Genomic DNA, 45,588 nt, shown 5'->3' with positions numbered 1-45,588 from the left:
AAGGGGGGTTGGGGGGATCAAAAGCCTGTGGGGCAACTCTAAAAGACTTGTGTGTACACCGTAGCCTTTTTAAGGGGAGCCAGCGCGGTCTTCTCCCTTCGCGTAGCGTCTCCAAGAGTTGGGGAGACGCAATCATGCGATGGGGTCTCCCCAACTGGAGCGACTGGCCGTGGGCTAGGGGGGATCAATAAGTGCCTAATATCACAGCCGACCACTTTTCAAACAACCTCTAATGAAGACTGAAAAAAATGGTTTTAGTCCACTTGAGTAGACTTGAGTTATTAGCCCGGAAATTTATTTCTAGGCGGGTTGGGAGACTAACCGAAAATGCTGTAAGTTATCAGATCAAAAAGACTGATTTTGAATATTTCCTGTCCCACCTGGCATTACTACCTGACCAATTTTGTCTGCCAATTTTTCTAGGTTAGGCATAGCCAGAATTTCAGCAAGTTTAGGATTTGGCTCCGCTTTAGCTGCTGCGGCCAATTCTTGTGCAGCTTTAGCCACTTCAGGATTAGCTTTAGCGGCAGATTCAACCTCTAGTACAGCTTTGCCATAATCGAGTGGTTGCTCTGGTGCTTTCTCTATAGCTGCTACAGTATGGGGAGACTGCTTTTTGAGCGTGACGAGAAACTTGCCAGTCTTATCCCATAAAGCTTCACCTACTTTTTCGCCCGTTTTTTCTAAGGCTTTAGTGGCAATTATAGTGCCAACAGCGATCGCCGCAGTAGTTAAAGGTTCCATCTGCTATTTTGACTATGTGTATCATATTTACTTATTAACACACCGCTTTTGTTCTAAATTCCGCAACCAAGTTAATAGGTTTAAATTTAGCTATGTTTCGGATTTGGGTAATCAATATTGCTTTTTCAAGCTTTTAGTAATAACAGCATTTTTGTCAATAGCTTAACGCACTATTTTATCTGGCGGTACGTTAAGTGCCGCCATAGCGCACCTTACTAAATCATGATTTACATCAACTAAATCACGATTTACATTAACTAAATCATGATTTACATCAACTAAATCACAATTTACATCAACTAAATCACAATTTAGTTAAAAGTCAATACAGTTCAGTTAAGCCCAAAAAATTAAATTATGTAGGTTGGGTTGAGGAACGAAACCCAACGTTTGCAGGCCTTTGTTGGGTTTCACTGCGTTCAACCCAACCTACAATTATTCTTAACTGAACCGTATTTAGTTAAAACTACTGATTCTTATCATTTTATCTAATACTCATTTGTGAGGATTTTACTGAGCTACAATGCAGCTTTAGTAAGCCAAACTAGCTCCAGTACACTAAGAAAAAATATATTTATGCCTCGTCAAAAACGTACATATCGCGTTTTAGAAAAAGCTGAATTGAGAGCATCTGGACTCAGAGCAATTGATCCTAACATGGATTTTGGGGATACTCGGAACTTGCAAAATATGACACAAATCATTGAGCAGTACCGTGCCAAGATAGATGCTTATAATACTGCTTTAGCTGTAATTGACTCTTCTAAAACCGAGATGGATGAATTAGATAAAATCTTAAATGATCTCACTGAGAAAATGCTCATTGGAGTTGCTTTTAAATACGGCAAAGACAGCCGTGAATATGCAATGGCGGGTGCTGTTCGCAAAAGCGATCGCATCCGCAAAATCTCAGCCAGCCGTTTGAAGGTAGACTTAGAGGAAGTATCTGTGAAGAACCAAATTGCTTAGTATTATTAAAGCGCACTTATTCTATTTACTAACTGTCTTATCAAAAGTGCGTAGGCGTAGCCAGCCGTAGGCATCGCTCTAAGAGGATGTTTAAAAAGTCCTTGGTGATGTATCAAACACTTTTAGATCCCCCTAAATCCCCCTTAAAAAGGGGTACTTTGATTCCGTTTCCCCCCTTAAAAAGGGGGGCTAGGGGGGATCAATAAGTGCCTAGTATCACAGCCGACCACTTTACAAACAACCTCTAAGCTCGACTTTATCCAAAATTAAGAACTTGGTTCTTTTGATCCGGCAAAAACTTTTTCCATGTCACTAATATCGGTGAAATTGAAAAAGTAAAACTACTGTTCCCCAAAAGTTTAAGCATCAGCTTGAGCGTTGCCAAAAAATGGATAAAGTCGAGCTTAGCTTAAATAGTAAGAAGCCTCTTACCTACCCCAATTTAAACTTGGTAAGTTTGTTTTAGTACCTCTTCTATTGAACCTACACACCGAAACACTTCTACTAGTTCATGAGATTTGGTTTTTCGGTTCGCCAACATAACTTTTAATGGCGTTAATAACTCAACATCTGGATCTTTGCCAAGAGCAACTTCAGCAGCTTGTAAAATCTTTGTAGTGTTTGTCAGAATATCCTCATTATCAAACCCTTCTTTTGCAGAAAGTTGGTGCAAACCTGCGTCGGGTATAGTTGCTCTACCTAGCAAAGTTTCATCTAACACCAGACCTTTCAATAATGCTAATAACGCTGCATAGATAGAAAAATCATCACAACTATCACAAGCTTTAAATTCGATGCGCCCCACTTCAGATGGAATGCGAGCAATTTTTGTGAGTGAAGGAATGCTATTAATCAGTTGTTCCTCTTTCTCGACAAAAACTAATGTTGCCGATCTTTTTCCCGTTCTAATAAATGTCCGTACCGAAAGCCCATCCCAGAGACTTCCATGATAAAAAGGAGAACTATAACTAAAAGGAACGATATAGGGACTGTAATAAGTTAACTTTTTGCCAATATCAATCATGCGTTCAATAGATAAATCTGCCACAGAAATGTTTAAATCTGGGCCATAAGTCACCATGTAAATATTGGCAGTTTGTTCGTCAGGATAAGCTTGTAGCTGTTTGATTTCATAATCGTTTAATGGGGGTTGAGGTTCAAAAACACAATTATAAGGATTAAAGCTGAGTAAAACTGGTGAGAAACCAAAGCTAGCAGCAACTTCGCGCAGCAAGCAAAAACTTTCTGACAATTCACTAATAGCGCTTTGAATATTAGAATGTATGGTCGTTCTAATTTCGATGCCTTTAGGCAAACAGTCAATTACTTTGTCAGAATCCGCAAACCGTTCAAAACCCTCAATGTACCATCTCTTTTGTTTAATACCAGCGTCCCCGACGCGCAGTTGAGGATAGTCATTAGGGTATGTAGGCAACCTTTCAACAATTTGATTGAACTCAGCAAATTTCGTGGATAAAAAATCAGCAAATTTTCCTTCTTTGTTAAGGAAAGCAACTTCATGCTCAATGCCAAAATAAAACATTATATATACCTTTAATTACAATTACTTGAGATCAACCTAATTGAAACTAATGCCAATCGATACGCAAGCATTCTCATATATGAGATTATTTAGCAGTAACAATTTATTCTAATCGTCATTAAATGCTGGTTTTAATCTCCGCAAATTTGGCATCTAGTGTGATAAGCTATGCTTTTTGAACTTTGAAAGTCGCTACTCAGAGGTAATTAATAACAATTTTTGAATTATACAGACGTTAACTTTAGTTTTACTCATGAATTTAAGTAGAAAAAATTCTCAAGATTACCTCAAAAGGGATTTTACCTCAAGATAGTACTGTTGCGATTTTGAAATTTTTCTGGTTTAAGATTCTTTGAATAGGGTGTAGGCGTAGCCCGTCATAGACATTGCTTCACTGTCAAAAATCACAGGGAAAGACAGGAAACTGTAAACTGTCAATCTTTCCTTTATCTTTCAATAAAAAACAAATCTTCAGAGCCTTTAAGTTAGCTGTGTAACAGTTTATCCACCTTAAAGGTAGCTTAGTATTGATTGAGGAAAGCTTGAGACGTGAGTTTATGATAAGTGCCGTTCAATCCCCCTACAGCAGCGAACAAATTGCCGCTTGGTTGCGTGGACTGCTCACCATTGCTTGGGCTGATGGTAATTTCGACGCCCAAGAACAGGAATTAATTGCCAGCATCACAGAGGATGAATTAGCTCCTGGGATTAACTTCGAGTCACTAGAGGTAATCACACCAGAGGAATTAGCCGCAGTATTGGGTAAAGGTACACCAGCAGCGGAAAATTTCTTGCGTACAGCCGTGATGGTAGCGATCGCAGATGGTACTTATTCTCCCAGCGAAGACAAGGTTTTACAACAATTGTGCCAAGCCTTGGAACAGCCACAGAATGTACTAGAAGCCCTTCGTCACACCCTGGAACATCCACAGCAAATTACTCCCACAACCGGGCTGACAAAGCGACAAATTAACGCGCTACACCCTCTGCGTCAATGGCTGGACGGGCTAGACATCCAAGATCCAAGAGTAGCCCGCTTTTTGTGCAAAATGATTCCTTCTCAGTGTCCCTTTGAGCGGGATGTCAAACTGTTTGGACGTAAGATTGTTCATATTCCGCCGATGTGCAAAATTAACCCCCTGTATGAGCAACTAGTGGGCTTACGTTTCCGCGCCCTCTCCTATCTAGCAGATGAATGTGGTGAAGATATTTCACCATACATTTGAAGATTGAGTGAGGAGTGCTGAGTAATGAAGTGCTGAATGGGGAGTTACCGAACTTCTGATATCTGATGCCAAATTGTTCTATGGGCGTCTACGGCAAAAAATGCTGTTCAGAGTTCTCGGAGAGTTACAAGTAAAGAGTGAGGAATGAATAGTTAATTAAAACTTATAATTTATAACTCACCATTCAGCACTCAAGACTCTAAAAATATGCAATTTATCGACCAATCAGTAATTGAAGTTGAAGCTGGCAAAGGTGGCGATGGCATTGTCGCCTTCCGGCGCGAGAAGTATGTACCAGCAGGCGGTCCCTCCGGTGGTAATGGCGGACGAGGCGGCTCGGTAATTTTCGTTGCCGATGAGAACCTGCAAACCTTGCTGGATTTTAGATATAACCATCGCTTTCAAGCAGAAAACGGTGCTCGTGGTGGGCCAAATAACTGCACTGGAGCATCAGGAAAGGATTTAATCATCGAAGTTCCTTGTGGTACTGCTATTTATGATGCAGGAACAGGTGCTTTGCTGGAAGATTTAATCGAGCCTGGACAAAGATTTCGGGTTGTTGAAGGCGGTAAAGGTGGATTGGGAAATCAGCATTTCTTGAGTAACCGCAACCGCGCCCCAGAATACGCTCTCCCCGGACTACCAGGGGAAATGAAGGTGCTGCGTTTAGAGTTAAAACTTTTGGCAGAAGTGGGAATTATTGGATTACCAAATGCGGGGAAATCCACTTTAATTTCATCTTTGTCAGCCGCACGTCCAAAAATTGCCGATTATCCTTTTACTACCCTCATACCAAATTTGGGTGTAGTACGCAAACCCACCGGCGATGGTACAGTTTTCGCTGATATTCCCGGACTAATTGAGGGAGCATCTCATGGTGCTGGACTGGGACACGATTTCTTGCGGCACATCGAGCGCACGCGGGTGCTATTGCACTTAATTGACGCCACCAGTGATGATGTAGTCAGAGATTACAATACAATTCAGCAAGAATTACAAGCTTATGGACAAGGTTTAGCCAAGCGTCCCCAAATTTTGGCTCTGAACAAAATTGATGCAGTTGATAGAGAGACAGTGGATTTGGAGGCGCTAGCTACCCAACTTAATCACCTTTCCTACGCCCCAGTTTTTATAATTTCAGCAGTGACGCGCACTGGTTTAGAGCCAATGTTACAGGAACTTTGGCGAATTCTTGACGAACTTAATGCTGTTGAAGAAGTAGAGGTGTTGGGGTGATTGACTAAAGTAAAAAAATAAGCTGACTGGCTCAAACTCTAAGGCTGAGTTTTATACTAATTCAGCTATCTAGCCTGAAGGTTCCAGTATTTCTGGAACTTCTCGGCGTTGAGCTAATTGAATAAACACTCAAAGCCTAATCTCGCCGCTATTTGACCATTATCTCTATGGGAAATCAAAACAAGATGAATCATGAGAACGGTTTTCGCAGATACATTTTACTTGAATCCCAGAGACGAATGGTATTCAGGTTTGATTCCGTCTAGTTATATGGTTTACCCAAAAATGAGGAATGATTATGCAATTACAAGAACAACGCTATTATTCACCCGAAGAATATCTAGAAGTAGAAATTAATTCAGAGGAACGCTATGAATATATTGATGGACAAATTATCCTAATGACAGGCGGAACACCGAATCACAACCAAATTGCACTTAACTTAAGTGGTACACTAAATTTTCTTCTTAAGCGTCAGCCTTATCGAGTCTTTGTAACAGACCAGCGTCTTTGGATTCCTAACAAGCAAATTTACACTTATCCTGATGTGATGGTGGTGAAAACTCCTTTGGAGTATCAAGAAGGAAGACGAGATACCCTGATTAATCCAGTATTTATTGCTGAGGTGCTGTCAAAATCTACTAAGAGTTATGACAGAGATGAAAAGTTTGCTGCTTATCGGACGATTTCTAACTTTCAGGAGTATGTTCTAATTGACCAGTACAAAATGCACGTTGAGCAGTACTTTAAAACGGATAATAATAGATGGATATTTTCGGAATTTGAAGATGGGGAAGACAGTTTAAACTTGGCTTCTATTCCTTGCCAAATTTTGCTGGCGGATATTTACGATAAAGTGGATTTTAATGTGGAGGAGTAGGGTGTAATTAATTCACGCAGAGCCGCGGAGGCGCAGAGGTTAGATTTTGATAAACCAGCGTTGGCGATACATTAAGAAGCCAACTGCAAACCATAATAGTACAGTGACTAGGGCAAATAATAAAGAACCATTTAGCGCACCTGCCCAAGAGGCGAAAAGATTCTGGTAAATCCAATTGTAGGTGCTGGGAGCGTTTTCTCCGTTGCCGATATGGGTTTTGACTAGTATTTTAATTAATAAAACAGATGCAACGAAAAGTGCGATCGCATTTAAGCCCATAATTTCAAAGGGTTTACTCCAGCGACGTATCAGCCGCACTTCGATCAGTTGGTAACAAGCTGCTAGCAAAAGTAATGCCCAACCGCTAGTAAAGACAACGTAGGAACTCGTCCACAGCTTTTTATTGATGGGAAATGTCCACCCCCACACCCAACCAATAATTAAGCAACCAATGCCAAATAATCCTAAACCGACACTCGTACGTGATTGCACTGGCTGACTGCGTATCCATTGCCCAGTAAAATAACCAGCGAGGACGCTAACTATAGCAGGAATGGTGCTGAAAAGCCCTTCTGGATCTCCCAACTTTTTAAAACCATCGCCCGCATAAAGATGCGCTTGGGGTATAATTTGGCGGTCAATGTAAGCGGCGAAGTTTCCTGTCCGCGTGAGAATGCCAGCGCCATAATCGGGTACTGGTACATACATCATCGTCAACCAGTAGCCGATGAGTAGTACCGCTGCAAGTATCCATTGCCCTTTACGCGGCAAGTTGAGGACTGCTAAAGAGGCAAAGAGGTAGGTAAGACTGATGCGCTGCAACACTCCCATCATGCGGATGCTACTCAAGTCGAAAGTCCAAACACCTTTATTCCAAAAGCCATTTAGCAGCAACCCCAAAGCAAAGAGAATGGCAGCGCGGCGCAAGATGCGCCAGTAAACTGCTGAAGTCGGTTTGTTGGCTTCGGTGTACTTTGACAAAGAGAAAGTCATCGCCACCCCGACAATGAACAAAAAGAAGGGAAATACCAAATCTGTTGGTGTACAACCGTTCCAGTCGGCGTGAGCCAACAGAGGATACACGTCATCTGCAACTCCCATCATGTTGACGAGAATCATGCCAGCGATGGTAATGCCACGAAAAACATCAAGTGAGGTCAGACGCATAGACGTAAGTTAAAATTTTGTTAAGTTGTAAATTGAGGTGTCTGCAAAGTACAGTAATAAAAAGTAGCTATCACACTTGAACTGAGCGATCGCAAGCTAATATCTAAGTGAATCATAGCCTCCAAGTAATCAAGCAATATAGAAATATTAGTCTTCTCCATTAGTTGTGGTGTCAGACGTTCGGGCTATTGTTGGATGCTGGTTCGGTAATGTATTCAAGTTTTCTGAGGAAGCAGGTAATTTGGTACTATTACCGGAGGAAGCAGAACGACGGGCTGATGCACAATAACGTACAGAGGGATTAACAGCTCGGTTACAGAAATTGGGAGAAGCTCCACCAGATCAGCTTTAAGAAAACCATGTCAGAAACTACCCTCGCTACACCAGACATAACGCTCCCGCCTACCCAGGCGGAACTACCCTACGATGACGGTATCCCGATGGAAAGTCAACGGCACAAAATGCAAATGGAATTGTTAATTGATGTCGTGGAGACTTGGATGGAACAACGGGAGGATGGATATGCAAGCGGTAATATGTTCGTCTATTTCAGCCTGGCTCAGGTAAAAAACCAAGATTTTAGAGGCCCAGACTTTTTTGCTGTGCTGGGAGTCCCCAAAGGAGAACGCCGCAGTTGGGTTGTTTGGGAAGAAGGTAAAGGCCCTGATGTCGTAATTGAATTGCTTTCGCCGGGTACATCTGCAACCGATAAAAATGAGAAAAAGCTGATTTATCAAAATCAGATGCGCGTTCCAGAATATTTCTGGTTTGATCCTTTCAACCCTGATGACTGGGCTGGTTTTTCTCTTGGTAGTGGTGTGTATCAATCAATAACACCTAATGCGGAAAATCAATTGGTGAGTCAAGCATTAGGTTTAGTATTGCTACGTTGGCAAGGTAGCTACAAAAACGTTAATACAACTTGGTTGCGTTGGGCAACAATGGATGGAGAATTGTTGCCAACAGCAGAAGAAAAGCAACGTCAACGAGCAGACCAAGCACAACAACGAGCAGATCAGGTAAATTTGCAGTTGCAACAAACAGCACGAAAGCTACTTCAATTAGGGATGACAGTAAAACAGGTAGCAGAGTTAACAGGTTTGCCGGAATCTGTGGTTGAGGAACTGAGTATTTCAGATTAATGTTTACTTTAAATACCGTTGCAATAAACCAATTACAACTTCTGGTATTTCTAGATGAGGTAGTATTCCTGCATCTGCGATCGCATAAAAATCTCGAATTGCACTTATATTCAAATTTGCCAAGCGTCGCCCCAGTTTGATACTGGTAAATTGTGCCTTCTCACCCCAAAAAATGACAGTGGGAACTATTAGTTGCTGAATATACAAACTTAGATCAAAGTAAAGGTCGCCCCGTAAAAATGACAAAGCGGCAAACTTCGCATTAGGCTGTTGTGCAGAGGTTAAATAAGCCTCTACCATTTCCTGAGATACTCGTTGGGTTTTAGCAAAGAGAAAACTCTGCAAAAAGTTTCGCACTGCAATTTCATTTTCAGCACCAAGAGTATAAATTAAACTGTCTAATAAGGGTGTATTAATTACTGAAAGTGGAAGTCTGCGTCCAGCACCCTGGCCAAAGTCATCAAACCCAGAGGGACAGACCAAGAACAGTGTTTTGAATAAGTTGGGTTGGACAATAGCCAAGCGGATAGCGAAAGCAGCTGTCAGAGACGAGGCTACCACCGTCACAGGCCGACGACAAGTTTGAATGATAAACTCTGCGATCGTGCTGAGATAATCCCTAATTTGATAGTCTCTGGGTGGATGAGCCGACTCTCCCCAACCGATTAAATCGGGAGCTAAAACATGATAAGTAGAGGCAAAAGCCGGGTAAACTTTAGACCATTCATAAGCAGAGGCCCCACCACCAAAGTTGTGAAGAAATAGTAATGGGGGTAAATCTTCAGTGTCAGCGATCGCCCAAGGTGCATTCGTTTGGGTATAGTAAACCATTGCCCCCAAGGATGTATGGATGACTTTATGTCCAAAGCCAGGAGGTTGAAACTGAAGCATAAAATTCAAAAGTTTAGTTTAATTGCACTTAGCCTGACGCCAAAAGTATAAAGTAAAGCTTACCGATAAATCCGGGAGTTAGTACGTTTTTGTCTGCTATTCTTTCGTTTTTTATGCTGGCTTTTGGTCACTATCTCCTGTAAGTTGAACGAGTTGATGGAGGTTATCACCACTGATGTGATAAGCTGCTCCAAAACCAATTACAAAACGACCTTCACTAGGAGTTAGCTGAAAAATCCGAAAGTCACCCAAGCCGCGCAAAACCTCAATAATTTGACCAAACCGCTCTTGAAATTGCTCAACAATTTCATTCCACTTCTCAGTTTCACGTTCTATTAAAGTTGCCGTACAATCAAAACTTAAACGGTGACGGGCAAAAATTTGGTTAGTTTGAGCTTCATCCTCAATAAATAAGACACTAACATGAGGATTGATATAAATATTTTTGGTATGGCTCGCAAGACCGCTGACGTAGATGTAAATATTTTTGGCATCATCCATCACATAGGGAGCGTAACTAGAGTTGGGTATCCCCTGTGCGCTCACAGTGCTAATGATTACACTTTGAATTTCTTCAGTAAATTTTTCGTACTCTGATTGAACTTTTTCCAATTGACTCATAAAAAATTACTGTAGCGATGAGTAACAGTTCGTCAATATCCTAACGTTATTGAGCGATAGGATGGAATGCAAACAATACAGACGCGATTAATTGCGTCTGTACAAAAGTCAAAAGTCAAGAGTCATTAGTCAATTGTAATTTTTCTTCCCCTGCTTCCCCTGCCCCCCCTCCTACCTTTAGCAACCGTTCCGTTATTATGTAGCAAGATGTTGTAAAAATCATTGCGTCAGCCACACTATGCTAGGAAAGCTATTAGATGGGCGTTACAAAGTTATCCAAGTTTTGAGTGCCGGAGGGTTTGGAGAAACATACATTGTGGAAGACACCCGCCGACCGGGTAATCCCAAATGTGTTTTGAAGCTACTAAAACCTGCTATTTCTGAACCCTACTACTTGCAAGTTGCTAGACGCCTATTTAATAGTGAGGCAGAGATTTTAGAACAGTTGGGCAACCATGACCAAATTCCTCGGCTTTTAGCTTACTTTGAAGAAAATCAAGAATTTTGCTTGGTGCAAGAGTTAATTGTTGGGCATCCACTCAGCACAGAAATGCGTCCTGATGAATGCTGGAATGAAAACCAAGTCATTCAGATGCTACAAGATGTTTTGGGAGTTTTGGAGTTTGTTCATAGCTACGGGGTAATTCATCGTGACATCAAGCCTGATAATTTAATTAGACGGGATTATGATGGCAAGTTAGTTTTAATTGACTTTGGTGCAGTTAAACAAATGCAAACGCAAGTAGCCGCAGATAGCCAAATAGCGGCTACTGTGGCTATTGGTACTCCTGGATACATGCCAGCAGAACAGGCACAAGGAAAACCACGCCACAATAGTGATATATATGCGTTAGGAATGATTGCTATTCAGGCGTTAACGGGAATACTGCCGTCACAATTACAGGAGAATTTGGAAACAGGTGAGGTCGTGTGGCAAAATCAAACACAGGTTTCCCTGCGACTGGCAGAGGTTGTACAAAAGATGGTGCGTTATCACTACCGCGATCGCTATCAGTCTGCCACAGAAGTACTACAAGATCTCCGGGAATTATTAAGTCCCTTCGCACCAAATCAACCTTCAATTCCGCCTGTAGGCACATATACCCCTACACAATCATCAACACCCGCTTCTGATTTTCTTGACCACCCCAAGCCTCAAGCTACATCACTATCTTTCCTTAACAAAATATTATCTGTAATCAAATTTATACCGTTTGTCGGCGCGGCTGGACTATTTTTCTTTAAGTCAACTACTTGGATAATTTTGCTAGGTGTTGGTCTGGCAGCTTTTGGAGCAGGTTGGTTTTTTCTCCGCTCTTGGTACTCGAATATTGCAAGAGATTATGATGTTATCTTTGCGGTTATTTTCTGTATCTGTGGCATACTGCTATTATTTCAAAATCAGTATATCAAGCCAGAAATACAACTTAGTCAATTCTTATTAGCAGGAGTGAGTATTTTCTCAGCCGCAGAATGTATCCGTTGGCGAGGAATTAAATAATACAATACAGGGTTAAATTCGCATTAAATAATTAATAATGAATAACTCAACTAATCTCATAGGTAATACTTTAATAGTTGCAGCGCTCTCTTTGTGTGTTACACCTTTATTACGTCCCAAAATATTTAAACGTCAAGACATTTTGTTAATTATAGCGTTTTTTATTTCCGGTTTGAATCTTTTATTTAAAGGTAAATATTTAGATGAATTGCCACAATTTAGTTTAATTTTACTGGCTGCGACCTCTATATTTTATACTGTTGAAAGTATCAGATTACGAATCAAAAACCCACAATAGGAATTCAAAATTAAGAACTCATTATAATTTAGTGTCAACATAATTTGTAATTGTGCTAATTACGAATTAGTAAGTCAAGGCTTGTTATTTTGTCTTCTCCTTAAGCTAGACTTAAGAAAAGTTGCGAGGACGCGATTGTGACTGACAAAAATCGTTCTCAATGGGACTTAGGCAGGTTTATCGAAACCCTGACTTACTTTGAGGTAATTCCTTTGCTTAACTGGGTACAAGAGTTAATCCAAGGTCGTCCCAAGGATAATCAAACTAAACCCAATGGAGGAAGAAACATGGGTGTAATACTGGTAGCAGGCGCAACGGGTGGCGTTGGCAAAAGAGTAGTGCGGCGATCGCTAGAACGGGGTTATAAAGTGCGGGCGATCGTGCGAGATATCGACAGAGCACGCTCAATTATTGGTGATGATGTTGACTTAGTAGTTGCGGATATCACTAAACCAGAAACTTTGACTTCTATAGTTATGGCTGATGTCCAAGCTGTCATTTGTTGCACAGCAGTGCGTGTACAACCAGTAGAAGGAGACACAGCAGATAGAGCCAAATACTATCAAGGTGTTAAATTTTACCAGCCAGAAATTGTCGGCGATACCCCTGAAAACGTAGAATATCAAGGTGTTAAAAACTTAGTACAAGCAGCAACCAAATATCTACCCCAAGCAAGTGAAAAACTGATATTTGACTTCACGAATCCATCAATAGAATTAAAAAACATTTGGGGTGCTGTCGATGATGTTGTAATGGGTGGTGTGAGTGCAAGTAATATGCAATTTGTGGAAAATACAGCTTTATTTGCAGGTAATGTCTCCACTGCTAACTCTGGAGGATTTGCTTCGGTAAGAACTAAAAACTTTGATCCACCCTTCGACTTATCTGATTCCCAAGGTGTGAAATTGCGCGTCAAAGGTGACGGTCAGCGCTATAAAATCTTTCTGCGGACAGAAGCACAATGGGACGGTGTTGGTTATGGCTATTCTTTTGATACCGAAGCAAATACCTGGATAGATATTCACGTCCCTTTTGCAGATTTAATTCCCGTATTTCGAGCAAAAACTGTCAAAGATGCTCCCCCAATTGACTCTAGCAAAATTTGCTCGTTTCAACTAATGTTGAGCAAATTTGAATACGATAATGCATTAAATCCTAAATTCACACCTGGTGGTTTTTCTTTACAAGTAGAATCTATAAAAGCTTATGGTGGGACAACTTTACCACAGTTCGTCCTTGTCAGTTCAGCAGGTGTGACTCGTCCCGGTCGTCCCGGCATTAATTTAGATGAAGAACCACCAGCGGTCAAATTAAATGACCAATTAGGAGGAATTTTAACATGGAAATTAAAGGGAGAAGATAGTTTAAGAGAAAGTGGAATATCTTACACAATTATTAGACCTTGTGCCTTAACAGAAGAAGCCGGAGGCAAAGAATTAATATTCGAGCAAGGTGACAACATTAGAGGCAAAATCAGCCGTGAGGATGTTGCAAAAATTTGTGTGCAAGCACTGAAACTAGCAAATGCTTGTAATGTTACGTTTGAAGTTAAAGAGGGAGAGAATAGTGTCAACTCTATCGATTGGCAGAGGTTATTTTCTAACTTGCAACGGGATAAATAAATGAAATGTCCTCAGATTATTAGTCTGTAGTCATAGCCAAAAAGCTTGCTTACAAAAGCTGTTGTCAAAAGTTAGCTATTGACATGAAAAAAATCAAGGTGCTAGTTCTCGCCGGGATTTTAGTAATGATTATCTCGATGGGGTTGTTTCCTAAAACTGCCTCATCGCAACAAGTGGAGTCCCGCCTCAACAATCTAGAAGCGGACTTTAATCGTGTCGAGTCGCGGTTAAACCAGTTAGAATCTCAATTGGGTCAAAGTCGCCAGTCTCCATCCTCAAGAACAACACTTACCCCACGACAATCAACTCGTTCTAGAGGTAACTTATCACAGCAAGATCGTATGTTTGATCGGCTAGCAACTTTGGTGGTTGAATTGAAGCAACAAGTCAACAAATTGGAGGAGCGAGTTTCTAAAATAGAGTCACGCTAATTCCTATTTAAATGACATTCTGGAATGTGCTCATTCAGTGACACTTACTCAGATAATTTATTTTCTGGCTAGTAAGTGTGATGGGTGTAAAATATCAAAGTTAATCAATTTTTCAGCTACCTTTACATGACAACAAATATCAATGAACCAATCACTTACGAAGGTGGATGTCACTGCGGTACGGTGCGTTTTATGGTAGTGGTTGAACAACACAAAGTTGATGATTGCAACTGTTCAATTTGCCGAAAAAAGGGATTTTTACATTTAATTGTGCAGCAAGAGCAGTTTACATTATTGCAAGGTGAAGATAAGTTGACAACTTACAGATTTAATACAGGAGTTGCTCAGCATAAGTTTTGCTCTATTTGTGGAATGCATCCTTTTTATATTCCGCGGAGTCATCCTGATTGTATTGATGTGAATGTGCGCTGTTTGGATGGGGATGTAATATCGAATTTTGAAATTGTACCTTTTGATGGGGCAAATTGGGAGCAGAATATAGACAAGTTACGAAAATAGGACACTATTTAATTAGCGATGTATGCTATCTGTAGTAACATTTATCAATCCAAATCCGCATTTCTTCCTCAGAGCCAAAACAGGCAGAACGTCCTGTTATCGGGTCGTAAGCGTGCCAACAATAAGCATGACCATGACGATCTGATTCTTGCCAAACTTGAAGGTCAGAACTACTATTCATCCAGATGACAAAATATTGCCAAATTCTTTGAAAAGATAACAGAAAATTAAATTTATTCATAATTAAAACACCTACTCGCAATAAACTATTATTTTTACTTTTATTCAAAAGTTTGTAACTGAGAAGGTACACTTCTAGCCAATTGGAGATAGTACAGTTATGCGCCATTGCAACTGTTATAGTAAAAAATCAGCCAACTGTACTAGATAAATTTAGTAAAAATCGTTTATATTGCCAGTATTGATGATTTTGCACTCTTGAAATGAGTGCGTTAAAATGAATATTATTTTAGAACGGCAAGCACACAAACCTATTTATTTACAGATACGCGATCGCATTAGTCATCTTATCAAATCTGGCGCACTGAAAAGTGGCGATCGCCTCCCTTCTATTCGCTCACTTGCAGAAAGTTTGCAGGTCAATAAACTCACGATTATTGAAGCGTATAGCGTTTTAGAAGCCGATGGTATTGTTTTGGCTCGTCAGGGATCTGGATATTTTGTCAACAGCGTTTCTCTTCACTGTACCAACCTGAAATCTACATTTTCCCCAGCCCAAAATGTCACAATTCTAGAGCCAGACAAGAGTTCTTTTTATGATATGTACACTCCCTTGGTGCAAGCCAAAACGCAGCCAGGAGTAATTAATTTAGGCTACGGTTATCCTCATCCACCAAAAGATATCAACCTCATTGCTAGACGAGCATTAAGACAAGAAAACCCTGATCTTTTCTTTTCTCATGATATGCCTCAAGGACAACTAACTTTATGCAGACAAATTGCTCAGATGCTAGTGCAACAAGGATTAGAGGTTTTTCCAGAAGATTTGATTATTACTAATGGCTCTCAGCAAGGGTTGTCATTAGCGATGAACTATTATGTAAAACCTGGTGATTGGGTGATTGTAGAAGCACCCACATATTATGGTGCAATATCCATTTTAGAAAACTTAGGAGCCAGAATTATTGGCATTTCCATGACAGCAGAGGGAATGAATCTAGAATTATTAGAACAATATTTACACAGCCACCGCCCCAAATTAATTTATACGATCAGCACTTTCCACAATCCCACTGGATTAACAACAACACAAGCACATCGCCAACAATTGCTAGCACTAGCCGAAAAATACGAGTGTCCAATTTTAGAAGATAACGCCTATGAAGGAATAAGTTTCCAGCCTGTACCAGCACCAATTAAAGCTTTAGATAAAAATGATTTAGTAACTTATTTAAGTACCTTTTCTAAAACTTTGATGCCTGGTTTACGAGTGGGTTATATGGTAATTACAGGTAAGCATCATCAAGCAATTATTGAGCAGAAATTGCTCCATGATTTGCACACATCTAGTATTTCTCAAGCAATAGTAAGTGAGTATCTCGCTTCAGGACATTACCGCAGACACCTCAGCCGACTTCGCACAGATAATCTGCAAAGTCGTAATGCAATGCTGCAAGCTTTAGAGCGTTATTTTCCCCAAGAGGCACGGTGGACAGTTCCCACGGGAGGATTATTTCTCTGGGTGCAGCTACCGGATGATCTTTCTATTCAAACAATTCGTAATGAAGCTTTTGCACAAAATGTTTACCTGGCGTGTGGTTCGGCGTTTTTTACAGATAAGCAGGGTTATCCGGCTATGCGTCTAACTTTTTGCCTCTCACCAGAAGAGATTGAGCAAAGTATTTCGATTGTAGGAAAATTACTTAAAAAGTATATTTACAGAGGATATGAGCGGATATCTAATTATCAACCGCTTGCTCATAGTATTTAGTATAGAAACAATGCGCTCCTTAAATTAACAGTAAAGCGATCGCCTCATGCCAGCGTCAATATTCCTGCTGAAAAATCTGCCACCAACCGCTTTATCTGTAACCAAAGTACACCTAAAAGAATGTCTTGCAGTTCATCTCCACCCAATGCTGGAATTGCAAACTCCTCTTCATCCAGCAGCACATTTCCCTGATATAGGTTAAATCGTGCTTCTCCCCTCGCTGTCTGCATATCTTCTGTTTGACTGTCCCTCAACCATCCCAAACTAAGAGCATCTTGATTATCAATCGCCAAGTAGCCAGTAAATCCTGTATCTAGTAGTGCCTGGACTGGAACGATATCACCATCAGCAGCAATCAGACCAATTTCAAAAATTAATTCTCCCTTACTGTTAAACTCGCCTGAAATCATATTCTGCCACAGGTTCCAGTCTCGTTGATTCGCATCATGAGACGCAGGGTATCACCAAATTGATCGCGAGCCTTCTGTCTAGCAACTGTTTCATCGGAATCAATAATATAATCTCCACTATTAGGCTCAATGACTATAAACCAATCGTAGTGATCCTTAATTAGTTCTGGTTGAACTTGGTTAAATATCACTCGACAACGCTGATAAAATACTTCATCTTCAGCTTTCCGTTGTGCCTTCTCTTCAGGCGAAAGTTGGCGTTCTGGGAATACTCTTCCTCGACGTGGCCTGTGATTAGAAGAAAGTTGTGTCATTTTGTTGACTATCTTTTCGATTGCTGTGATTGGCTTATTATATTTTGATTATATCTGGGGGCATTTTCTTTACTGCAATCAGTGTCAGGCGATCGCTTCCAGCGGGCGCTCCGCGCCATCGCACCATTTACCACAAGGATAATTGCCTTTTAAACTTCATCATTTCTAGGACTTACGCACTGAAGCCTGAAACCTAGATCCCCCCTAGCCCCCCTTTTTAAGGGGGGAACTTCTAAAGCCCCCTTAAAAAGGGGGTTGGGGGATCTGAGTGCGTAAGTTCTGATTTCATCTCAGAACTTGGAACATCAAGCTTTTTTCTCGAAAGTTCATGCTGAGAACTTGGAACACTAAAAAGAAAAGCGATCACCTCCTTAATTAAAAGAGCGATCGCCTATATTTATATTCAAGACATGCAGTTTAAGCAGCAGGCTCTAACAATTTGATATCAGAGAACACAAATTCCTGAACAGATATTTGTCCTTCTATCTCAGTGCGAATTTCTCGACGATTCAGAATGAAATAGTTACCAACCTTTTCATACTCATCTGTAAATTCGCTTCTTCCACCCTTTTGTTCCCCAGTTTTGGGGTCATGATACACGGAGTCATAAGTGTGAGACAGGTAGCCTTCGCCAGTATCGTGACTGCTGAAAGTGTCAATTGTCACAAAAGTACCGTGGATGAGACGGTGAACATGGCACACCTCATTATTGCGGACTTTGTATTTATCGCCCTCAGCCTTACCACCAACTAAAAGCTCAACCGCACCAGTTTCGTCAGTTTTGCCATAGCTAAAAGTATTTGTGCTGTGGGTGTCTTCAAAGCTGCGGCGGATGCGGTGAATTGCTATCTCCCAAGCTTGACCGTGAATTGCCTGTTTTGCTTGCTCATCGTCTACATCCAAAACTTCCGCCTTGAGATTAGCGTTGACGAGAACTTTGCCTGTAAACACCTTATCGTCATGCTTATAGGTAATATTTGCAGTGTAACCGGGGAAATTCTTATCCCACGTATAGCGGTTCTCATAAGCAGCCCGGAAAAGTTCCTGAGCAGAGAGTTGTGTAACTGTCATGTGCTTCTCCTATCGCCACTGTAATTAGCGTTTTAGTTTTCTTGGTATTAGCATAGAAGTAATTGTTGAGCCTTGGATAGACCCCAACTGGGTACACTTATGGCTAATTCTCTTCACGCCGTATTTCATGCGATCGCTAATGTCCGTAATGAGCAAGAATTAAAACTAGCTCTGGTGGATAAAATTAGCGAACATTTCGGCGTGCAAAATTGGGGTATCTATCTCCTAGATGAGCCGCCAACGGCTGAGATTAATATTCCGGGCATTCCGGCAGTATGCTTAGAAAGCAATCCCGTCGGGCGCTACGTGGTTGAGCGTCACGCACCCGCTCATGAGCAATTAATACTATCTCCAGGCGACTGGAAGCATATTTGCCCGCGCCATGACCACGAACACGTGATGACAGGGCCAATTGTTTGCGATGGTCATCTGGTAGGAACGCTGAACTTTACCCGCGACAAGGGGAATCCTGCCTTTAATGCCAACGATTTAGCTGACCTGAGCGCTTTATGCCTTCATTTGTCAGCAAAAATGGCAACCCTGCGGACGAAACCAAAAATCTCCAACTCCTTTTTAATCAGTCCACTAACAGCACGTGAGTTAGAAATTGCTGAACTAGTAGCGCAAGGGTTAACAAATGCGGAAATTGGTGAAAAACTTTGGATTACGCAAAACTCCGTCAAACAAGCTTTGAAGAGGATGTTTCGCAAACTAGAGGTTTCGGCGCGTACTGAGATGGTAGCAAAGCTGCATTCGATATCTCCTCAACAGTCCGAACAAATCAATTAAACACCCAACAACTTGGCTGTTTGCTTCGTCTGTGCAAGAGATACTTTAATCAACTGCTCCCCTACTTTTTTCACCTGTTCAACTAAAGCCTCCCCAGCATTTTCTGGCGAACCGACGTTAAAAGGTGGTGCAGGGTTATACTCCAGCAATAGCTGAATCAGCTTGGCTGTTTCTTCACCGCACAGATGAGCAGCAACTATCAGTCCAAAATCAATCCCAGCGGTAACACCACCGCCTGTAATGCGATCGCGGTCAACTACCACTCTTTCAGTTCCAACCTCAACCCCCAACATTGCTAGCTGGTCACGAAATGCCCAATGACAAGCAGCGCGATAGCCTTGTAGTAATCCAGCCGCCGCTAGAATTAAAGAGCCAGTACACACCGAAGTAGTATATTTTGCGGTTTTACCCTGTTGCTGGAGAAAATTCAGCACTTCAGTATCTCGCATCATTTCTACCTGTCCAGGGCCACCAGGCACACACAAAACATCCAGCGATGGACAGTTATCAAAAGTGGTAGTGGGTAAAATCGTCATCCCCTCATTGCTCGTTACTGGCTGCAAATTCTTCCACAACAAATGAATGCAAGTTTCAGGCATAAGGGCAAATACCTGATAAGGCCCAGTCATATCGAGTTGAGTCATAGCAGGGAAAATAACTAGACCAATGTGATATTTTGCTGGATTTGTCATTATCAAATTCTCTTAACGATTGTTACGGACTATGGTAAAAATGAGTATCGATTCTGCCTAGTCCTCAATCGAGTACACTTAATTTCAATGGCTAATTCTCTTCATAACTTATTTCAAGCCTTAGCCTCTGCTCGTGATCAGCGCGAATTAAGACTTTGCTTTATGGATGGAGTTGGCAAGCATTTTGGCGTCCAACGTTGGGGAATCTATCTTCTGAATGAGCGATCATCGCGCTATGCTGCGGTAGATGTCCACGGTATGCCCAATGTTGATACATTCGTGGAACTCTACGAAAAGGTTGGTAGAGATGTTGATCCAGTACTGCACTACGTAGTTGAGCATCATGCTCCAGCACACGAGGAAATGGTATTACCTCCAGGAGGTTGGAAGCAATGCGAACTTTATCAAAATTGTTGCGCCTACTATGACCACGAACATATCATGACTGGGCCAATAGTAGGCGGTGGTAGTCTAATCGGTGCAGTTTACTTTGCCCGTGTGGGTCATACAACAGCATTTAATCACCAAAATATTTCTGACCTAAGCGCTGTTTGCACTCATCTGTCAGCTTGTCTAGCAACTTTAGGGATGCGACAAACAAGATTGAATTATTCTGTAGCTAGTCGCTTAACCCCGCGTGAAATTCAAATTGCTGAGTTGGTAGCACAGGGGTTAACGAATGCAGAAATTGGTGAAAAACTTTGGATTACAGAAAATTCCGTCAAACAAGCTTTGAAAAGGATATTTCGTAAATTGGAAGTTGTCAATCGTGCCGAGATGGTGGGGCGGCTGCGAAATGCTTTGTAGCAGTTTTCAACTCAGTTCATGTAATTTAGGATTGCTGTATAACTCTCCTTTTCACCATTTTAAGGAAGGTTAGGCTAGATAAATTCGCTTTCTTGTAGAGGCAACTTTTATTGATGTCTATCTTTTCAAAATAGCCCCTCTCAATTTGTGGAGAGGGGCTGTTTGTGATTACGCCGGATAAATCCTTAAGCGCCGATTTGGTTCTTCGCCAAAGCTGTGCGACTTGAGGCGATAGTGTTCTACCAACTCATGTTGCATTTTGCGGACTTGAGGAGAACGGGGCAATAACTCAACTGGCTGTCCTTTGGGAATCACAATTTGCTCTACAGCAAGTCTAGCTTCTTCGAGGGCGTCCATCTCGTCATCGCTACCACTGTGTAGAAACAGTTGCAGTTCTCGGTCATCGGCTAATTCCGGGTCGTCGATGTTCAGCAACCGCCGCAAGCCGCGGGTAATTTGCGGAATGGTGCTGGATTTAATCATGTGGATGGGTACTTGACGGGCTTTTGCCATTTGGCGTAATTTGGCGTGGTTTTTGACGTGCGATCGCAGTGCTAAAATTGCATCTGCACTATCAATATCTTTTGTCAATACCACCGGTAGAGTTAGCACGCTGATTACCTGTTCTAACTGGTGGCGGCTGACGCCATAAGGGTAAACGTGCAATGGCAAATCTTCACCATTTGGCCCGGCCTGTCTAGTGGCACTGAAATCAACGCTCTCTGAGTAATTGAAAGATTCATCAAGTAAGCGGTCAAACTCGCTTCTCCCAGTCACCCGCTCCCGCTCTATAGGCAATGCCGGCAGTGCCACCATCTGTCCAGATGAACGCCAGCCATTAGACGGTCGCGGTGGTGGGAAAGATTCTTCCCCTGTGGTCATTTGTCCACCGCGACCATTCACAACAGCCAACTGCCGTGTAACCGCAACTTTGCCCTGGTCATCAACAGTTCTCGTTTGTGGGCTAGGCTGACGTCCCCGGAGCAGATTATCTACTGTGTCAGCAACGCTTTCGTGTACTACCCAGCGTTGCCGTTCCAACATTTCCACAGCAATCTCGAATGTGGGAGGCGCTTTGCGTTCCAAAACGGTCTTTTGAGAACCCCGGCGTCTGGCTTCATCATCTCCCAGCGTCACAGCCTGGATACCCCCAACTAAATCAGCAAGGGTAGGGTTTTTAATCAGGTTTTCTATCTGATTCCCGTGAGCAGTTCCTACCAATTGCACACCCCGTTCGGCAATGGTACGAGCCGCCAAAGCTTCCAGTTCTGTGCCAATTTCGTCAATCACGATGACTTCTGGCATGTGGTTTTCCACTGCCTCAATCATTACCTGATGCTGTTCGTTGGGATGAGCCACTTGCATCCGCCTAGCGCGACCAATGGCGGGGTGAGCAACATCACCATCCCCAGCAATTTCGTTGGAGGTATCGATAATCACCACACGTTTATGCAGATCATCCGCCAAAACGCGAGCAATTTCCCTTAATGCGGTAGTTTTGCCCACGCCTGGACGCCCCAGCATGAGAATCGATTTACCAGTTTCTACCAAATCACGAATCATGCCAATGGTTCCAAATACCGCCCGACCAACGCGACAGGTCAAGCCGATAATCTTGCCGGTGCGGTTGCGGATGGCGCTGATCCGATGCAAAGTTCGCTCAATTCCTGCGCGATTATCTCCGCCAAAGATTCCGACTCGCTCAATGCAATCATCTATCTGTTCTTGAGTAACGGGTGTTTCGCTCAGATACTCAGCTTGATTGGGAAAGCGAGCCTCTGGGCGACGACCCAGATCCAAGACTACTTCAACTAAACTATCTCGTTTAGGATGATTCTCTAGTACTTGTCGCAGGTCTTGGGGCAAAATATCTAACAACTTTTGGAGATCGTCTGTAATCGTCATGCTTTCTATGGTGACGTTTTTAGAGATAGCGAAGACACTTCCTTTGAGAAAAGTGTCTGTAACGAGCGATTAGCGCTCCTGCTGTGACTTGAGTGGGGAAACGAGAGAATGGGCAAGTTCTACAGCTTGCCAAAGTAATACTTCATCTTCTTCCAGGCGAACAGTTGCCTTAATACTAGTGTTACTCACCTCCTTATTCTCCAACTGATCGAGAATCGGTGACAGCAGTACACGGGCGTAACTACCGTAAGCTACTCCAGCAATATAGTGCTGAGTCCTGTTAGCGGTAGCGGCGTGTTTACCCCGTCTTAAGTCCTGAGTAATAGAGTCTTTCTCAGCACTCATAACTCGGAACTCAGCACTGTTGAGCAGTCCAATTGCCTTTAACTTGGCAACGGTGTAGCTATTAGTACCACCTGCTAACTGCACATATCCCGGTAACTTAGCTGCCAAAACTTTTTGTCCTAATTTCACCGCTGCTAAAGTAGTGCCATCTCCAATATCTCCACTCATGGGACGACCATCGGTTTGCCAAATTAAAGCACACTTGAGCGGCGTAATTAACTCATAAATTGCATGAAGATAGTCAGTCATTCCCTCGCCATCGGGACAGCTAATGGCTATTAACTTTAGTTGATCTGTCCACGGTGAAATTGCTTGCCATAATCGCTGAAATTCTTCTAAACGCCCGACTTTTGTGTGAATCTCTACGGCATCTATTCCCGTTGACATTACCAATGGCGCGATCGCTCCTGGCGTTGACATGTATGATGATGTATAAATTATATCATACGGACAAACTGGTATGCAGCGGCCACAGCCGTAGCACTTTTGGGATACCACTCCCGAAAATTCGTCTTTTATACGGTTAAACACGATTGCTTGTGCCGGACAAATCCTTTCACAGGGTCTAGGGCAGTCTGTAGGACACTCTGTAGAATTAAACTCTGCTTTGCGAAAATGGGGGTCTTCTCCATCGTTTAGGCTGACCATTAAAAAGGGTGAGTTGCCTTTGTAGCCAAACCCTCGCTCCTGGGCATCCCTAGCCAAATCTCTGGCTACTTGTAGCGCTGCTTGCGCTGCTGCAATCACTGCTGGATCAGCTGCCACATCTATGCAGTCAGCGCCCGCCAAAGTGTAGGCTAATGTTAAACTTCTGACCGCAGGCAAATGTTGGAAGCTGGCTCCGCAGATGAGCTTAAACCAGTTGCCTTGTTTGAGAGATTGTAAAGGGGCGAACAGATCAGTCACCTTTCTATTATGCGTTTATGCGACTAAAAATAGTAGCCTGTAATCAATAAAAAGTCCGGATTTCCTCATGCAGAGTTTTGAGTGGTAGTCCACCTCAATCGGATCAGGCTTTAATATTAGGTAAATAAAGCTTTCATCTTCTTGTTACTAAGTTTCTATTGCTACCTAATAATGTCAGTATTAGCTTAACTTTATGGGAATTTTGATTGCAAACTCCGCTCCTTTTCCTGGGGATGAGGTGCAAGTAATCTGTCCTTGGTGTTTTTGCACAATAATCTGATGGCTAATCGACAATCCTAGCCCACTGCCTTTGCCTACAGGTTTTGTGGTAAAAAATGGGTCAAATAAACGCGATCGCAACGATTCATCTATACCAGAGCCATTATCTGCGATCGCAATGCTGACAAAATCAGAGTCTTGAACTTCTGTATGAATCCGAATTTGCGGAGTTGTCCTTTGTCCCCGTTCGCCCTTGGCGTCTCCCCCTGGGAGAAGTTCTGAGCGGAGGAAGCCTCCGCTCAGACTTCTCTGTTTGTCCTCTACTAATGACAGACTAGTAACAAATGAATCTTCCATAGCATCAATTGCATTATTCAACAGATGCATAAATACCTGATTTAACTCACTAGCATAACAATTCACTGGGGGCAAATTACCATACTCTTTAACTACAACAATAGCAGGACGATCTGCTGTTTCTCTCAGTCGATGCTGCAACATCACCAGAGTGCTATCTATGCCTTCATGAATATTTACCTGCTTCATTTCGGCTTCATCATGCCTAGAGAAGTTTTGTAGCGCCAGTACGATTTCCCGAATCCGATCAGCGCCTCTATACATAGCACCTATGAGACTTTGCAGGTCTTTCATCACAAAATTCAGATCTATATCCTTGACTATTTGCTGAATTTTTGGTGTGGGTTTGGGATATTCTTGTTGATAGACCTCAATCAAATTTACTAAATCTTCTACATATTGACCAGCATATTGGAGATTGCCATAAATAAAACTAATAGGATTATTAACTTCATGAGCAATCCCAGCCACTAACTGCCCCAGCGCCACCATCTTTTCGTTTTGAATCTGTTGAACTTGGGCAGCTTTTAAATTATCAAGAGCTTGTTGTAATAAAAAATTCTTTTCTTGCAGCTTCGTTTGGAGCAAACGTAAATTAATCTGATTTTCAATTCGCAATACAACCTCTGCTCCATAAAAAGGTTTTGTAATATAATCTACGCCACCAACATCAAAGGCTTTTACCTTATCTAAAACATCATCCAAGGCACTAATAAAAATCACTGGTACTTCACAAGTTTTACTGTTAGATTTCAGTTGTTGACAAACCTGATAGCCATCCATTCCTGGCATATTGATATCCAGCAAAATCACATCTGGTAAAAGCATCTGACAAGCAATCAATGCCAGTTTCCCATTTAAAGCTTTGCGAACTTCAAAACCTTGTGCAGACAACATCGCCGACAAAAGACGCAAATTATCTGGAGTATCATCGACGACTAAAATATTTCCTTTATGTTGATTAGATTGATTTAAATCCATTTTGAAAAAATAACTATTTTTATAAAAATTGGATATATAAACGCTTATTTTCAATCAGCAGCAAAAACTCTTTTAGCTATTTTACTAAAATACTTACATTTATATCTACTCATATCTTATATGTTAATATTCAGTAAAATTAAATTTGGGACAAAATTTTTTTAATCTATCAAAGCTACTTATACTACTTATATATTAAGAGCTTTGCAAGTTTAATAGTCCTCTACGTAAGTAGAGTAGATAACACACAGTTTATCTAGCCGCATATAGAAAATTGCTCATTCATTGCTTGAATCTTGAGATAAGTCTGAGTAGCAGGTTCCAACTATCAGAACTTTGGTAAATTTTGAATTGGAGCGTAGATCTAAGAAGCTTCTCAGAAAATAACGATAGTCATTACCATTGAGGTGCTGCTGCAAGCAAATTGAGAACCAATTGTTGTTCGAGGGGTCTAGAAAATAAATATCCTTGAGCAAAATTACAGTTTAAACTTCTCAGTTGAGCTAACTGTTCTTTTGTTTCGACACCTTCAGCGATCGCAGTCATTCCCATTGAGTCAGCAATCCCAATCATTGCTGGCACTAATCCCATATTTTCTTGATTTTCCTGCATCCTTTTGACGAAAGATTTGTCAATTTTGAGTGCATTTAAAGGGAAGCTATATAGATAACTCAAAGAAGAATAGCCTGTACCGAAATCATCCATAATTAATTTAATACTTCGTTGCTTTAATTGTTGAAGAATTGTTTTAATTCCGTTAGTATTTTCCATAATTACACTTTCGGTAATTTCCAACTCTAAGTTAGCAGGATTTATTTTAGTTTCATCAATAATTTGATCAATTTGAGCGATAAAATCGGGTTGAGAAAACAACCTTGCGCTCAAATTAACACTGATAGTTAAGTTTTTTAGTGTTGCTGAGTGCTGTTGCCAAATGCTTAGTTGATGGCAAGCCGTATGCAATACCCAGGTGTTGATAACATTAATCAAACCTGTTTCTTCTGCAACAGGAATAAACTCTATAGGATCAACTAGACCACGAATTGGATGTTGCCAACGAACCAATGCTTCAAATCCAGAAATTTTACCTGTGGCGAGGGAAATAATTGGCTGATAGTAAACGCGAAATTCTTGCCGTTCAACAGCCCTTCGTAGGTCATTTTCTAATTCTAAAAGCTGGATAGCTTCCTGATACATAACTGGATCAAAAACGTGATATCTGGCTCTCCCTTGAGCCTTTGCACGATACATTGCTGTGTCTGCATCCCGCAGCAAATACTCTGGGCGTTCATAATCTTTGTTGCCCCAACTAATACCAATACTAACATTCATAAATACTTCATATCTAGATAGTTTAAAAGTCAGTGCTAGCTGTTGCAAAATCCGCTCAGCAAGTTGGATTGCCATGCTAATATCTGTGAGATTTTCTATGAGAATCCCAAATTCGTCGCCTCCTAATCGTGCTAAAGTATCAACAGGCATCAGACATGTTTGCAGACGGTGAGCGATCGCTATCAGCAATTCATCTCCCACTAAATGTCCAAGAGAATCATTAATCACTTTGAAGCGATCGCAGTCCAAAAACAATACAGCAAACTGATAATTTGATTTTTGCTGAGCACGATTTAAAGCTTTTTCCAGCCGCCTAATAAACAACACTCGATTTGGTAAACCAGTTAGTGAATCGTGCAATGCTATATCTAGCAATTTATTTTGCAATTCCTGACGAGAACTTATTTCTTCTTGAAGTATTTGTAAAGCTTTCTCTAGCTCTCTAGTCCGTTGTTTTACCCTTTGTTCTAGTTCGGCGTTTAGGTTTAATATTTCTAATCGTGCCGTCCTCAAAGCTAATTGATTTTGCACACGCACTAAAACTTCTTCAAACTCAAAAGGCTTAGTAATATAGTCTACACCGCCAACTCTAAAAGCTTTAATTTTGTCAAAAACATCATCTAAAGCACTAATAAAAATCACTGGAATATCTACAGTTAACTCCCAAGCTTTTAACCTCTGACAAACTTCATAACCATCGACTTCTGGCATCATAATGTCTAGTAGAATCAGATCGGGTAATACTGTTTGACAAGCGGTCAATGCCATTTGCCAGTTCAAGGCTTTGCGGACGTTATACCCTTCCTTAGTCAGGATAGAGGACAAAACCCGCAGGTTGATCGCCATATCGTCAATGATCAAAATATCTTTTTTATCAGAGTCTAATCGCTCGTAATTCATTCTACGTTTGTTTTAGTCAATTCCATGATTTTCTCAAACTGATAGTTGTTTGCTAAATCCCTGAGAAATTGGAAAATTTGACTCTTGTTTGGTGGAATTTGTTTAATTAACTCTAAAATTAGGTCATCGCTACAGCTAGCTGCGGCATGGTGCATCTTTCCCAGCCACTCAGGTGACATTCGTGACAAAACTCCCAACAGTTCAGCTTCGCTAGCAAACATCTGTGCTGTTTGACCTATAACTGATTGGTTTGTGATTTCTGCTTGGTTGATATATTTTACACCCAGATGTTCGCTCAGTTTTTCGAGTAATATTTCCTGAGTGTATGGCTTGCGAATAAAATCATCGCAGCCAATTGACAAAATTTTCTGTCGTTCTTCCTCAAAAGCACTAGCAGTTAGGGCAATAATAATAGTAGGGGTATTCGAGATTAAGCATTGGGGAGCTAGTTGTATGGGTAAGCAATGCGTTGCCGAGATTCTACCAGTTGAAGCAATTGGTATCGACCTGGTATTATCAGGCAATTCTTTCCCATGCATACTTTGTCGAATTTTAATTACTTTTGTGGCTTCATAGCCGTTCATAACTGGCATTCGCATATCCATGAATATTAAATGCGGTTGCCAAGATTCCCAACTAGCAACTGCTTCCTTCCCGTCTGTAGCTTCCCTGACTTCAAAGCCTATAGATGTGAGAATTTTAACTAACAACAAACGGCTATCTCTAGCGTCGTCAACTACTAAAATGCGGTATTTGCTTTGAGTAGGTGCTAAAGTAAGAATCTGGCATTTACTTTGATTTCTTTGGATTTTATTAGGACAAGCTAGACCAACCTGAATATTAAAGGCAAATGTACTACCAATACCAGGAGTACTATTAACAGCAATATCTCCCCCCATCAGTTGCACATATCTGCGGCTAATTGCTAAACCTAGTCCTGTTCCCTGTTGTGATGTTCTCCCGGTTTCGGTTTGCTCAAAAGCTTTAAATAACAAGCCTATTTCCGAAGTAGCAATCCCAGAACCAGTATCTTGTACCTCGAAGAAAAGACGAGGGAGTAGGGGAGTGGAGGGATTTTGAATTGCGTCCTTCCTCTCTCTGTTTCTCGCTCTTTCCCCCTCCTTTTGTTCCTCCCATCTCACACACAGCCTTACACTTCCAGTATCAGTAAATTTAATGGCATTTCCCAACAGATTCAGTAAGACTTGACGCAGTTTACTTTCATCAGTTTGTATGTATGGGGGAATATCTTGTGAATATTCAAACACTAGCTTTAAGTTTTTGGATGTAGCACGCAAACGCAACATCTCTTCTAAGTTTTCCAATAGATTAGTTAAGTAAAAACTTGTAAGATTCAGTGTGACTCGGTCAGCTTCGATTTTAGACATTTCTAGAATGTCGTTGATTAAATTGAGCAAATGCTCACCAGCACGATTGATAATTGCCAAGTTTTCTTGCTGTTTACTAGATAGGGAATGATCTCGGCTCATGATTTGGGTGAAACCGAGAATGGCGTTGAGTGGAGTACGTACCTCGTGGCTCATATTGGCGAGAAATTCGCTTTTAGCGCGGTTTGCAGCGGCGCTTCGCGCCGCTTCACGAACGGCTGCTTGTTGTTTTTGTGCAGCGTTTTTTTGTGATTCAATCAGTTTTTGTTGAGTGATTTGCAGTTCTTTAATAACTTGCAGAAGTTCTTCAGTGCGCTTTTTTACTTGAGCTTCTAAGACGTGATTGTATTCTGCTAGTAATTTTTCTGCTTGTTGGTGTTTAGCTATATCAAGAAAAGAGGTAATGTCTAAAGACAAGCCGCTACTTTGGGAGAAGACGCCCGAACAGCGTCTATGCGTTAACGCAAAAACATCTTTTTGCAATGCTCTCAAAATCGGCTTGATTATCCAGCGTGCAATCAAAATACTAATTTGTATAGCCAATAAGAAGGTAACTATGCACAGCAAGATGGTAGTGTGGGTGTTAACGTGAATCTGCTCTATAAAATCGCCTTCGGGAATTACTACCACGATTAGCCAATCAAGACCTAGTTCATCTCTCCAGCTTTTGATTTGCACAAAATAACGTACTCCATCGGTGGTAAAACTTAGCTGTTGCTTCCCCACAAAAGATTTGAGATGACCAAAGTTGATTAAATACTGCGTTGCGAGTCGAATTGAAGAATCTTGACTATCTAATCCCGATAGGCGTTTTGCTTGACCATTAATGAGTGTGTATGGTAACTCGTTAGTAGAAGAAGCCACCATTAACCCGGAACGTTCTATAATAAAAGTCTTGCCCCACTGACCAGCTTTTAAATTGGCTAAAAAATTGCTAATTTGCGCCAGTACAACATTGACACTAATTACCCCAACAAGTTTATTAGTGCGATCGTAAATAGGATAACTGGAAGATATAGATAAAACCTCTGGTTTATATTCCCATTGATAGATTTGACTCCACACGGGTTTGCCTACTTTGAGTGCATCTGTATACCACGCTTCTAAGCGAGGATCGTAATTTTTGATTTCTTTGAGCTGGCGGCGATTCCCTTGGTTGTCTGTAGTGTAAACATAAAGTTTACCGATGCCATGCTTTTCGGTAACTTCATTAATCAACAGATTGCCATTATTTAGGCGTTCAATACCGATAAATTCACCTTTAGGGTTAGCAAAGTTGTAATAGCCAACATTAAAAACCCGCATTTGTTTCCAAAAGAAATGTCCTGTAGTTTTAAAATCAAAAAGGTTGAGTAAATCTAGCTCAATAGCATCTAAATTGATTTGATTGATTTGCTTGGGGGTTGTTAAATAGCTATTGAGATGCTGTTCAATGCGATCGCAGATTTCATTTTCTAACTGAGTAGCAAGCTCCTTTACAGCTTTTTGCCCGTTTTTAAACGAAAGATAGCCCACAAGTCCCACCGCCCCGCAAATTTGCAATATAAAGGGCAAAATTAGAACATATTTTAGGGACATCTTGGCATAATCCATGCCAAATAAGTGATTGAGAGATTTGACAAGCTGAATTTTCGATAACATTGTTGTTTGATTTTCTCCAAAATTCAACTTGGAGTATTTTTGTTATATCAGCTACATTCAATATAAGGGTAAGTACTACTTACCACATCTAAAACTATAAGCTACTTCTTTACAAGGAAGTATAACAACATACTATATACATAACCAGTATACTTGTTAGACTGACTGAGTTCCTCCAAATCTTAATCTTCAGACTTTGTTATAGCACCTTATTTTGCCAAGTTTCATCTGACAATGTATCAACATTTATTGGATGAACCACAAAATATATTTACACTCATTCATAATCCCAACTCTATTTGTTGAAATTTAACTACCAAGCTACAGTATGGGGTTTTAGGGTACTGGTTGCTATTGGCATCAGGTTCTAAATTAAATTTTTAATTGCTGATGTTTGAGTATTTCAGTTTCAGATGCAGAAATTTACATTTGACCACAATAATCTTAAAATTGCCATCATCAATAGATAGCAAAAAGTAAAAAAAATCAAAAGATTTTTTACGTTTTCCTTTGGCACAAGGTTAATTTTTTTGAACGAGTACTTCTCTATTAGAAATTTCTGAGCGCCAGAAGTCGGTGCTTGAACTTTACTTACTCAGTGCTGTTAGCTTTCTTCTCTTGAGTCGGCTGCGCCAACGGGGCGTTTAGCCCGTGCTGAATAACAACAAGAGTACTCAAAACTACTCTTTACGCAACTTCGTTGCCTGTTTGTAAAATTTTTCCGGCTTCTGAGGCGGGTAATCGTGTATTGACACTCAATCTGAAAAAATGATTAAAACGAGATGAGGTAACCCACTCTGGCAATGTTGCTTGCCGTTGTTTCACAAAAATTTTTTGAAAGTTTGGGTAAGCTTTCCCTAAATAAGAATCACGTGTTGGAACTACACAACGCTGACAGGGATTAACTCCATAAAAGCAAACATCTCCCACTCGAAAGGAGACTACATCGCCTTGTTCGCTAAATAACCGATCTTCCCAAAATGGTGGTACACCGTCAATTTCGATGTTGGCACGTATCCGACGGCGCATTTCGTCAATGTTCAAACCGGGAAACCAGGAAGCAACTTCCGCTAGTGTTGCTGTACTAACTACTGTCGGGCCAGGTGAGTGTGTATCGTCAGGAAAGCCCGTTACAGAGTTTTGTGCTAATGTGACAGCAAAGCCGAAGAAATCACTCAAAGACGCTTCTAGGGCTTGCCTTTGCTCATCCAGATGAAATTGTTGTGAGTCGCTACCTGGGAATTGTAGTGAGATAGTTCTATTAAAAGGTGTAAATTGCAATGCCCCAGGGCTTGCGTAAGACGCCCGCAGTAAATGGATTTTGGGATGACGCTTGCCATTTACCAACTTCTGAACTTTATCAAAAATGGCAAACTCTCGATCATGCTGTAGTGCGCCACTGGCAAGCACTCTGGCATTCTCAACTTCAATGCCATCAAGTGACTTAATTGGGTAAAGTAAAATTTTAGCTAAATAGGGCATCATAGTATCTAGTTTTATGGAAAAACATCCATTAGCCAGTTTGCAAGTTTAACCTTGCTGGATGAACCATAACATCATCTATCTCATTGCATAAAATCTTTATATTAAGAATATTGAGCGATTTATCGCTCACTACGAACAAAAATTTTAGCTTACATTTAATTACGTCTACCTACTTAGTCCCCAGTTTGAAATCTTAAATCTCAAATTGCTCAGTCGCTTGTTCACTTTACCAATATTATTTAAAGGCCAGAAGCGAACTCCGGCACGACCGATGATATTGTTGCGGGGGACAATACCCCAACAGCGTCCATCATAGCTATTGATACGGTTGTCACCCAGTACCAAATATGAGTTGGGCGGTATAGTTACTGGTTGGGATAGGTACGGTGGCTGTTTTCCTGTTTTGCAAATATCAATCGATGTCCACTCTTCTGAGATCAGGTATTTATCTTCCCGCAGAGGTTTGTTATTGACGTAAACTTTACCATCCTTAATTTTTACTCTTTCTCCGGGTAAGGCGATCACACGCTTAATGAAGGCATCCTGGTATTGTTCTTTTTGTAGCTCCTCCGTAGGCGAAAATACTACAATTTCTCCTCGCTGCGGCTCACCAAAGTAGTATCTTACCTTGTCTACAAGAAACTTATCATTAATTTGTAAAGTCGGCTCCATTGACCCAGAAACAATATTGAAAGCTTGTGCCGCAAATGTACGTATACTAAAAGCAAAAATCAGACTTAGCCCAATCGTCTTAGCTACCTCTATCCAGAAATTCTGCTGGCTTGAAGACAGCGATGCTTGATGTTGCCTGCGACTCATTAAAGTATATTTCCCACGTAGATAATCGTTAATTATGGATATAGTGGTGACTTATCAATTCCTCCAATATTATTTAGGGGCCAGAAACGAACTACAGCACGTCCAATAATATTATTGCGAGGGACAACACCCCAGCAGCGGCTATCATAGCTACTATTACGGTTATCACCTAACACTAAGTATGAGTTGGGTGGTATGGTCTGGGGTTTTGCTAAAAAAGGCGGTTGCTGTCCTGATGTGCAAACATCAATGACTGTCCGCTGTGTGGAGGGTAGGTAATTTCTTTCCTGTAGAGGTTTGTTGTTAATATAAACTCTGCCATTCCTGAGTTCTACTCTGTCTCCAGGTAGGGCAATTATACGTTTAATAAAAGCATCCTGGTATTGTTCTTTTTGTAGTTCTAGCGTAGGTGAAAAAACTACAATATCTCCCCGCTGCGGGTCAGAAAATTTATACTTCAACTTATCGACAATGATTTTGTCTGCCTCCCACTGGTTGGGTGTACCGTGCAGCGTAGGTTCCATTGAGCCAGAAGGAATCCAGCGTGCTTCGGCAACAAAGGTACGAATTCCCAGGGCTAGAACGATACTCAAGATAATTGTTCTACCTAGCTCAGCGATCCAGGAATTGTCAGGTTGTTGGCTAGAGTTGTTATCAGACACTTGATTTTGCATGAAAGTACTTAACTAAGGGAAGGATGCAGGTAATTAACTCGCCTGGGAAGACTTTGTTTGTTAATCTTAACGAGAGGGATAACTTTGATTTCCTGGTCATGTGGGCATGTTTACAGAGATATTCATAAATTAAAAATAAACTTTTTTTTAGCGTGCAGCAAAAAATTGGCTACTCAGAGCGCAACCAAGTTTAACCTAAAAGGAGAGTTATCTGTCAGGTATAGCTCTGTGTTGTAACTCTTTTAAAGCCATGTCATCTCCAAAAAGTTTACTGATTCGCCACGCTCGCATAATTCTACCCAATGGTGAATTGATGATTGGGGATGTGCTGACGCGCGATCGCCAAATAGTCGAAGTTGCACCAACAATCTCCCAAGCAATAGTAACCACAGAGATTGACGCACAAGGTTTAACTTTGTTGCCAGGAGTCATTGACCCGCAAGTGCATTTCCGGGAACCAGGACTAGAATACAAGGAAGATTTATTCACTGCCAGTTGTGCCTGTGCCAAAGGCGGAGTTACTTCCTTTCTGGAAATGCCCAATACGCGCCCTCTGACAACTACACAGCTAGCTTTAGACGACAAGCTACAACGTGCCTCTAACAAATGCTTAGTTAATTATGGCTTTTTTATTGGGGCAACAGCAGAGAATCTACCAGATTTGCTTTTAGCAAATCCTACACCGGGGATTAAGATTTTCATGGGGTCGATGCATGGTCAGTTGTTGGTCGATGGAGAGGCAACACTAGAGGCAATATTTGCCAATGGCAATCGCTTAATTGCTGTTCATGCCGAAGACCAAGCCAGAATCAACCAGCGCCGTCAAGAATTTGCTGGTATTCACGATCCAGCAGTTCACTCTCAGATTCAAGATAATCAGGCGGCATTACTAGCAACTCAATTAGCATTAAAACTTTCTCAAAAATATCAGCGTCGTCTGCATATTCTGCACATGTCAACAGCCGAAGAAGCAGAGTTGCTGCGTCAAGATAAACCGAGTTGGGTAACAGCAGAGGTGACACCACAGCATTTGTTGTTGAATACCAGCGCTTATGAAAAGATTGGCACTTTAGCACAGATGAATCCACCGTTGCGATCGCCCCATGATAACGAAGTCCTCTGGCAAGCTTTGCGTGATGGCGTACTTGATTTTATCGCCACAGATCACGCACCGCACACCCTAGAAGAAAAAACTCAAGAATATCCCAACAGTCCTTCGGGTATGCCTGGGGTGGAAACTTCTCTGGCTTTGATGTTGACTGCGGCAATGGAGGGACGGTGTACTGTATCCCAAGTTGTTAACTGGATGTCTAAAAACGTAGCTGTGGCTTACGGTATTCCTAATAAAGGGGCGATCGCACCTGGTTATGATGCCGATTTAGTGCTTGTAGACTTAAATACATACCGTCCAGTCCGGCGTGAGGAACTGTTAACCAAATGTGGTTGGAGTCCTTTTGAAGGTTGGAACCTCACAGGATGGGCTGTAACAACCATTGTCGGCGGTGAGGTTGTTTATGATAAAGGTCAGTTAAATACGCAAGTACGGGGTCAAGCTTTAACTTTTTCCTCGTAAATATTACTATCGCATCTTTATAATTATCAGAACTTACGCACTCAGATCCCCCAACCCCCTTAGAAAGGGGGCTTTAGACGTTCCCCCCTTTTTAAGGGGGGTTAGGGGGATCAGGGTTTCAGGCTTCAGTGCGTAAGTCCTAATTATTACTGTATAAATACAGGAATAGTTGTATAAATCTATATTGACAACCGTGTTAGCTACAGATATAAACCTAAAAAACTATTCAATAAAATTTATTGAAGTTAGTTTATTTGATCAATAATAATCAGTGTTTTTATGTATAGATATTAACTTAGCCTTGGGAATACTGAGTACAAGGATAAGTTAAACGACTTATGCAGAACTTGATTGTTGTTTAACTTTTCTCTACTAGCGTTTAGTGCTCAATAATTCCGATTGGTTCTCTAGATAATTGTAGAGAATCATTTGGGTTAAACCAAACTGGCTAAGTTCTGTAACAACTATCATTTAACCCAACAACAGTTTACAAGTCTTTAATTTACACACCATTAAAATCAGGTTTTTAACTAATTATTGCTGGCTGAAAGCTAGTAGATGTCAATCCTGAATATATCTGCTGTTCAATAATCTTTAGATAATTGAGATAACAATGTTAGCAATTTTTGATGGTGAGCGTGGTAGTGGTAGATAGGACGAGTGTGGAATTTTCCCTCGACTGTTTGCAGAAATATTCTAGTGTTTTGATCAACTAATTTGCATACAAGTTGCATAATTTTTTGTTAGGGCTGTCATTAGTTATTTGTGATTACAAAAAACTAATGACAAATGTCTAATGGCAACCCTAATGAGAAATAAACAACTTAAATTAAACACAGTTATAAACTGGAAATGACATTATATGGAGGCGATCGCTTCGCTAATGGCACAATTGAATGGCGTAATTTCGGCTTGACGAGTAACCTCATGCTCATAAGTCAAATTGATGCTGAGATAACTATCTGGTTTGTAAGGCATTCGTTCTGCCCATTCAATCGCCACAATTCCTGGGATGACCTCAACCCCTTCCCAGTAGGTTTCTAAATTCAAGGCTGCAACTTCTTGTGGTTCTAAGCGATATAAATCCAGGTGGTAAAGAGGAAGGCGTCCTTCGGTGTACTCATTAATCAGGGTGAAAGTGGGACTAACAACGAGTTCAGTAATTCCTAAACCTTTGCCAATACCTTGAACTAGGGTAGTTTTACCAGCGCCTAAATCACCTTCTAGTAAAATTACACTACCCGCGCTCAGGGATTCACCGAGAGCAATACCTAAGCGTAGCGTCGCCTCTGCATCTGCAAGAAAAATTTTCATAATTAGTCAAGAGTCAAGGGTCAGGGGTCAAGAGTCAAGGGAAAGTAGACTTTGGATATTTAACTTTGGATATTTAACTTTGGACATTTGACCCTGAACATTTGACTTTGGACTATTGATTCATCTCCCATGATGAGCTCCACCGTACCACCGTAACAACACTCGTGCTAGTTTCTGCGGATTGTGACGTACGATACCCATTTCATCTTCATACAAAACATTAGCTGGGACAATCCGCCGTCCTAGCTGAGATATGGCTTCTCTATCTAGGAAAACGGGATGAGAATTTTGTTGAGCATAGCGGATAAGTGATTGCTCTGAGGGAGATTTTTTGTGTACTAACACAGCATCAAATAGTCGTCTTTGCCCGCAAGCCGCATCAATAGCTCTGATGTGGTCAGCAACAGTGTATCCTTCAGTTTCTCCAGGTTGAGTCATGATATTGCAGACATAAATACGGGGGGCGTCTGTTTTGGCGATCGCGTCGGCAATCTCTGGTACTAACAAATTAGGAATTAAACTAGTATAAAGGCTACCCGGGCCAATAATAATGTAATCAGCTTCCTTAAGTGCCTTAATAGCTGCTGGTACTGCTGGCGGATTAGCAGGAATACAGCCAAGTTTGACAATTTTACCCCCAGCTTTGGGAATGCTAGACTCGCCTTCAATGCGGCGACCATCGGCTAATTCTGCCCAGAGGCGAACATCGCTGAGAGTCGCTGGTAATACTTGTCCTCGTACCGCGAGCACTTTGGAACTGGCCGCAACTGCCTGTTCCAAATCTCCAGTAATGTCACTCATTGCAGTTAAAAACAAATTACCAAAACTGTGACCCGTTAACCCATCGCCAGCACGAAAGCGGTATTGAAACAATTCTGTTAATAACTTTTCTTCATCTGCTAGGGCTGCTAAACAATTGCGAATATCCCCTGGTGGTAGCACTCCAAACTCTTGGCGCAACCGTCCAGAAGACCCGCCATCATCGGCTACTGTGACAATAGCAGTAATATTGGCGCTGTAGGTTTTGAGTCCCCTCAACAATGTAGAGAGTCCTGTACCGCCACCAATCACCACTATTTTGGGGCCTCGATACAATCGCCGATGCGCCAACAGAACATCAATAAGTTCCTCTTCACCTTCTGGTCTTAATACCCTAGTAATTGAGCCTACGGTGCGAGTTTGCCCCCAAAGCAGCAGCAGAAACCCGCAAAGCAACACTAAAGGCCCGCTGATATAGTTGGGTAAGATGTTGGTGATTACCCCCAGAAAACCCCTAAGTAACTCAATCATCCAAAAAATTGGGGTCAACTTAACCCAAATAGCCAACCCCAGACTCGCCAGCAGTACACCTCCAACACTGATTAGCAACCAACGTTTTATCGATAGCCCAGGAGATAACCACTTAAACCACTGGTTAACTCGATGGGAAGTTCGAGAGCGCGACTGCTTTTGCAGGGCGTTGAGGGCTTGTCTGAAAAAACCGATTGACATACCTGATTTGGAGCAGTGCTACAAACAATGATTAACAGAAAATGTATACCACCTGATTTAAACACCAAGTGTGGAACTATTATATTTTTCAATTCCATTCAATTGAGAGCAAGTCGTCACGCCAGCCTTCTTAGTTAAATAACAGCCTGGTTTAGTAAAGTGATTTAATGGAAAAACGAATTTTAGGATTAGATCCGGGACTGGCGATTTTAGGTTTTGGAGCAATTACTTGCACACAAAGTTCTACCAAAGTACAACATACTACAGTAAATATGCTGGATTTTGGTATAATCCGCACATCGGCAGATGCAGAAATGGGACAGCGTTTGTGTACCTTGTTTGATGATTTGCACGCCCTGATTGAGGAGTTGCAACCGGATTTGGTTGCGATCGAAAAACTATTCTTCTATCGTATGTCAAGCACTATCCTTGTTGCACAGGCGCGGGGTGTACTAATTTTGGTATTGGGACAGCGTCGTCTTCCGTATGTTGAGTTTACTCCTGCCCAAATTAAACAAGCCTTAACAGGGTACGGTAATGCCGATAAGTCTGAGGTGCAAGAGGCAGTAGCACGAGAGTTGGATTTAGATAAGATTCCGAAGCCAGATGATGCGGCAGATGCTTTAGCGGTAGCTTTGACGGCTTCGTATCAGATGTAGCTAATTGTACGTAGAAACATTCCCCCTTTTACCCTTTCCCCTTGCTCTATGAGTTGTGTTGCACACAAGCACAAACCGCTATAGGGAATATAATGTTGTTGTCTTGTCGTTTTAATCTTCTGCGTCCAGGTGGTGAGTGTGGAATTGTGATCCCTAGCGGTATCTACACTGATTTGGGAACTAAGCAATTACGGGAGATGTTGTTTAATCAAACAAAAATTACTGGTTTGCTACCTGTACCACGATTAACAGCAAGCGATCGCTACTTCAATGACATAGTACAACGCGCTGCTTAATCTGCACCACGCCAGAATTTGACGAACTCGCGCAAGAAGTCGGGCTAGTTTCCCACGAACAAGGCGTTACGATTAAGAATATGAATTTGTCTCACGCAGAGGCGCAGAGACGCGGAGAGTAAGAGTTTAGAATGTTTGATTTTTGCACTTAATGCGGTATCAACTCAATAGACTTGTCTGGAAAGTAGACTTTTAAGACAGGTCTATTCAACAAAGGTATTAATGAAATGGTATATTGGCACTTGGTTTAACCAGCAGGCGTTGCAGAATAAAAGTATGAAATTCAGTTTCTCAAACTCCTCTTCTCTGTGCCTCTGTCTTGAAAAGTTTCCTACGGCGGGAAACCCGCCTACAGAACTTTTCGCTGCGCCTCTGCGTGACACAAATTCATAGTCTCAATCAGCCTACAAAAGGATAGATATCATAGGTGTAAATGGCATCAAGTCATTTCAACGAGCAAGCTAAAAGCACTGGGAGCGGTTGAAAAAGGGAGTGAAGCAGGCAGATGATCCAAAAAATTGGGCAAAGTTGGCTTTCTTCCTTAATTAAAGGCGTGCCGTTAAGCCGCGTTGTCTTTGTGCCGTTTTTGCTACAAATCTCGCTAACGGTAGGATTGACTATATATTTATCCCTTCATAATGGGCAAATTGATCGCAATACTCAAACCATAATTTGGTTCTGTTTGGCAGCCTTTGGACTGGCTGCGTTGGTGGGGATTCTTACCATCCGCTGGATAGCTCAACTAATTATCGACTTAAGTACAGCGGTAAAAGCTTTAGCCAAAGGCACAACTTTAGCCGATTTCATCAATGCAGAAGATGCAGTTATAGTACAAGGTATCGATGAACTGGAGGTGTTGGCTGGCTCTTTTAACCAGATAGTGCAGCAGTTACGCGAATCTTTTGCAAAACTGGCAACTGCGAAGGAAGATTTAGAACAGCGAACTCAAGAGTTACAGCAGGAAATTCAACAACGTATCCAGAATGAACGCAGACTAGGACAGCATAGTCGGGCATTGGCAGAATTAGCAAATCACAGGGCGGTTTCAGACGGAGATTTGGAAACAGCATTCAAAGTAATCACGGAAACAGCAGCGAATGCTTTAGAAGTTGAGCGAGTCAGCGTGTGGATCTATAATGGCGATCGCACCAAACTACAATGTGTAAATCTCTACGAACGTAGCAAACAGAGATTTACCGCAGGTATGGAACTCAAGCGGAAAGACTATCCAATCTACTTTAAAGCGCTGGCAACTACCAGTACGCTCATTGTCACTGACACGCGCAATGATCTACGGGTCAAGGAATTACTAGCTAAACTGCTAGAACCACAAAACATCATATCTTTAATTAATGCTCCCATTTGGGTTGGGGGTGAAGTGGTGGGAATGGTATGTCATGAACAGGTTGGAACCCCCCGCCAGTGGGAACTGATTGAGCAAAACTTTGTAGGTTCCATTGCTGACTTTGTGGCGCTAACTTTGGAAGTATGCGATCGCATCCGCGCCGAATCTGCTCTGCGTGAGGCTAAAGAAGTTGCCGAAGTGGCAAATCGTGCCAAAAATACATTTCTCGCAAATATGAGCCATGAACTTCAGACTCCCCTTAACTCAATTCTAGCGATCGCCGCAGCACTTCAAAATGATGTATCCGGCCCTCTCACAGAAGAACAGCGCCAGTCTCTAAATAATCTAGAACTTAACGGTAAGCACCTACAAGAACTGATCAATAACATCCTTGACTTTGCCAAAATCGAATCCGGTAAAATAGAACTGCAACTGGCTCCCACTTCTATCCAAGAATTATGTAACTCCAGCCTCAGTTTTGTAAAACAGCAAGCATTCAAGAAAAATATCCGACTGAGTTCACAAGTACCTGAAGGACTCGAACCTATTCAAGTCGATGAATACCGCATTAGGCAAATGCTCGTTAATCTGTTAAATAACGCTATAAAGTTTACTCTAGACGATGGCGAAGTCTGGATTGAAGTTCAGCCAAATCCAACAAACGAATATATCTTTATCAGCGTGGTAGACACGGGTATTGGTATTTCTTCAGACGACCTCTCCAAATTATTTCAACCTTTTGTGTATGTTGATAATTCATACACCCGTCGTCAAGCAGGCACAGGTTTAGGATTAGCAATGGTGCAACGAATTGTACAGTTGCATGGTGGTAGTGTCCATGCCGAAAGTGCATTAGGAAGAGGTAGTCGATTTACAGTCAAACTTCCTTGGAAGAAGAAAGGGGAATAACCGTGTCAGCGTTTGTGCCTTTGTGGCTTTGTGGTGACAAAAATTAATTTAATTAACCACAAAGACACTAAGACACTAAGTAAAATCAAAGCTGCATATTTGTAGCTCTATTCTTGATTTGTACCAGTAGATGGTTGTGAGCGCAACTGACGTAGAGACTGCCGTAACTTGTTTTGACTTTGACTAGTGTTGGTGTTTTCTCTTCGCCGCCGTCGATTTGGGGTTGCTTGTGGCTGTGGTGATGAATTCACTTGCTCACGCCGGATGCTGCGTAGGGATTCTCTGGCATTTCCCTGAGTGCGAGTTGTCCTAGGTTCGGATGTTGAACCTGCGGCAGTGTTTTCTCCTCTTGGACGGCGGATCTGAGGAGTAACCCTAGATTCTGCTGGTCTTTCGGGGGGAACATCTGTAATTGTAGGTGTTAGCGATCGCCTACGTCTGCGAGTTGTGTTTGTATCGGTGTTTGAAGTCGCTGTTTGCTGGTTTCTTTCTTGCGCTTCTCTGCGTTTTTTCTGTTCTTGGGCCTGGCGGTGTCGCCGTGAGCCTTGTATGGCATATTCAGTTGCGATCGACACTCCTTGTCTACCACCAGATGCAGGTTTTAATTTCCAGTCACGCGCTTGTCTTAGGGTTTCTTCATCCAAGTCGCGGTTTCCACTGGATTTAGCAACCCGCACATTAGTAACATTACCTTTTTCATCAGTATCAACAGCTACCTCTACTCTCCCTTCGATTCCTCTTCGTCTTGCCGCCTCTGGATACTTAGCAGCACATTCGCGACAAGCTGCACGACCATTACCAGTACCGGAATTGTTAATTTTTGGAGGCGTTGGCGCTGTCGGTGCTGTCCCTACTATCGAACGGTTTCCTGATTCGTTACCTGTGCCTGTGCCCCTACCATTACCTATGCCTGTACCTATACCTGTACCCTTACCAATACCTATGCCTGTTCCTCTACCTGTGCCTGAACCTGTACCGAAAGCGACACCATTACCTCTACCTACAGCAATACCAGTACCTTTACCTACAGCAACACCGGAACCATAACCATTAGGTTCAGGGTTACTTGACGGTACTGCACTATCACTTCCACCTCCACCACCGCTTGGATTTGTTTTTTGAGGAACTTCTGGTTTAGCAACGATTTCTTTTGGTGGAGTATTTATCTGCTGTGGTTTTTCAACAGTCTTTTCTGGTTGCCGTTGAACTGGCGTAGTATTGGGCTTCTCAATCAACTTTTGTATTGGTTCAGTTACTATGGGCTGTTTTTGTATAACTTCTGGCTCTTTTTTCGGTTCTTCTGGAGTTTCTGCTAGTGGTTTGACTATTTCTTCTGTCGGAGAATCAACGATCGCCAACTCTATTGGTTCTTCTTCTAGTTCAGGCACTCGTGTCAAAAAGTTACCTATGCCTGATGACAGTGCGCCGATATGCAGCGCTAGCGAGCCAATCAAACTGTAAGTCAGAAAAGACTTAAGAGCCTCAACTTCTTTAGAACGTTGCTCACCAGTGATGCCAGAAAAGCTCATAGTCTATTGCTACCTATTCTCACTAATTTAGTCATATTAGGACGTACTGGTGCAAATACGCAAGTAAAAAATTAAAATTATTTGGGAACTGTACATATATAAAAAACATCCCTTAATATCAGGGTTTTTGGATAATATTAATTTTTATTTAATTTAATTAAATTATTTTTTTTTATATAAAATGAGCAAATAGGTAAATAAAAATCATGACTGATTGATTTAAAAAAATTATCATTATATTTTAAATTTAATTGAGAAAAACTATCAGCTTTTTACAAGATTCTGGTAGTCTGACTGTGTGTTATTGTTGACGTTTAGAGGCACTACATGGGAATTCAAAATCTGTTTGCAGCAGGTGGTGTGGTCATGTGGCCCCTGCTGGTGTTTTCGGTGTTAGCAGTGGCGCTGATAATTGAGCGTATAGCTTTTTGGGTACGGATTAATAAACGACAAAGCCGGGTAGTGCGAGATGTGTTGAATCTTTATCGACTCGATAACGTTGTCGGTGCAATGGATAAACTTCAGAAAAATGCAGATTTGCCGCTCGCCCGTATTTTTCTTGCGGCTTTAGAATTGGAGGAGCCAAATCCAGAAGAATTTCGTTTAGCATTAGAAAGTGAAGCGCAGGCTGAAATTCCTGTACTCAAACGCTTTCAAAACTTTTTCGAGACAGTCGTCGGTCTAGCCCCACTGTTTGGTCTTCTCGGTACGGTGTTAGGATTAATAGTCTCCTTTGCCTCCCTAAACCTTGGTGATGTGGGAGGTACTAAAACAGCTGGTGTTACATCCGGGATTAGTGAAGCCTTGGTATCAACAGCATCAGGATTGATAGTTGCTATATTTGTACTCTTCTTCGCAAGTATTTTCCGAGGACTGTACCAGCGCCAAATAGCATTGATTCAAGAGTATGGAGGACAACTAGAATTACTCTATCGCCGTCGCTATGAACGAGGAGAAAAAACTTATGCGCCTACAAGATGAGCCAGAGATCCCAGCACAGATTAACATTGTACCGATGATTGATGTGGTATTTGCGATTTTGACATTTTTTATCATGTCAACTCTATTTTTAACGCGATCAGAAGGATTACCAGTAAATTTACCGAAAGCAGCCACGGCAAAACAACAGCAAGTTCCTACTAAAATTACCGTTACGGTTGATGACAAAGGACAGATTAGCCTCAATCGTAAACCAGTTGCAATTGATAATTTGACACAGCAAGTAAAAGCTTTAGTTGGTTCTAACTCAGAAGTTTTGGTGATTATTAATGCTGATGAAAAAGTCGGTTATGGCGAAGTAGTAACGGTAATGGATCGGGTACGTCAAGTTGAAGGAGCAAAATTAGCGATCGCCACTCAAAAACCATAATGTAGATATTAGCTCATAATAAATAATTGTCGGGCGATTATGTTAACAATTGCCCACATTTAGTAGCAAAAAGACTCAATAAAATTCTCAGCCTGTACCAATAGTTCTTGGGGAAAGGCGAAAGGGGAAAGGTTTGAATTCACTCCTTCCCCCTACCCTTTTCCCAGACTATCAGGGAGATTTTTAGGCTTAACCAAAAAGCATTAAGGTTTGAAGTTACCCTTTACCCCTTCACCCTTACCCTTTTCCCAGACCCCAGACTCTTAGGCTTAACCGAGAAGTGGCCTACGCATCTGTAATTCTTCGGCTATGCTTTTCAATAATACCGCCTGCTTTGAGTGTATAAAAAAGTGTGCGCCGTTGAACATATGTAATGAAAAAGTAGCGATCGTCTGCTGTCGCCATGCTTGCAGAGCTTCATAACTGACCTCTTGATCTTGTAAACCGCCAAAAACAGTAATTGGACATTCTAGCGGCGGTTCTTGAGTATAAACATAAGTTTCCACAATTGCAAAATCTGCTCGCAGAATTGGCAGGAATAGTTCCATCAATGCCTGGTTTTCTAACACTGCTTCGGGTGTACCGTTGAAATTGCGAAGTTTCTCTAATAACTCCGGTTCTGATAATGTGTGGAGAGGTGGTTTTGTTAACGGAATTTGCGGCGCAAGGCGAGCAGATATAAAAAGGTGAAATGGAGTAAGACTATACTGAGAGCGGAGTAGACGGGTTAACTCGAAGCTAATTAGTCCACCCATACTGTGACCGAAAAAGGCAAATGGTTTGTCTAAATATAGTACAAGCTCTGATGCGATCGCATTTACAAGCGGCTCTAACCGCGTCAAAGGAAGCAACCTCATTAGAGATCCCCGTCCCGGAAGTTCCACAGGACAGACTTCGACAGTTTCAGGTAGACTCTTAGACCAAGTACGAAAGGTTGAAGCCCCACCACCAGCATAAGGAAAGCAGAATAAACGCAAATTTGCTTGAGGATTAGGCCGGGGACAAGTAAGCCAATTTAAGAGTGGTCTAGTTGTCATAATGAAACTTAGATTTGAATAACACGATTCTGCTGAAATTATGTAAGTATATCCACCATAATCTTATGATAGAAATTGAACCTTGGGCAACACAAGCAATTAACATTTAGCAGTTTCGATTTTTCAAATCTTTTGGGGAGGCAATGGTAAAGTTATATAAATATATTAGTAAAAGTCTGGATGAAAAATAGATTAGACCTCTTGCAAAAGTCCCATGAGGGTGGGACAAGTAGGTTAGAGCATTCTTGACATCTATGACGTACGAAAAGGTAAAAAACCTTAAGCCAGAA

41 protein-coding genes are annotated in these 45,588 nt (G+C 41.6%); 19 read left to right on the top strand and 22 right to left on the bottom strand.

Features of this window, described 5'->3' with window-relative positions; all coding sequences use genetic code 11:
* Positions 1 to 345: 345 nt before the first annotated feature.
* The gene (locus HCR01_RS30300) at positions 346 to 744 is read right to left on the bottom strand and encodes a hypothetical protein (RefSeq protein ID WP_193199718.1); all 399 of its coding nucleotides are present in this window, start codon (positions 742 to 744) and stop codon (positions 346 to 348) included.
* A 576-nt stretch (positions 745 to 1,320) separates the two neighbouring features.
* Between HCR01_RS30300 and HCR01_RS30295 the strand changes: the two genes are divergently transcribed.
* Positions 1,321 to 1,713 (top strand): hypothetical protein, encoded by a 393-nt coding sequence (locus HCR01_RS30295; RefSeq protein ID WP_193199717.1) that lies wholly within the window; start codon positions 1,321 to 1,323, stop codon positions 1,711 to 1,713.
* Between the two features lie 442 nt (positions 1,714 to 2,155).
* Here HCR01_RS30295 and HCR01_RS30290 read toward each other — a convergent pair whose 3' ends face one another.
* Complete coding sequence (locus HCR01_RS30290; protein WP_193199716.1) at positions 2,156 to 3,256, bottom strand: glutamate--cysteine ligase; 1,101 nt, start codon at positions 3,254 to 3,256, stop codon at positions 2,156 to 2,158.
* Positions 3,257 to 3,813: 557 nt separating this feature from the next.
* On the opposite strand from HCR01_RS30290, the gene HCR01_RS30285 reads away from it, so the two are divergent.
* The 3 genes from HCR01_RS30285 (at position 3,814) to HCR01_RS30275 (ending at position 6,598) form a co-directional block, all read left to right on the top strand.
* Entirely contained in the window at positions 3,814 to 4,482 is a 669-nt protein-coding gene (locus HCR01_RS30285; RefSeq protein WP_193199715.1) for a Mo-dependent nitrogenase C-terminal domain-containing protein, read from the top strand.
* 207 nt (positions 4,483 to 4,689) lie between these two features.
* Positions 4,690 to 5,718, top strand: coding sequence for a GTPase ObgE (gene obgE / locus HCR01_RS30280; protein WP_193199714.1), 1,029 nt, complete (start codon positions 4,690 to 4,692; stop codon positions 5,716 to 5,718).
* Positions 5,719 to 6,016: 298 nt separating this feature from the next.
* Positions 6,017 to 6,598: a Uma2 family endonuclease gene (locus tag HCR01_RS30275; RefSeq protein ID WP_413773985.1), complete on the top strand. Its 582-nt coding sequence runs from the start codon at positions 6,017 to 6,019 to the stop codon at positions 6,596 to 6,598.
* A gap of 39 nt (positions 6,599 to 6,637) precedes the next feature.
* Here HCR01_RS30275 and HCR01_RS30270 read toward each other — a convergent pair whose 3' ends face one another.
* A complete protein-coding gene (locus tag HCR01_RS30270; RefSeq protein WP_193199713.1) occupies positions 6,638 to 7,765 on the bottom strand; it encodes an acyltransferase family protein in 1,128 nt (375 codons plus the stop codon).
* A gap of 359 nt (positions 7,766 to 8,124) precedes the next feature.
* On the opposite strand from HCR01_RS30270, the gene HCR01_RS30265 reads away from it, so the two are divergent.
* Entirely contained in the window at positions 8,125 to 8,907 is a 783-nt protein-coding gene (locus HCR01_RS30265; RefSeq protein WP_193199712.1) for a Uma2 family endonuclease, read from the top strand.
* A gap of 3 nt (positions 8,908 to 8,910) precedes the next feature.
* On the opposite strand, the gene HCR01_RS30260 is transcribed toward HCR01_RS30265, so the two are convergent.
* Both HCR01_RS30260 and HCR01_RS30255 read right to left on the bottom strand, forming a co-directional pair.
* Positions 8,911 to 9,798, bottom strand: coding sequence for an alpha/beta fold hydrolase (locus tag HCR01_RS30260; protein ID WP_193199720.1), 888 nt, complete (start codon positions 9,796 to 9,798; stop codon positions 8,911 to 8,913).
* 111 nt (positions 9,799 to 9,909) lie between these two features.
* Positions 9,910 to 10,419, bottom strand: a complete 510-nt coding sequence (locus HCR01_RS30255) for a HugZ family protein (protein WP_193199711.1) — start codon at positions 10,417 to 10,419, stop codon at positions 9,910 to 9,912.
* Between the two features lie 238 nt (positions 10,420 to 10,657).
* On the opposite strand from HCR01_RS30255, the gene HCR01_RS30250 reads away from it, so the two are divergent.
* The 5 genes from HCR01_RS30250 (at position 10,658) to HCR01_RS30230 (ending at position 14,790) form a co-directional block, all read left to right on the top strand.
* Complete coding sequence (locus HCR01_RS30250; RefSeq protein ID WP_193199710.1) at positions 10,658 to 11,920, top strand: protein kinase domain-containing protein; 1,263 nt, start codon at positions 10,658 to 10,660, stop codon at positions 11,918 to 11,920.
* Positions 11,921 to 11,957: 37 nt separating this feature from the next.
* Entirely contained in the window at positions 11,958 to 12,218 is a 261-nt protein-coding gene (locus tag HCR01_RS30245; RefSeq protein ID WP_193199709.1) for a Ycf66 family protein, read from the top strand.
* Between the two features lie 137 nt (positions 12,219 to 12,355).
* The gene (locus HCR01_RS30240) at positions 12,356 to 13,840 is read left to right on the top strand and encodes a CIA30 family protein (RefSeq protein ID WP_193199708.1); all 1,485 of its coding nucleotides are present in this window, start codon (positions 12,356 to 12,358) and stop codon (positions 13,838 to 13,840) included.
* Between the two features lie 83 nt (positions 13,841 to 13,923).
* Positions 13,924 to 14,271: a hypothetical protein gene (locus HCR01_RS30235; RefSeq protein WP_193199707.1), complete on the top strand. Its 348-nt coding sequence runs from the start codon at positions 13,924 to 13,926 to the stop codon at positions 14,269 to 14,271.
* 126 nt (positions 14,272 to 14,397) lie between these two features.
* Positions 14,398 to 14,790, top strand: coding sequence for a GFA family protein (locus tag HCR01_RS30230; RefSeq protein WP_193199706.1), 393 nt, complete (start codon positions 14,398 to 14,400; stop codon positions 14,788 to 14,790).
* A gap of 25 nt (positions 14,791 to 14,815) precedes the next feature.
* On the opposite strand, the gene HCR01_RS30225 is transcribed toward HCR01_RS30230, so the two are convergent.
* The gene (locus HCR01_RS30225; RefSeq protein WP_193199705.1) at positions 14,816 to 15,031 is read right to left on the bottom strand and encodes a hypothetical protein; all 216 of its coding nucleotides are present in this window, start codon (positions 15,029 to 15,031) and stop codon (positions 14,816 to 14,818) included.
* 216 nt (positions 15,032 to 15,247) lie between these two features.
* Here HCR01_RS30225 and HCR01_RS30220 point away from each other — a divergent pair, with 216 nt between their 5' ends.
* A complete protein-coding gene (locus tag HCR01_RS30220; RefSeq protein ID WP_193199704.1) occupies positions 15,248 to 16,741 on the top strand; it encodes a PLP-dependent aminotransferase family protein in 1,494 nt (497 codons plus the stop codon).
* A gap of 44 nt (positions 16,742 to 16,785) precedes the next feature.
* Here HCR01_RS30220 and HCR01_RS30215 read toward each other — a convergent pair whose 3' ends face one another.
* The 3 genes from HCR01_RS30215 to HCR01_RS30205 form a co-directional block, all read right to left on the bottom strand.
* The gene (locus HCR01_RS30215) at positions 16,786 to 17,151 is read right to left on the bottom strand and encodes an aspartyl protease (RefSeq protein ID WP_193199703.1); all 366 of its coding nucleotides are present in this window, start codon (positions 17,149 to 17,151) and stop codon (positions 16,786 to 16,788) included.
* Positions 17,148 to 17,465, bottom strand: coding sequence for a hypothetical protein (locus tag HCR01_RS30210; RefSeq protein WP_193199702.1), 318 nt, complete (start codon positions 17,463 to 17,465; stop codon positions 17,148 to 17,150). The genes HCR01_RS30215 and HCR01_RS30210 overlap by 4 nt, the downstream gene beginning before the upstream one ends.
* Before the next feature lie 417 nt (positions 17,466 to 17,882).
* On the bottom strand, positions 17,883 to 18,536 hold the full coding sequence (locus tag HCR01_RS30205) for a DUF3386 domain-containing protein (RefSeq protein WP_193199701.1): 654 nt from the start codon (positions 18,534 to 18,536) through the stop codon (positions 17,883 to 17,885).
* Between the two features lie 99 nt (positions 18,537 to 18,635).
* Between HCR01_RS30205 and HCR01_RS30200 the strand changes: the two genes are divergently transcribed.
* Positions 18,636 to 19,325, top strand: a complete 690-nt coding sequence (locus HCR01_RS30200; RefSeq protein WP_193199700.1) for a LuxR C-terminal-related transcriptional regulator — start codon at positions 18,636 to 18,638, stop codon at positions 19,323 to 19,325.
* Here HCR01_RS30200 and HCR01_RS30195 read toward each other — a convergent pair.
* Positions 19,322 to 20,017, bottom strand: coding sequence for a DJ-1/PfpI family protein (locus tag HCR01_RS30195; protein WP_193199699.1), 696 nt, complete (start codon positions 20,015 to 20,017; stop codon positions 19,322 to 19,324). The genes HCR01_RS30200 and HCR01_RS30195 overlap by 4 nt on opposite strands.
* 87 nt (positions 20,018 to 20,104) lie before the next feature.
* Between HCR01_RS30195 and HCR01_RS30190 the strand changes: the two genes are divergently transcribed.
* Positions 20,105 to 20,824, top strand: coding sequence for a LuxR C-terminal-related transcriptional regulator (locus HCR01_RS30190; protein ID WP_193199698.1), 720 nt, complete (start codon positions 20,105 to 20,107; stop codon positions 20,822 to 20,824).
* A gap of 168 nt (positions 20,825 to 20,992) precedes the next feature.
* Here the strand turns inward: HCR01_RS30190 and HCR01_RS30185 are convergent, their stop codons facing one another.
* The 8 genes from HCR01_RS30185 to lepB (HCR01_RS30150) form a co-directional block, all read right to left on the bottom strand.
* Positions 20,993 to 22,729, bottom strand: coding sequence for a R3H domain-containing nucleic acid-binding protein (locus HCR01_RS30185; protein ID WP_193199697.1), 1,737 nt, complete (start codon positions 22,727 to 22,729; stop codon positions 20,993 to 20,995).
* A gap of 69 nt (positions 22,730 to 22,798) precedes the next feature.
* Positions 22,799 to 23,980 carry a circadian clock protein LdpA gene (gene ldpA / locus HCR01_RS30180; protein WP_193199696.1) on the bottom strand — a complete coding sequence of 394 codons (1,182 nt, stop codon included), beginning with the start codon at positions 23,978 to 23,980 and terminating at the stop codon, positions 22,799 to 22,801.
* A 180-nt stretch (positions 23,981 to 24,160) separates the two neighbouring features.
* A complete protein-coding gene (locus HCR01_RS30175) occupies positions 24,161 to 25,537 on the bottom strand; it encodes a response regulator (protein ID WP_193199695.1) in 1,377 nt (458 codons plus the stop codon).
* A gap of 396 nt (positions 25,538 to 25,933) precedes the next feature.
* On the bottom strand, positions 25,934 to 27,769 hold the full coding sequence (locus tag HCR01_RS30170) for a GGDEF domain-containing response regulator (RefSeq protein ID WP_193199694.1): 1,836 nt from the start codon (positions 27,767 to 27,769) through the stop codon (positions 25,934 to 25,936).
* A complete protein-coding gene (locus tag HCR01_RS30165) occupies positions 27,766 to 30,798 on the bottom strand; it encodes a hybrid sensor histidine kinase/response regulator (RefSeq protein WP_193199693.1) in 3,033 nt (1,010 codons plus the stop codon). The genes HCR01_RS30170 and HCR01_RS30165 overlap by 4 nt, the downstream gene beginning before the upstream one ends.
* Before the next feature lie 687 nt (positions 30,799 to 31,485).
* Positions 31,486 to 32,280: an MOSC domain-containing protein gene (locus HCR01_RS30160; protein WP_193199719.1), complete on the bottom strand. Its 795-nt coding sequence runs from the start codon at positions 32,278 to 32,280 to the stop codon at positions 31,486 to 31,488.
* Positions 32,281 to 32,448: 168 nt separating this feature from the next.
* Positions 32,449 to 33,102 carry a signal peptidase I gene (lepB, locus tag HCR01_RS30155; protein ID WP_193199692.1) on the bottom strand — a complete coding sequence of 218 codons (654 nt, stop codon included), beginning with the start codon at positions 33,100 to 33,102 and terminating at the stop codon, positions 32,449 to 32,451.
* A gap of 32 nt (positions 33,103 to 33,134) precedes the next feature.
* The gene (gene lepB, locus HCR01_RS30150; RefSeq protein WP_193199691.1) at positions 33,135 to 33,776 is read right to left on the bottom strand and encodes a signal peptidase I; all 642 of its coding nucleotides are present in this window, start codon (positions 33,774 to 33,776) and stop codon (positions 33,135 to 33,137) included.
* A gap of 250 nt (positions 33,777 to 34,026) precedes the next feature.
* On the opposite strand from lepB (HCR01_RS30150), the gene HCR01_RS30145 reads away from it, so the two are divergent.
* Entirely contained in the window at positions 34,027 to 35,349 is a 1,323-nt protein-coding gene (locus HCR01_RS30145; RefSeq protein WP_193199690.1) for a dihydroorotase, read from the top strand.
* Positions 35,350 to 36,207: 858 nt separating this feature from the next.
* Here HCR01_RS30145 and tsaE read toward each other — a convergent pair.
* The gene (tsaE, locus tag HCR01_RS30140; RefSeq protein ID WP_193199689.1) at positions 36,208 to 36,663 is read right to left on the bottom strand and encodes a tRNA (adenosine(37)-N6)-threonylcarbamoyltransferase complex ATPase subunit type 1 TsaE; all 456 of its coding nucleotides are present in this window, start codon (positions 36,661 to 36,663) and stop codon (positions 36,208 to 36,210) included.
* Positions 36,664 to 36,783: 120 nt separating this feature from the next.
* Complete coding sequence (locus HCR01_RS30135; protein WP_193199688.1) at positions 36,784 to 38,154, bottom strand: gluconeogenesis factor YvcK family protein; 1,371 nt, start codon at positions 38,152 to 38,154, stop codon at positions 36,784 to 36,786.
* 167 nt (positions 38,155 to 38,321) lie between these two features.
* Between HCR01_RS30135 and ruvC the strand changes: the two genes are divergently transcribed.
* The 3 genes from ruvC (at position 38,322) to HCR01_RS30120 (ending at position 41,363) form a co-directional block, all read left to right on the top strand.
* The gene (gene ruvC, locus HCR01_RS30130) at positions 38,322 to 38,813 is read left to right on the top strand and encodes a crossover junction endodeoxyribonuclease RuvC (RefSeq protein ID WP_193199687.1); all 492 of its coding nucleotides are present in this window, start codon (positions 38,322 to 38,324) and stop codon (positions 38,811 to 38,813) included.
* A gap of 92 nt (positions 38,814 to 38,905) precedes the next feature.
* Positions 38,906 to 39,109, top strand: coding sequence for a hypothetical protein (locus HCR01_RS30125; protein WP_193199722.1), 204 nt, complete (start codon positions 38,906 to 38,908; stop codon positions 39,107 to 39,109).
* Between the two features lie 505 nt (positions 39,110 to 39,614).
* Positions 39,615 to 41,363 carry a sensor histidine kinase gene (locus HCR01_RS30120; protein ID WP_193199686.1) on the top strand — a complete coding sequence of 583 codons (1,749 nt, stop codon included), beginning with the start codon at positions 39,615 to 39,617 and terminating at the stop codon, positions 41,361 to 41,363.
* Positions 41,364 to 41,470: 107 nt separating this feature from the next.
* On the opposite strand, the gene HCR01_RS30115 is transcribed toward HCR01_RS30120, so the two are convergent.
* The gene (locus HCR01_RS30115) at positions 41,471 to 42,892 is read right to left on the bottom strand and encodes an energy transducer TonB (protein ID WP_193199685.1); all 1,422 of its coding nucleotides are present in this window, start codon (positions 42,890 to 42,892) and stop codon (positions 41,471 to 41,473) included.
* 327 nt (positions 42,893 to 43,219) lie between these two features.
* On the opposite strand from HCR01_RS30115, the gene HCR01_RS30110 reads away from it, so the two are divergent.
* Positions 43,220 to 43,873, top strand: coding sequence for a MotA/TolQ/ExbB proton channel family protein (locus HCR01_RS30110; protein ID WP_193199684.1), 654 nt, complete (start codon positions 43,220 to 43,222; stop codon positions 43,871 to 43,873).
* On the top strand, positions 43,857 to 44,261 hold the full coding sequence (locus HCR01_RS30105) for an ExbD/TolR family protein (protein ID WP_193199683.1): 405 nt from the start codon (positions 43,857 to 43,859) through the stop codon (positions 44,259 to 44,261). The genes HCR01_RS30110 and HCR01_RS30105 overlap by 17 nt, the downstream gene beginning before the upstream one ends.
* Positions 44,262 to 44,530: 269 nt before the next feature.
* Here the strand turns inward: HCR01_RS30105 and HCR01_RS30100 are convergent, their stop codons facing one another.
* Complete coding sequence (locus HCR01_RS30100; RefSeq protein WP_193199682.1) at positions 44,531 to 45,298, bottom strand: thioesterase II family protein; 768 nt, start codon at positions 45,296 to 45,298, stop codon at positions 44,531 to 44,533.
* Positions 45,299 to 45,588: the final 290 nt, after the last annotated feature.

Source organism: Nostoc sp. MG11 (assembly GCF_014904695.1).
Classification (GTDB): Bacteria; Cyanobacteriota; Cyanobacteriia; order Cyanobacteriales; family Nostocaceae; genus Komarekiella.
The sequence above is the reverse complement of the archived record's forward strand: the minus strand, read 5'-3'. Positions and strand labels throughout refer to the sequence as shown.

Excerpts from the sequence above, each read along its gene's own strand:
- HCR01_RS30300 (WP_193199718.1), bottom strand. The coding sequence starts at position 744 with ATGGAACCTTTAACTACTGCGGCGATCGCTGTTGGCACTATAATTGCC.
- HCR01_RS30295 (WP_193199717.1), top strand. The coding sequence starts at position 1,321 with ATGCCTCGTCAAAAACGTACATATCGCGTTTTAGAAAAAGCTGAATTG.
- HCR01_RS30290 (WP_193199716.1), bottom strand. The coding sequence starts at position 3,256 with ATGTTTTATTTTGGCATTGAGCATGAAGTTGCTTTCCTTAACAAAGAA.
- HCR01_RS30285 (WP_193199715.1), top strand. The coding sequence starts at position 3,814 with ATGATAAGTGCCGTTCAATCCCCCTACAGCAGCGAACAAATTGCCGCT.
- obgE (WP_193199714.1), top strand. The coding sequence starts at position 4,690 with ATGCAATTTATCGACCAATCAGTAATTGAAGTTGAAGCTGGCAAAGGT.
- HCR01_RS30275 (WP_413773985.1), top strand. The coding sequence starts at position 6,017 with ATGCAATTACAAGAACAACGCTATTATTCACCCGAAGAATATCTAGAA.
- HCR01_RS30270 (WP_193199713.1), bottom strand. The coding sequence starts at position 7,765 with ATGCGTCTGACCTCACTTGATGTTTTTCGTGGCATTACCATCGCTGGC.
- HCR01_RS30265 (WP_193199712.1), top strand. The coding sequence starts at position 8,125 with ATGTCAGAAACTACCCTCGCTACACCAGACATAACGCTCCCGCCTACC.
- HCR01_RS30260 (WP_193199720.1), bottom strand. The coding sequence starts at position 9,798 with ATGCTTCAGTTTCAACCTCCTGGCTTTGGACATAAAGTCATCCATACA.
- HCR01_RS30255 (WP_193199711.1), bottom strand. The coding sequence starts at position 10,419 with ATGAGTCAATTGGAAAAAGTTCAATCAGAGTACGAAAAATTTACTGAA.
- HCR01_RS30250 (WP_193199710.1), top strand. The coding sequence starts at position 10,658 with ATGCTAGGAAAGCTATTAGATGGGCGTTACAAAGTTATCCAAGTTTTG.
- HCR01_RS30245 (WP_193199709.1), top strand. The coding sequence starts at position 11,958 with ATGAATAACTCAACTAATCTCATAGGTAATACTTTAATAGTTGCAGCG.
- HCR01_RS30235 (WP_193199707.1), top strand. The coding sequence starts at position 13,924 with ATGAAAAAAATCAAGGTGCTAGTTCTCGCCGGGATTTTAGTAATGATT.
- HCR01_RS30230 (WP_193199706.1), top strand. The coding sequence starts at position 14,398 with ATGACAACAAATATCAATGAACCAATCACTTACGAAGGTGGATGTCAC.
- HCR01_RS30225 (WP_193199705.1), bottom strand. The coding sequence starts at position 15,031 with ATGAATAAATTTAATTTTCTGTTATCTTTTCAAAGAATTTGGCAATAT.
- HCR01_RS30220 (WP_193199704.1), top strand. The coding sequence starts at position 15,248 with ATGAATATTATTTTAGAACGGCAAGCACACAAACCTATTTATTTACAG.
- HCR01_RS30215 (WP_193199703.1), bottom strand. The coding sequence starts at position 17,151 with ATGATTTCAGGCGAGTTTAACAGTAAGGGAGAATTAATTTTTGAAATT.
- HCR01_RS30210 (WP_193199702.1), bottom strand. The coding sequence starts at position 17,465 with ATGACACAACTTTCTTCTAATCACAGGCCACGTCGAGGAAGAGTATTC.
- HCR01_RS30205 (WP_193199701.1), bottom strand. The coding sequence starts at position 18,536 with ATGACAGTTACACAACTCTCTGCTCAGGAACTTTTCCGGGCTGCTTAT.
- HCR01_RS30200 (WP_193199700.1), top strand. The coding sequence starts at position 18,636 with ATGGCTAATTCTCTTCACGCCGTATTTCATGCGATCGCTAATGTCCGT.
- HCR01_RS30195 (WP_193199699.1), bottom strand. The coding sequence starts at position 20,017 with ATGACAAATCCAGCAAAATATCACATTGGTCTAGTTATTTTCCCTGCT.
- HCR01_RS30190 (WP_193199698.1), top strand. The coding sequence starts at position 20,105 with ATGGCTAATTCTCTTCATAACTTATTTCAAGCCTTAGCCTCTGCTCGT.
- HCR01_RS30185 (WP_193199697.1), bottom strand. The coding sequence starts at position 22,729 with ATGACGATTACAGACGATCTCCAAAAGTTGTTAGATATTTTGCCCCAA.
- HCR01_RS30175 (WP_193199695.1), bottom strand. The coding sequence starts at position 25,537 with ATGGATTTAAATCAATCTAATCAACATAAAGGAAATATTTTAGTCGTC.
- HCR01_RS30170 (WP_193199694.1), bottom strand. The coding sequence starts at position 27,769 with ATGAATTACGAGCGATTAGACTCTGATAAAAAAGATATTTTGATCATT.
- HCR01_RS30165 (WP_193199693.1), bottom strand. The coding sequence starts at position 30,798 with ATGTTATCGAAAATTCAGCTTGTCAAATCTCTCAATCACTTATTTGGC.
- HCR01_RS30160 (WP_193199719.1), bottom strand. The coding sequence starts at position 32,280 with ATGCCCTATTTAGCTAAAATTTTACTTTACCCAATTAAGTCACTTGAT.
- lepB (WP_193199692.1), bottom strand. The coding sequence starts at position 33,102 with ATGAGTCGCAGGCAACATCAAGCATCGCTGTCTTCAAGCCAGCAGAAT.
- lepB (WP_193199691.1), bottom strand. The coding sequence starts at position 33,776 with ATGCAAAATCAAGTGTCTGATAACAACTCTAGCCAACAACCTGACAAT.
- HCR01_RS30145 (WP_193199690.1), top strand. The coding sequence starts at position 34,027 with ATGTCATCTCCAAAAAGTTTACTGATTCGCCACGCTCGCATAATTCTA.
- tsaE (WP_193199689.1), bottom strand. The coding sequence starts at position 36,663 with ATGAAAATTTTTCTTGCAGATGCAGAGGCGACGCTACGCTTAGGTATT.
- HCR01_RS30135 (WP_193199688.1), bottom strand. The coding sequence starts at position 38,154 with ATGTCAATCGGTTTTTTCAGACAAGCCCTCAACGCCCTGCAAAAGCAG.
- ruvC (WP_193199687.1), top strand. The coding sequence starts at position 38,322 with ATGGAAAAACGAATTTTAGGATTAGATCCGGGACTGGCGATTTTAGGT.
- HCR01_RS30125 (WP_193199722.1), top strand. The coding sequence starts at position 38,906 with ATGTTGTTGTCTTGTCGTTTTAATCTTCTGCGTCCAGGTGGTGAGTGT.
- HCR01_RS30120 (WP_193199686.1), top strand. The coding sequence starts at position 39,615 with ATGATCCAAAAAATTGGGCAAAGTTGGCTTTCTTCCTTAATTAAAGGC.
- HCR01_RS30115 (WP_193199685.1), bottom strand. The coding sequence starts at position 42,892 with ATGAGCTTTTCTGGCATCACTGGTGAGCAACGTTCTAAAGAAGTTGAG.
- HCR01_RS30110 (WP_193199684.1), top strand. The coding sequence starts at position 43,220 with ATGGGAATTCAAAATCTGTTTGCAGCAGGTGGTGTGGTCATGTGGCCC.
- HCR01_RS30105 (WP_193199683.1), top strand. The coding sequence starts at position 43,857 with ATGCGCCTACAAGATGAGCCAGAGATCCCAGCACAGATTAACATTGTA.
- HCR01_RS30100 (WP_193199682.1), bottom strand. The coding sequence starts at position 45,298 with ATGACAACTAGACCACTCTTAAATTGGCTTACTTGTCCCCGGCCTAAT.